The following is a 57283-nucleotide window of genomic DNA, read 5'->3' as shown; positions in this document are numbered from 1 at the left end:
GGATCGAGGTCCTGCGCCCCATGCTGGTTTACGGACACGACGACGCACCGCACGGCCACATGCACATCCGCTTTACGGACGTCCGCGTGCCCGCCGAAAACATCCTGCTGGGCGAGGGGCGCGGGTTCGAGATTGCCCAGGGCCGTCTTGGGCCCGGCCGCATCCATCACTGCATGCGCGCCATCGGTCAGGCCGAAGCGGCCCTTGCGTTGATGTGCAAACGCTCGCTGTCGAAGGAGGCGTTCGGCAAGCCGCTGGCCCAGCTTGGCGCCAACTATGACATCATCGCAGAATGCCGGATGGAGATCGAGATGGCGCGGCTTCTGTGCCTCAAGGCCGCCTGGATGATGGACCAGGGCGATGCGCGCGCCGCCGCGCCCTGGATCAGCCAGATCAAGGTCGTTGCACCGCGTGTCTCGCTCAAGGTGATCGACGAGGCGGTGCAGATGCACGGCGGGCAGGGGATCAGTCAGGATACGCCGCTCGCCATTGCCTGGACGCACCAGCGGACATTGCGTTTGGCCGACGGTCCCGACGCTGTGCACCGCCGGCAGGTCGCGCGGGCCGAGTTGAAGAAATACACCCAGCAAAAGATGTAGGGCCAAAGACCGGCTCAGTTTCCAGCATAAAGCTGTTGCATCGCGCAGCTGGAAAACGTGTCGTTTTCCAGCTGTTTTCCGGGTCGGAAAACACTTGCGCCGTGCCGTCCAAGCGCCGAAGGTTCTTGGCATGAAGGACCACGCGCCCTCTCTTGTGCCGCTGCGCCCGCCGGAAACGGTGCTGCGCCTGTCGCGCATGGGGCAAATGATGCCGACGCGGCTGTCCTTCCTGCGCGTTCTTCTCCGCCGTCTCTGCGCCGAACGGGCCACCATCACGCGCCGCGCATGGGAGATGTCCGGCGAAGGCCACGGGCGCGCGGTCTATTCCATCGCGCTCGGCGGCCATACCTACTCACTCGTGGCGATTTCCAACGATTTGCCCGCCGATCAACGCAGCGACCGCGTGATCGCGACCGCATGGGACGCGGCCTTTGTCCTTTTTGACGGTGTGCCGGGGCCGCAGGACATTGACCGGATTGCGGCGCAGGCCCCGAAACAGGAGGGCGGTCGCTTTGGCCCGCGCGATCTGGTCCTCAGCCGCGCCAACAAGTCCGTCCGCATGTGGGAGGCGACGGTGGCCGCCTTGCGCGCCGGTCGCCAGCCCGACCCGGACATGATCCGCGACATCGGCTATCTGATGCGCACCACAGCCGTTTACGGCAACGGCAAGTTCGGCATTGCCGACAGACATCTGATTGCGGATCGGCCCGGCCTTGATGGCCCCTTTGCCGCCGAGATGCTGACCGTCTACCTGATCCGCCATTTCACGCTCGACCTTGTCCAGCACGTGGGCGGTGCGCCACTTGATCCGAACCTCGCCCGGCATCTGGGCATCGGCAATGCCACGGGCCTTGGCATGGCGCCGTTTCTGGTCAACCACCCTGTCTTGCTGCACAACTGGATGCAGGCGCGCGAAACGGCGCTTGCGCGTGTAATCGGGCGCGAGACGCTGACAGATACGCACGCGGCGCGCTTGCGCGACCTGGCGCACCGCGCCCGCGCGCACCTTGCCGACTGGCATGTTCCGGCAGAAGATCACGACGCGATCCTGCGCCAGCTTGAAGTGGACTGGGACGCCTTCCTGCCGAATTTCGACGCACCGGTGTCCTTCGCGGCTCTGTGGACGGCAGGGCAATCCCAGTCCGTAAGCCTGCAAGAGCTGCTGGCCGCCCTGCTGATCGAGGCATGCCCCGATGATGTCGACGATCTGACCGCTGACATGGGCGATCCCCACGGTCCGCTTGTGCCGCCCTTTGCCGACACCCATGCGATAACATCCGCAATCGCGCGCGATTGGGCCTGGGCCCTCAACTGCGACTACAGCGCGTCCGACCAGTGCCGCCGGTTCTGGTATGTCAGCGCCGCCAAGCTCGAACCGCGCCTGGGCGACCGCTTTGCCGAGCCGGGGGCCGAGTTGGAAACCCCGCTCGACATCGCGCGGCGTGTGGCGCGACTGCACGCCGACCTTCCGGCTCAGGCGATCCCGGTGTCCGCCTTCACCGCACAACACCCCGAACACGCCCACGCCATCGCCCGCGTGGCCCTGCTGGCGCGCTACCCATACGCGGAAATTCGCGACAATCTCATTGCTGCGACCTGTCGCCCCATTGATATGTTGCGATGCAAGCTCAGCTTCTTTGGTGCGACGACGTTTGATCCCAAGTCTGACCTGTGGACCCGCATCACGCTGGCCCAGGGCGCGCCCTTGGGTGACGAACTGCGTCCCGAGATAGATGATTGGTGGCTTCCGGTGATGGAGCGATGAGCATGTCATGGACCGAAGTACAGAACCTGGGCGTCAAAGCGGCCAGCGGGGCCGGGGTGCCGCCCGCACAGGCCCTTGCGTTTGGATCAATGCTGGCGCGCCACGTGGCCGATGATGGCCCGCAGGGCGCCGTGACGGCTGCGCTGTCCGAACCGGATCGGATCGTGGGGCTCGCGCACAAGGTCGAAACGATTGTCGAGGCGGCCTCGGTCTCCTCCAAACCCGTCCTCGCCAAGGAAGAGGATGCAGGCACCCGCGCCATGCTGGTCAGCTGGATCGCCGGACTGCCCTGCAAATCCGAACTTGAGGTCGCCGGGGCCAAGCTGCGCATCAACCTGTCCCTGACAGAACCCAGCACGCGTGGACGGCCCGAGCGGCTGCATCTGGAGCCGTCGCTGGCCGCCCTGATGACCGAACTGGCCGCCAAGACCTATGTCCCCGACAGCGCGGCATCGCGCTCAGGTGGCGCGGGTGCCGGGCTGATGGAACTCGACTGACGCCACAAACGGATCGGCGGGATACCCGACGCCCGCTAGGTACAGACCGTCCGGCGGGCACACGGGGCCACAGGCCGCACGGTCACAGGCCACAAGCGCTGCCTTCACATCTTCCGGCGCCCACGCCCCAGCCCCCACACGCTCCAGCGTGCCCACGAAACTGCGCACCTGGTTGTGCAGGAACGACCGCGCCCGCACGTCGAACTGCACCTCGGGCCCATGCGGACTGTCCACGCGCGTCACATCGAGCCGGTCCAACGTCTTGACCGGGCTGTCGGCCTGACAGATCGAGGATCGGAAGGTGGTAAAGTCATGCCGCCCGACCAGATGATCGGCACCGGCCTGCATCGCTTCCACATCCAGCGCGGCATTCACACGCCACACGAGGCCCTTGAGATGCGTGACAGGCGCGCGGCGCATCAGGATGCGAAACAGATAGCGCCGCTCGCGGGCGGAAAACCTTGCGTGCCAATCGCCCGCCACCTGCGCGCAGGCCACAATCGCCACCGGATCCGGTTTCAGATGATGGTTCAACGCCTCCGACAGCCGAAAGGGATCCCAGTCCTTCTCCATGTCGCAATGGGCCACCTGCGCCAGCCCATGAACACCCGCATCGGTGCGCCCCGCAGCGGCAATGGTGTGGTCGCGCGGCTCCAGCTTGGCCAGGGCGTGTTCAATCGCACCCTGCACCGAAGGCTGGTCCGCCTGCCGCTGCCATCCGGCAAAGGGGCCACCATGGTATTCAACTCGCAGGGCATATCGGGGCATGGCGACCCACCTAGCTTCAAAACCGGCCCATCGCAACGGCGCGGCTCAAATTGAGCTTCGCCCAATTCGCAAGCAAAACGCCACCCCACGGCCTTTCCGGGGCGCTTGCTCATTCTCTGGTTCAAAAAATCCCCGCCGGAGGCTCCCGCACTCTGGGCAGGCACAACATCCAAACTGGCACGCCGCACCGCAACACCTTACATGGTGCTCAAAGATCAAAGGGGTGCTACGTGGTTTTGACGACAATTGCCGATGGGGTGCTGGATGTGGCCCAGGGCATTTACGACACCGGCGCGGACCTCTTTGGGGATACGACCATCCGTCTGGGGGTCACGGGGCTCGCGCGGTCGGGCAAGACGGTGTTCATCACCTCACTGGTGGCCAACCTGCTGGATCAGGGACGCATGCCGCACCTCCTCGCGGCAAGCGAGGGGCGCATCGCTGCGGCCTACCTGCAACCGCAACCGGACGACACGGTGCCCCGGTTCGATTACGAGGCGCATATGGGCGCACTCACCGGCCAGCCCCCGCATTGGCCCGACAGCACGCGCGCCGTCAGCGAGTTGCGCGTGTCGCTCAAGGTCAAGCCGAACGGGCTGCTGGCCGGGTTGCAGGGGCCGCGCACCGTGCATCTCGACATCATCGACTACCCCGGCGAATGGCTTCTGGACTTGGGCCTGCTGGATCAAGGCTATGACGACTGGTCGGCCACGACCCTGTCCCGCCTCGAAAACCGCGACAGCGCGGAGACCTTCCGCGATGCCCTGGCCGCCATCGACGGGGCCGAAAAACTGGATGAGCCGAAGGCGAAGACACTGGCCGCCGCCTTCACAGACTACCTGCACGCCGCCCGCGCCGCGGGCTATTCCGACTGCACGCCCGGTCGCTTTCTGCTGCCCGGCGATCTCGCAGGCTCGCCCGTGCTGACCTTCGCACCCCTGCCGCCCGGCGACGCCCCCCGCCGCTCGCTCCGGCGCGAGATGGCGCGCCGCTACGAGGCCTACAAGGCGCAGGTCGTCCGCCCCTTCTTTCGCGATCACTTCGCCCGCATCGACCGGCAGGTCGTGCTGGTGGACGCGCTGGGCGCCATCCACAACGGCCCCGCTGCGGTCGAGGACATGCGCACCGCCATGTCCGAGATCCTGTCGGCCTTCCGCCCCGGTCGCAACGCGTTCCTCAGCCAGATCTTTCGTGGCAAGCGCGTGGAGCGGATCCTCTTTGCCGCGACCAAGGCGGATCACGTCCACCACGCCCAGCACGCCCGCCTGACCGCCATCATGGAGGCGCTCACGCGCGAGGCCCGCGACCGGGCACGCTTTGCCGGGGCCAACACGCAGGCGCTGGCCATCGCCGCCCTGCGCGCCACGACCGAGGAAACCATGCAGCATGACGGCGCACCGCTCGACGTGGTGCGCGGCACGCTGCTCGATACGGGCAAGCAGGCGGCGTTCTACCCCGGCGCGCTGCCAGAGGATCCGTCCCACATCCTGTCGCCCGCCGCAAACGGGGCGCAAGACTGGCTGAACGGCGACTACGAGGTCATGCGCTTTGCCCCCGCCGCACTCAGCCTGCGCCCCGGCGACGGCCCGCCCCATATTCGCCTCGACCGGGCGGCTCAGTTCCTGTTCGGGGACAAGCTGTGACGCATCTGCGCCCCGCCCAACCCACCGATGCCGGCGCCGTGGGCGCGATCCTGTCGGGCTTCATCGACGGCACGCCGTGGATGCCGCGCATCCACACACGGGCCGAGGATCTGTCCTTTGCCGGGCACATGATCGAACAGGGCTGGGTCACGGTGGCCGAGCAGAGCGGCGCGGTGCGGGCCTTTTCAGCGCGCAACGGCACGGATGTCCACGCGCTCTATGTCTCGGACGCAGCACAGGGGCAGGGGATCGGCGCCGCGCTGCTCTCGCACATGCAAGCCGCAACCGACCATCTCACGCTCTGGACCTTTCAGGCCAACACCGGCGCGCAGCGCTTCTATCTGCGCCACGGCTTTGCGGAGGCCGAACGTACCGACGGCAGCCGCAACGATGAAGGGCTGCCCGACATCCGCTACGACTGGCACAAGGAAACCGCATGATGGCCAAAGGCCCCGTTCTGATCGAGATCGAGGATGAACCGGCACCTCAAGTGGCCGAGGCACCGCCCGTGCCCGACATCGGACCGGCCGCCGCGCCACGCGGCGACGCGATGCAGATGGCCGCCCGTGTCGCGACCGCAAAACCATCACGGCTCGGGCGGCTCTTCTGGGGGCTCGCGGGCGCGCTTCTGACCGCCGTGCTCAGTGCGGCCGCGTGGAATTTCGTGACCGCCTGGATCGACCGCGCGCCGCTTCTGGGCTGGGCGTTCACGGGCCTACTTGCGGCATTCGTGCTGACGCTTCTGGTCATTGCGCTGCGCGAGCTTGCGGCCCTGCGGCGGCTGACCCGGCTCGACGGGCTGCGCCACGCGGCTGCACAGGCGCTGGAACAGAACGATCTGGCCGCTGCCCGCACGGTGACAGACCGTCTCGACGCGCTCTACCGCGCGCGGCCTGAAACCGAATGGGGCCGGGCCCGCCTGTCGGAATTGCGCGGCGATCAGATGGACGCCGCGGGCCTTCTGGCGCTGGCCGAGGACACGCTCATCGCCCCGCTGGATCAGGCCGCCGAACGCGAGGTCGAGGCCGCGGCTCGCCAGGTCGCCACAGTCACCGCACTCGTGCCGCTGGCGCTCGCCGACGTGGCGGCGGCGCTCACGGCCAATCTGCGCATGATCCGCCGCATCGCCGAGGTGTACGGTGGGCGCGGGGGACTTCTGGGCAGTTGGCGGCTGACCCGCGCGGTGATGGCGCATCTCGTGGCCACTGGCGCCGTGGCCGTGGGCGACGACATGCTCGAACCCGTGCTCGGCGGCTCCATCCTGGGCAAGCTCTCGCGCCGCTTCGGCGAGGGGCTGGTCAACGGCGCGCTTACCGCCCGCGTGGGTGTCGCCGCCATGGAAGTCTGCCGCCCGCTGGCCTTTCAGGCGGGCCACCGCCCCAAAGCCCGGCGCCTGGTGAAACAGGCGCTTGGCGGCCTATTTCAGACACAACGCAGCACCAACGGACAGGAGTGAGCCATGGAAACCTTTGCCCCCGACCTGACAACGATGGTGCGCACCCCGCTCACCGACGAACATGTCGCCGCAATGCGCCGTGTGGGCACGCTCGTCGACGTCAAGGCGGGTGAATACTTTCAGCGCCCGGGCGAGCGCACCGATACGTTCCACTACCTCTTGTCCGGAGAGACGGAAGCGGTGAATTCACAGACCGGCCGGCGCTATGGCAATGCCACGCTCGGGCCGGGACAGTTCTTCGGCGAACTGGCCTTTCTGAACGGCGGTCGCGCCTTCATGGGCGCGCGCGCCGTGCAGGACACACAATTGCTGTGTGTCACGCGCGAGGACATGCTCAAGCTGATGGCCGACATGCCCGATATGTCCGACATCATCATCACCGTGTTCGCTGCGCGCCGCCGCCGTATGCTCGATCTGTCCGAAGGCGGGCTGACCCTGATCGGGGGCGAGGTCGACCGCGACGTCCGCCGCATCGCCAGCTTCGCCTCGCGCAACCGCATCCCCTTTGTCGAGGTCGAGATCGACAGCGCCGAGGGCAATGATCTGGCCAGCCAGTGCAGCATCAACCGCGCCCACCCCGCAGTGGTCTTTGCCAAGCACCAGGTGATCGACCCGCCCACGCCGCGCGGCGTGGCGCAGACGCTGGGCCTCGATATGGCGCTGCGCAAGGAGGACGTCTATGACGTGGCGATCGTCGGCGGCGGTCCCGCAGGCGTCGCTGCAGGGGTGTATGCCGGGGCCGAAGGGCTCTGCGCCGTTGTGCTCGAAGACCTTGCCATCGGCGGGCAGGCAGGCACGTCGTCGCGGATCGAGAATTACATGGGCTTTCCCACCGGCATCTCTGGCGGTGACCTCGTGGGCCGGGGCGAGGTGCAGGCGATGAAATTCGGCACCCGCTTTGCCGTACCGGTCCGGGCCACCGAGCTCATGCAATGCGAAAAGCACCTGTTCCATATCAAGCTCGACAATGACGACTGGGTGTCGGCCAAGGCGCTGATCGTGGCCACCGGCGTGCAATACCGCCGCCTGCCGCTCGACCGCCTGGAAGAGCTGGAGGGCAGCGGCGTCTACTACGCGGCGACGGATGTCGAGGCGCGCTATTGCAAGGACACGGAAGTGGCCGTGATCGGCGGCGGCAACTCGGCGGGGCAGGCGGCCATGTTCCTCGCGCGCTCGGCACGGCATGTGCACGTGCTCGTGCGCGGCGAAAGCCTTGCGTCGTCCATGTCCGACTACCTGCTGCAACGGCTGCAAAGCCACCCCAGGATCACCATCCACATCTGCACCGAGGTCAAGGAACTGCACGGCGACGACCGGCTCGACGCCATAACCGTCCGCGACCGGCGCGGCGGGCAGGATTGGACGCTGAACACCAAGGCGCTGTTCGTCATGGTGGGGGCCGCGCCCAACACCAAATGGCTGTCGGACCTGGTCGAGCTCGATGACAAGGGGTACGTCAAAACCGGCCCGGACGTGGGCGCCCTCAGCGGCTACGAAACCTCGCGCCCCGGCATATTTGCCGTGGGTGACGTGCGCGCTGGATCGGTCAAGCGGGTGGCAAGTGCCGTGGGCGAAGGGTCGGTGGTGATGTCGGCGGTCTGGGCGCACATCGCGGACCGGTGATGGCGCTTGCGCATGGGCACTGAACTGCCGCCTTCAAAGGTCTGGAAAACCATGCTTTTTTCAGGCGCGCTGGTGATCTAGTCTCGCGACCACCGGTGTGGGAGGGCGCAGATGGAAGGATTGCTGATGCTGGCGGGGCTTGTGGTCCTCGCCATCCCGATCGCGGTGATTTACCTGCTGGTCGCCGTTTCGGGTCTGCGCACGCGCATTGCCGGGCTTGAACAGCGACTGGCGGAAGCGCAGACAGCAGTGCCCGCCGCCGCCCCTGAAACAGGTGAGGCGGCAAAAGACGACACCCCGGATACCCCATGGGAACGGGGCAAGGCAGCCCAAAGCCCACCGCTCCCCCCGCTTGCCGAAACCGCAGCCGCGCGCGTCGTCGCGCAGCGCAAGGCAGGCGCGGACGCGGTGGACACAGGCGCCGCAGCGTCACCGCCACCCCCGCCGCCCTCTGACCCACCAGAGCCAACGCCGCTCATGCGGTTTGGCGCATGGCTGGTCGCCAATTGGTTCTACGCCGTCTCGGCCGTGTCGCTGGCGCTCGCGGGGCTGTTTCTGGTGCAATACGGCATCGAAAACGACCTCTTTCCGCCCACGGCCCGGGTGCTGGCCGCGCTGGGCTTCGGCGGTGCGTTGATCGTCGGGGGCGAGGTGATCCGGCGCCGCTACGGCGACGGTGTGGACACGGCCACCGCCTATATCCCGTCGGTCTTTTCCGGTGCCGGGCTGGTGTCACTCTTTGGCGGCGTCGCGGCAGCACGCTTGCTCTACGACCTGATCGGGGTTGAGGTCGCCTTTGCCGGGATGGCCGCCGTGGGGCTGCTTGGCGTCGGGCTCGGCTGGCTCTACGGGCCACTTCTGGCCGCCGTGGGCGTCATCGGCGCCTTCGCCGCGCCGCTTCTGGTGGGCAGCACGGTGCCGGCCACGTCCTGGCTGTTTGTCTATTTCGGTGTGGTCGCCGCAGTGGGCCTTGGCATCGACACGATCCGGCGCTGGGCCTGGGTGTCGGTGCTAAGTGTTGCGCTGGGCCTGATCATGGGCTGGCTGACCGTTCTGGGCGGAGATCTCGACCTGGTGCTGGGCTTTCAGGCGTATGTGATGGTGCTGGCAGTCCTGTCCATCCTGATCCCGGCCCGGTCCTTCCGGCCCGATCACGCTGGCGTTCTGGTGCACGCCTTCCTGCGCGCGCCCAAGGGTGACAGGCCCGCCTTTCCCACATGGCTGGCCCTTGGCACGGTGGCCGCGGCCTCAGCCTCGGTCGTCTGGAGTGCCGCTGCGGGCGCCGAACCCTTCTGGATGGCCCTCGTCAGCCTCGTGATCCTGTCGATGGCGCTGATCTACTGGTCAGTGTCTGGCCCTGCTTTGCAGGACTTCGCGCTCCTGCCCGTCGTTGCTGCACTCGCCGTCGTCGCACGCGAAGGGCTCGACATGGGGCCGGTCATCTCGGCCTTTGCCGACGCTTACGCCGTCACGCCCGAAGCGGATTATCCGATGGCCGTCAGCGTGCTTTGGGGCGTGGGCCTGCTTCTGAGCGGTGCCATGGCCCTGCGCGCGCTGCGACCGGGCGAGGGGCTGATCTGGGGGCTTGCGGCGGCGCTGACAGCGCCCGTGATGGCGATCACGCTCGAAGTGACGTGGCAACCGGCCCTGACCATTGGCGCCTATCCATGGGCTTTGCATGCCATCGCGCTGGCGGCCGTGATGGTGGGTCTTGCCTTACGCTTTGCGCGGGCGGACGCGCCCGAGCGGGTGCGCGCGTCCCTATTTGTACTGTCGGGGCTGGCGTCGATCAGTTTTGCGCTGGTGCTGATCCTGTCGCTTGCGGCGCTGACGGTCGCGCTGGCAGTGACGGTTCTGGTCGCGGCCTGGCTCGACCGTCAGTTCAAGCTGCCGCTCATGCAGGTGTTCATCGCCGTGGGCGTCGCGGCGGTCGGCGCGCGGCTGGTTGGCGATCCCGGCCTTGGCTGGGCGCTTGATGCCCCGCTGTGGGAGATGTTGCTCGCCTATGCCGGGTCGCTTGCCGCCTTCGTGGCATCACTGGTCCTCTTGCGCGGGTTGCAGCGCATCACCGCGCGGATCATGCTGGACACCGCCGCCTGGTCCACGGCCGGGATGACCATATCACTCTTGCTGATCCGTTTTCTCGACGACCTCCTGCCGGGCAGCAACACCGACACACACTGGGCCATGGGCCTTTTCGCCGTGATATGGCTGGGCCTGATGCTGGTGCAGCTTTTGCGGATCGAGGGTCTGGGCGGCCTGTTTGTCTGGGTGCGCGGCCTCCTCGCTGCGCTTTTCGGCCTGATCGGATTTGGCGCGCTCGCCCTCGGCCTGACCCTGCTCTCGCCGCTGCTGGCAGGTTGGGGCGACGACGTGGCCGGCCCGCCCGTGCTGAACACGCTGATCCCGGCCTATCTGCTGCCCGCGCTGCTGCTTGGCCTTGCGGCCTGGCGCGTGCGGCAGCCCACATTGCGGTGGGGCTTTGGCGGCATGGCGGTCGCGCTGCTGGTCTACTGGGCCTTCGCCACCATCCGGCATGTCTGGCAGGGCCCGGCCTCAATGGAACTGAGCAACGGCTTTCTTCAGCCCGAGCTTTACAGCTACACCGTGGCGATCCTGCTGACAGGCGCGGTCCTGTTCTACCAGTCACTCGCGCGGAACGCGTCAGGCCTGCGCCGGGCGGGGCTGGCCGTGATCGGCTTGGCCGTGGCCAAGGTGTTCCTGATCGACATCTCGGGCCTCGACGGGTTGGTGCGGGTGCTGTCGCTGGTGGTGCTGGGCCTCTCGCTGGCCGGGCTTGCGTGGCTCAACCGTTGGGCCCAGATGCGGCATCAACCAAATTGAGCGCGCAAGCGCGCACGACATTTTGTGTGTTGCGAGGCTCTGCCTCGCGCTCCGGGATTTTTTGAACCAGAGAAGGGGGACTTGTGAGCGTCCCGCCCTCTGCCTATAAGGCGCGCATGATGTGTGTGACCATCATTCGGCGAATTATATCCCCGGCGCTCTGATTGACCTTCGAGCTGCCGGGCCAAGGGTGCTTGAGCCATCGCACCGAACCGCTATACCCCATCTGACCGAATTTTCGAGGACTCGAGCCCATGTGCGCCGACACGCCTGACTACAAAGACACCCTGAATCTGCCCAAGACCGACTTTCCCATGCGCGCGGGCCTGCCCAAGCGCGAACCCGGATGGCTGGAACGGTGGGCGCGGATCGGGGTCTATGAGCGGTTGCGAGAGAAAGAGGGCAGGGAAGCGTTTACCCTCCACGACGGCCCGCCCTACGCCAACGGCCACCTGCATATCGGCCACGCGCTGAACAAGACGATCAAGGACATGATCGTGCGCAGCCACCAGATGATGGGCCGCGACGCGCGTTACATCCCCGGTTGGGACTGCCACGGCCTGCCCATCGAATGGAAGATCGAGGAACAGTACCGCAAGAAGGGCCGCGACAAGGACCAGGTGCCCATCAACGAGTTCCGGGCCGAATGCCGCGATTTTGCCGCCGGTTGGGTCGATATCCAGCGCGAGGAATTCAAGCGGCTGGGCATCACCGGGAACTGGGACGAACCCTACCTGACCATGGATTTCCATGCGGAACGGGTCATTGCCGAAGAGTTCATGAAGTTCCTGATGAACGGCACGCTGTATCAGGGGTCCAAGCCCGTGATGTGGTCGCCGGTGGAACAGACCGCGCTGGCCGAGGCGGAGGTCGAGTACCACGACAAGGACAGCTTCACCATCTGGGTGAAGTTCCGCGTGGCCGAGTACCAGGCCCCCGACCTGGCCCTTGCGGGCGAAGAAATGGGCGGCGAAGAAGCCACAGCCATCTTTGAAGCCGGGCAAAAGGCCGCGACCGATTTCGAAGGGGCCTATGTGGTGATCTGGACCACGACCCCCTGGACCATGCCGTCGAACAAGGCCGTCGTGTTTGGTCCGGATATTTCCTACGGTTTGTATGAAGTCACCGGGCGGCCCGAGGAGTGTTGGGCGCGTATCGGCGAGCGCTATATTCTGGCCGACAATCTGGCAGCAGATGTGCTCGGCCGTGCGCGGCTGGACGAGACCATGTACCGCCGCCTGCGCGACGTCACGCCTGCGCAGCTGTCGGCCATGACGCTGACCCACCCGCTCAACGGGGCCGAAGGCGGCGAAGGCGCTTGGGACGACATCCGCGACTTCCGCGCCGCCGACTTTGTCACCGATACCGAAGGCACCGGCTTCGTGCACTGCGCCCCGTCCCACGGGATGGAGGAATATGAGCTGTATCGCGAGCTTGGTATGCTGGAACAGGTCATCACCTACAATGTGAACCCCGATGGGCGGTTCCGCGATGATCTGCCATTCTTTGGCGGCAAGGCGATCCTGAAACCCAACGGGAAGGAGGGCAACGCCAACACCGCTGTCATCGACAAGCTGGCCGAGGTGGGTGGGCTCTTGGCCCGCGGCAAGATCAAGCACAGCTACCCGCACTCCTGGCGGTCGAAGGCGCCGGTGATCTACCGCAACACGCCGCAGTGGTTTGCGGCCATCGACAAACCAGTCGGCGACGGGCAGGACACGCACGGCACCACGATCCGGCAGCGCGCGCTGACCGAGATCGACAATGTCAACTGGACCCCCCGCTCGGGCCGCAACCGCCTGCATTCCATGATGGAATCGCGCCCCGACTGGGTGCTGTCGCGCCAGCGCGCCTGGGGCGTGCCACTGACCTGCTTCACCAAGAAGGGCGCACTGCCCATGGATGACGACTTCCTGCTGCGCAACCCGCAGGTCAACCGGCGCATCACGTCGGCATTCGAGGCCGAAGGGGCGGACGCCTGGTACGACGAAGACGCCAAGCAGCGCTTCCTCGAAGGGGTCGTGAACCCCGATGACTACGAGCAGGTGATGGACATCCTCGACGTGTGGTTTGACAGCGGCTCCACCCATGCCTTCGTGCTGCGTGATCGCGCGGACGGGACAGAGGATGGCGTGGCCGATGTCTATATGGAGGGCACCGACCAGCACCGCGGCTGGTTCCACTCGTCGCTGCTGCAATCGGTGGGCACCACGGGGCGCGCGCCCTACCGCAACGTGGTGACGCACGGGATGACGCTCGATGAAAAGGGCCTCAAGATGTCCAAATCCATCGGGAACACGATCGTGCCCGATGAGGTGGTCAGGCAATATGGCGCCGATATCCTGCGGCTTTGGGTGGCCCAGACGGACTATACCGCCGACCAGCGCATCGGGCCCGAGATCCTGAAGGGCGTCGCCGACAGCTACCGCCGCCTGCGCAACACGATGCGGTTCATGCTCGGCTCGCTGTCGGACTTCACCGAAGCGGACCGGACCGATCCGGCGGATATGCCCGAACTGGAACGCTGGGTGCTGCACCGGCTCTCTGAATTGGATGAGACGGTGCGCGCGGGCTATGCGGCCTTCGACTTCCAGCGCGTGTTCTCGTCCGTGTTCACCTTTGCCACCGTGGACCTGTCGGCCTTCTATTTCGACATCCGCAAGGATGCGCTTTATTGCGATGGGGACACTCTGGAACGGCGCGCGGCCCGCACGGTGCTGGACCTGCTGTATCACCGGTTGACCACATGGCTGGCCCCGATCCTTGTCTTCACGATGGAGGAGGTCTGGCTGGAACGGAACCCGGGCGATGATAGCTCGGTCCACCTGACGGACATCCCCGAGACACCCGGCGACTGGCGGGACGAGGCGCTGGCCGCGAAATGGGCGGGCATCCGCAGCGCCCGGCGCGCAGTGACGGCGGCGCTGGAAATCCAGCGCACGGACAAGGTGATCGGCGCCTCCCTCGAAGCGGCCCCCGTGGTGCATGTCGAGGACGCGGATTTGGCCGCAACGCTGCAAGCGCTGCCTTTCGCCGATATCTGCATCACCTCGCAGATCAGCGTGACCACCGACCCGGCCCCGGCCGAGGCGTTCCGCCTGCCCGAAGTGCCCGGTATCGGCGTGGTGTTCGAAAAGGCGGACGGTGCCAAATGCGCCCGCTGCTGGAAGGTGCTGCCGGATGTGGGCCTGCACGCCCATCCGGGCGTCTGTGGGCGCTGCAACACGGCACTGGGCTAGGCGGAGGACACCTCCGCCTTACGATTGGCGCATATGGCTGATGATGCACGGATACGCGCAGCCATCCTTGAGGCTGTACACGCGCGCGGGGCGGGCAAGACCATTTGCCCGTCCGAGGTGGCCCGCGCGCTGGCTGACGACTGGCGCCCCTTGATGGGCGAGGTGCGCCGTGTGGCCGAGTGTCTGGCGGCTGAAGGCGCCCTTGTGGTCATGCAGAAGGGGCGGGTGGTCGATGTGGCGCAGGCAAGGGGGCCTGTTCGTCTGGGTGTGCCTCGTGCGACGGACCGGCCATGAGGGGGCCAGCCCCCTCGCGCTGCCGCGCTCACCCCCGAAGTATTTTCAGCCAGAAGAAGGGGTGTGTGCGGTGCCGAGTGGGCAACGTGGGATTGGCTGTGAGCCACCGTGCGTTGTGTTAACCTTGCCCTGACCGCCCGTTGGCGGTGCACGCGGGGTGTACGGATGCTGCACGCGCGGTGACACCCTTTTTTGGGCGTCAATCTTTATGAAAACAAGGTGGATCGGGGGGTGCGACTCACCGGATCGACGTCAACTGGCACCGGGTCAGTAAAAGCTCTGCGGGTCGATATCGACAGCCAGGCGCAGATCGCCCTTGAGCCGGACCTGACTCACCCACTGCGCAATCGCGCCTTGCAGCGCGACCCCCTTGCCCGCCTTGACCAACAGCCGCACGCGGTGGCGTCCGCGGACACGGGCGATGGGGGCGGGCGCAGGGCCGAAGACCTGCGCGCCGACCCGCAGCAGGGGGCCGGTATTGCGCGCCAATGCGTTCGCGATATCAAAGACTTGCGCCACATCCGGTCCGCTCAGGATGATGCCGGCCATGCGCCCGTAAGGTGGCACGCCCGCCGCCTCGCGCTGCGCCGCCTCCGCCCGCCAGAACCCTTCCTCGTCGCCTGCCAGAATGGCGCGAATGACCGGGTGCTCGGGCTGGTAGGTCTGCAGCATCGCCGTCCCCGGCTTCTCCGCCCGCCCGGCGCGGCCCGCCACCTGGCGCATCAACTGAAACGTTCGCTCTGCCGCCCGCAGGTCAGAGCCTTGCAAGCCCAGGTCGGCATCAATCACACCGACCAGCGTAAGTGACGGAAAGTTATGGCCTTTTGCCACCAGCTGGGTCCCGATGATGACGTCAGCGCCACCTTCCGCGATGGTCTCGATCTCGGCCTTCAGCGCGCGGGCCGAGCCATACATGTCCGAGCTCAGCACCGCCACGCGGGCGTCGGGAAACAGCGCCACCGCCTCTTCGCCCAGCCGCTCAACACCAGGGCCTACGGGTGCCATCCGGTCCTCCGCCCCGCAGGATGGACAGACGGTGGGCAAGGGCTTCGTCTCACCGCACTGGTGGCACATCAGCCGCTTCAAAAATCGGTGTTCGACCATGCGCGCATCGCACTGGTCACACCCCACCTGATGCCCGCAGGCCCGGCACAGGGTGATGGGGGCATAGCCGCGACGGTTGAGGAACAGCATCGCCTGCTCCCCCCGCTCAAGCCGTTGATCTACCGCCCTTTTCAGTTCTTCCGATACCCACCGATTGCTGGGCAGTTTTTCCCCGCGCATGTCGATGGTACGCATCGTGGGCATGACGGCAGGCCCAAACCGCGCCTCCAGATCCAGGCGCGTGTACTTGCCGCTTTCGGCATTGGCCCACGACTCCAGCGACGGTGTGGCAGACGCCAACACCACCTGCGCCCCCAGCAGTGACGCCCGCAACACCGCCATGTCGCGGGCATTGTACAGCACACCATCCTCCTGCTTGTAGGAGGTGTCATGCTCCTCATCGACCACGATCAGACCGAGGTTTTGAAAGGGCAAAAAAAGCGCCGACCGCGCCCCGATCACCAGTTGCGCATTGCCCTGACCGACCATGCGCCAGATGCGCCGCCGTTCCGTCATGGTGGCGCCCGAATGCCATTCCGCGGGCCGCGCGCCAAACCGCTCCTCCACCCGTTTCAGAAACTCCGCCGTGAGCGCGATTTCAGGAAGCAGAACAAGGGCTTGCCGCCCGGCTGTCAGGCACGCAGCGACCGCTTCCAGATAGACCTCCGTCTTGCCCGATCCGGTCACACCGCGCAGCAGGGTTGTGCCGTAAGCACCTGATTGCACAGCCTTCGCGATATGTGCCGCGGCGCGCGCCTGATCCTCGGTCAGCTCTTTGCTGGGCCGTGACGGATCCATCGGTGGAAAGGGCAGGTCGCGGGGGCTGTCCTCTTCGGCCACGGCGCCCTGTTTGACCAGCCCCTTGATGACCGATGAGGTCACGCCCGACAGTTCAGCCAACTCCTTAAGGGTGAAGGCCAAGTCACCATATTCATTCATAAACTCCAGAACACGCCGCCGCGCATCCGTCATCCTGTCCGGCTCCTCCGGTCCACGCCGGTACACCTTGCGCATGGATGGCGGATCACCCAATCCGGGCGCGCGCGTCGCCAGGCGCAGCATCGCGGGCATGGGCGTCAGCGTATAGGCCGCGGCCTTTTCCAGAAAGGCGCGCATCTCGTCCCGCATCGCGGCTGCATCCAGCACCCGCAGCACCGACCGCACCTTGGCATAATCATAATCACCCTTGCCCGGTCCCCAGACCACGCCCAACACCTTGCGCGGTCCCAGCGGCACCTCGACAAAGGCGCCCAGATGGCATCCCCCCTCGGGTGCCTTGTAGTCCAGCGCGCGGTCCAGCGGCTGCGTGGTCAGCACCGCGACAAGCGCCCCTTCGTCATAGAAGGACGGCACCATGTTAGCGCCAACTTATGAGGGGTTTCCGCGTCACTCGCCATGAGGTAAACGCTGGCCAAGCAAACGCCAAGCCATCAAGAGAGGCCGCACATGAAATTCTTTGTAGACTCCGCCGAGATTGACGCCATCGCCGAACTCAACGATCTGGGAATGGTTGACGGCGTCACAACCAACCCGTCGCTGATCCTGAAATCCGGTCGCGACATCCTCGAAGTGACCAAGGAAATCTGCGATCTGGTCGAGGGTCCGGTCAGCGCCGAGGTGGTCGCGTTGGAAAGCGACGCCATGATCGCCGAAGGCCGCAAGCTGGCCGAGATCGCCGACAACATCACCGTCAAGCTGCCGCTCACCTGGGACGGGCTCAAGGCCTGCAAGGTGCTGTCGGGCGAGGGCAAGATGGTCAACGTCACGCTCTGCTTCTCCGCCAACCAGGCCCTGCTGGCGGCCAAGGCCGGGGCATCCTTTATCTCGCCCTTCATCGGACGGCTCGATGATATGCATATCGACGGCCTGGACCTGATCGAAGACATCCGCACCATCTACGACAATTACGAGTTTGAAACGGAAATCCTCGCCGCGTCCATCCGGTCGGTGAACCACATCCAGGACTGCGCCAAGATCGGCGCCGATGTCATCACCTCGCCCCCGGATGTGATCAAGAAGCTGGCCAGCCACCCGCTGACGGACAAGGGCCTTGATGCCTTTATGAAGGACTGGGCCAAGACGGGTCAGAAAATCCTGTAACTCAGGGCTTTCCGGCCCGTCTCAGCAACACACGAAGCGCATCCGGCCCCAGCGGAAAAACGCGGGGTCCGGGTCCGTGAGCGGTGGCTTCGGGTGCGGTGTTCATGGGCTGGATATGTCAGGGTGGAAGCGTCCGTTCACGGGGAAGTTGCGTGCCCGCTTCCCCGGTCGTGGCGTCACTTGAGGGCACCCTGGCAACAACACGCTGCCATCCGGAAAATTATTCGAACTTCGGTGCAGATTTCGCGAATCGGCTGTGGTATGACACCGCCCAAGATCAAAAACAGGTACGGTATGAGCAGCCAGCCCAAGATTGACGACGCCCTGCGTGAGGCGATCATTTCACGACCCGATGTCATTCTGGACGACAAGGATCTGATGCACGCCCTGATCGCGGCCAATGAACGCGCGATGGGGGGCAATATCGTCGATCTGCGCGGGCTTGCGATGGAACGGCTCGAGGCACGGCTTGACCGGCTGGAAGACACGCACCGTTCGGTGATTGCCGCCGCCTATGAAAACCTCGCCGGCACCAACCAGATCCACCGCGCCATCCTGCGGATGCTCGACCCCACCGAGTTCGAGGCGTTCCTCAAGGATCTGGGCGGCGAGGTCGCGGATATCCTGCGCGTGGACGCGGTCAAGCTGGTTCTGGAGTCTACGCAGAACGACAAGGATCCCGCAGTGCAGCGTCTGGGCGATGTGCTGAACGTGGCCGAGCCCGGTTTCATCGACGACTACCTGACCGATGGGCGCGGCGGCAACGTCCGGCAAGTGACCTTGCGCCAGGTGCAAGATGCCGACCCCGAGATTTACGGCACAGACGCCACCTGGATCCGGTCCGAGGCGTGCCTGAAGCTCGACTTCGGCGATGGGCGTCTGCCGGGCCTTTTGGTCATGGGCGCCGAAGACCCGCACATGTTCGGCCCGCAACAAGGCACCGACCTTTTGGCCTTTTTCACCGGCGTGTTCGAACGGGCCATGCGGCGCTGGCTGGGATGAGCCCGTTGCACTTCTGGAAAAGAATGGATCGAAAATACCCTGCCACGCCTTCGGCGCGCTCGGGCCGTTTTCGATATGTTTGATGACTGAGGTTTCCAGAAGTGCTTTGATCTCGCCCGCCGCCCGCGACGCGCTGGAACAGTTCCTGGCGCATGAGCGCGCAATCAAGGGCGCGGCACAGAACACCGTGACCGCCTATGGTGGCGACATCACCGAATTCCTGGCCTTCATGACCGAGCACTCGGGCCAGACGCAGGGCCTTGGTGCGCTGTCACGCATCGACACGCGCGACATGCGGTCGTGGATGGCGCGCACTCGGTCCGGGGGCGTGGGCGCCCGGTCGCTCGCCCGCAAGCTGTCGGCGGTCAAGGCGTTCTACAAATGGCTCGCCAACCGCGAGGGGTTCGAACCCACCGCTGTGCTCAGCACGCGGTCACCGAAATTCACCAAGAAACTGCCGCGCCCGCTTGACGAAAGCGCGGCCCGCGACCTGCTCGACATCGCCCCGCTGCAATCCGACAAGCCTTGGGTGGGCTTGCGCGACACGGCGGTGCTCACTCTGCTCTGGGGCTGCGGGCTGCGCATCTCCGAGGCGCTGTCGCTCAGCGCCGGACAAGCGCCGCTGCCGCAAGTGCTGCGGATCACCGGCAAGGGCGGCAAGGAACGGATCGTGCCGGTGATTGACGCCGCGCGCGACGCGGTCGACGCCTACGTGACTGCCTGCCCCTACGACCTGCCTGCCGACGGCCCCCTGTTCCGCGCCATCCGCGGCGGCCCCCTCGCGCCGCGGGCGATCCAAAAGGTCATGGCCAATGCCCGTATGCAGCTTGGCCTGCCCGCAAGCGCCACGCCGCACGCCATGCGCCACAGCTTTGCCACGCATCTCTTGAACGCAGGCGGCGACCTGCGCGCGATCCAGGAACTTCTGGGCCACGCCTCGCTGTCGACCACCCAAGCCTACACCGCCGTCGACACCGTCCGGCTGATGGAAGTCTACGCCAAAGCCCACCCCAAGGCCTGACACGTCGCGTCCGTCTTGAAACATCCTCCGCAATCGACCATGACGCTACGATGACACTCCAAAAGCGCGCGCTCAGCGTTCACCTTCTCACTGCCACCGGTGCGGTCTTTGCCATGCTGGCCATGCTGGCCGCGGTCGAGGCCAAATGGGACCTGATGTTCCTCTGGCTCGTCGTGGCCTTCTTTGTCGACGGCATCGACGGGCCGCTGGCGCGCAAATACGACGTCAAAACAAACGCCCCCGAATTCGATGGCGTCCTCCTGGACCTGATCATCGACTATCTCACATATGTCTTCATACCGGCCTTCGCGCTCTTTGCCTCTGGCCTGATGGCAGGCTTAACGGGCTGGGTGGCGATCATCCTGATTACCTTTGCCTCCGCCATGTATTTCGCCGACACACGGATGAAGACCAAGGACAACTCCTTTTCCGGCTTTCCGGGATGCTGGAACATGGTGGTGCTGGTGATCTTCGCGCTCGAGCCGAACTTCTGGGTCTCGCTGGCGCTGGTGACGGTGCTGGCTGTGGGGATGTTTCTGCCGCTGAAATTCATCCATCCCGTGCGCACGGAACGCTGGCGGTGGCTAAGCCTGCCGATGGCCCTGGCCTGGACATTCTTTGCAGGCTGGGCGGCCTGGGTCGATTTCCACCCGGAAAGCTGGGCGCATTGGGGGCTGGTGATCACATCGCTTTACCTGGTCTTCGCCGGTCTTGCGCAACAGCTTTTCCCACCGCGCTGACCGTTTTCTAAATCTTTCAGATCAGAAATCCGCCCTCGTGCCGCAACAGGGCAACCTTGGTCTCGACCCCACCTGCACCCGAAAACCCGGTCAGCCCCTTGGCGCCCATGACCCGGTGGCAGGGAATGAGGATGGGTATGGGATTGCCACCACAGGCCTGACCCACCGCCTGTGCAGGCGCGTCCAGACGCTTGGCGATGTCGCCATAGGTTATGGTTTCACCAAACGGAATCTCCGACATCGCGGCACAAACATCGCGCTGAAATTGCGATCCGCGCACCTCCAGCGGCAGATCAAACTGCTCCAGCTGCCCCGCATCATAGGCGCGCAGCTGATCAGCGGCGGCATCCAGCACACCGGACCGACCGGCACAGCCCGACACCCCCCAACTCAGGCGCACGACGGCACCAGCGTCTTCGGTGATCGTCAGGGGGCCAAACTGTGTCTGAACGTCCGCTTGCAACATGGCTTAGAATGTCATCACTGTATCGTCCCAGCGCAACCCGAAACCTGTGCTTTCGCGTCCACCCCGCACATGCTCGCGCTGCGGTACGGGGCTCCGCTCATCCCGATGTCAAATGGCGTCCATTGCCCATTAGGTGCCTGTGGGGACGCTCCGAACCCTGCAACACACGCAACGCCAGCAACACACCTCCCAATCGTAAGGCGCAGGTGCCATGCGCCCAAGCGCACATCAATCCCCCTCGCCAACCAAATAAAAAAGGCGTAACCCCACATAATGGCCCGAACCATAACCCTCGATAACGCGCGCACCTTGCCGCGCTGGCAACGCCCCACGGCGCTTCTGTTCCTGATGGCTTTTGCCATGCCCATCGGGTTTTCGGTGTGGCTGGCGCTTCTGAACAATTTCGTGGTCGAGGCAGCCAAATTCGATGGGGCAGATATCGGCCTTCTGCATGCGATCCGCGAAATCCCCGGCTTCCTCGCCGTTGGCGTGATCCTGGTGATCATGGTGATGCGCGAACAGGTGCTGGGGCTCGTCTCGCTGGTGATGCTGGGGGTGGCCACCGCTCTGACGGCGCAATTCCCGCAGATGGGCGGCATCCTCGCACTGACCTTCATCAGCTCCATCGGTTTTCACTATTACGAGACGGTCAACCAGTCGCTGCAACTGCAATGGCTGCCCAAGGATCGTGCCCCGCAAATGCTGGGCTGGCTGCTGGCCGCAGGGTCCACCGCCACTTTCCTCGTCTATTTCGTGATCATGGTCCTGTGGGAACCGCTGGGCCTGACCTACAACACCGTCTACATGGTGGGCGGCGGTATCACGGCGGCCATCGCCATGTTCGCCATGTTCGCCTATCCCCAGTTCGAGGCGCCGACACCGCAACTCAAGACCTTCATCCTGCGCAAACGCTACTGGCTCTATTACGCGCTGCAATTCATGTCAGGCGCGCGGCGACAGATCTTCATGGTGTTCGCGGGCTTTATGATGGTCGAAAAGTTCGGGTTTCAGGTGCATGAGTTGACCGCGCTCTACCTCATCAACCTGATGGTCAACATCCTCGTGGCGCCGCTGCTGGGCCGCATCGTTGCACATTTCGGGGAACAAAAGGCGCTGGTCTTTGAATATGCGGGCCTCGTCTGCGTCTTCCTCGCCTATGGCGGCGTCTATTTCATGGGCTGGGGGCTGATGATCGCCGCCGCTCTCTATGTCCTCGACCACATCTTTTTCGGCCTCGCCCTCGCGCTCAAAACCTACTTCCAGAAAATCGCGGACCCGGCGGACATCGCGCCCACCGCCGCCGTCGCCTTCACGATCAATCACATCGCTGCGGTGGGTCTGCCGGTGCCCCTGGGCCTCCTCTGGCTCTTCTCCCCGGGCGCGGTGTTCCTGCTGGCGGCGGGCATGGCCGCCACATCGCTCTGCCTCGCGCTCCTGATCCCGCGCCACCCGGTGCCTGGCCATGAAACCCGGCTCACCGGCGCGCTGCCCGCCCCCGCGGGATAGAGCGCTTGCCGGACCACATCGGCCCCGCTAAGGCTCCGTCCAATCGGAACGGAGACGATCATGCCCACATGGACCGCCCTCACCACGCTCAACGGCAAGGCGCAGGCCGATGCGCTCGGCGCTGCCCTCGAAAACCTTGATCCCGAACCCACCGGCATCGGTGTGTTCGAGGTTGAGGACGGGTCGGGCCTTTGGGAAGTCGGCGCCTACTTCACCGACCAACCGGACGACACCGCACTTCTCTTGCTGACGACCGCGATGGGCGCCAAACCCTTCTCTGTCTCCGAACTTCCTGAAACCGACTGGGTCGCCCATGTCAAACGCGAACTGGCCCCGGTCGAGGCCGGGCGTTTTTTCGTCTACGGCTCCCATGACGCCGACAAGGTGCCCGCAGACAAGCACCCCCTCTTGATCGAGGCAGCAATGGCCTTCGGCACCGGCCACCACGGCACGACGCTGGGCTGCCTCAAGGCGCTCGACCGGCTGGCAGATGCAGGCGTGACGGCGAACAAGGTGGCCGACATCGGCTGCGGCACGGCAGTGCTGGCCATGGGCGCGGCGGCAATCTGGGACACGGACATCATCGCCAGCGACATCGACGCGCAGGCGGTCGATGTGGCACGCGCGAACCTCGTGGCCAACAACATGCAGGACAAGGTCAAACTGGCCGAGGCGGCGGGCTTCGACCACCCCGACCTCGCAGGACCCTTTGACCTGATCTTTGCCAACATCCTAAAAGGGCCCTTGATCGCGCTCGCGCCCGACCTGACGAACAGGCTGGCTCCGGGCGGGCATGCGATTCTGTCGGGCATCCTCAACGAACAGGCGGACGAGGTCGCGGGCCACTATACCCAACTGGGAAACAGTATGATCCACCGCGAAGAGATTGGTGAATGGACCACCCTGACCCTGTGCAAAAAGCCATAATTCATCAGAGTTTTTAACGGCTTTTGACGCATTTGCCCAGATTTCGCCACATTTCACCGGCAGTTTGACATCCGAAACCGGTGGGGGCTGGTTCGGAGTTCACGAGGCTGCCTATGGTCGAGACTCAGCAACATTTTCGCAAGCGCCTGTTTGGCCTTGGCCGCAAGCATGCGGCGATGGCCAACGGGTACACCACCAGGATGCGCGGCGATGGCCTGATCGTCGTCAAACCGCGCCGCCGCGCCCGCCGGGGCTTCCCGCTCAGGGGGCTGCTCGCCCTGAGCGCAGGGTTCTTCGTGTTCAAGGCGCTCATGTTCGCCTCTCTGGGCGACATCACCTACAACGAACGCGTCGCGAAGCTGCAGCAAGGCGCTCAGCTGGAACAGCTTGGGTCAAAGCTGATGCAGGCCGATCCGGCGACGCAATTCATCGCAGGGTTCATCGACCCCTTCGTCGAGTAATTCAAACGACCCTCCAAAGAAAAGCCGCGGCACCTGATCTCAGGTCCGCGGCTTTCGCTGTGTGCACAGCGCGTCCAGTCTTGGGAGAGGAGGGACGTCTTAGTGGCGGTTTGCCACCTCATCGATGTCGCCACGGACCAAACCGATGTCTTCAAGCTCACGGTCAGTCAGGGCGTTCAGGGCGTTGCGGGTCAGTCGGGCGTCGTTCCAGGCAGCCACTTGGGCGATCAGGTTAGAAACAAAGCCTTTGAATTGGCCTGCAACGGGGGCAGCGCCATATGCGGGGCGGGTGGTGTCGAAAGCAGCCATTGCAGCAGTCCTTTTTTCGATTTGTTGTGCCGAAGTCTTCGGCGTTGTGCTGTGCATTTAGGCGCGATGAAAACGCGCAACAACCTGTCAATTCTCATACGTGATATGCGTTTTGTGCATGACGACCAAGGTCGTTAACACGCCGAAAAAACGAGGAAAATTCAGGCAAACGCCGGTATTTCAACCGTTTGCTCACGCCGGTTCACCCTCCGCGGACATATCACATGTCGAAAACAGAACAGCGCCATGTCGCAAACGGAACTCTGCCTTACCCCTTGGCGGATGTTCGCCTTTCGTGCTACGCCATCACAAAAGCAAAAAACAACGGGCGAGGGCGGCACAGCATGCGAATTTTGGGGATCGACCCGGGGCTCCGCCACATGGGCTGGGGCATCATCGACGCAGATGGCCCGCGCCTGCGGCATGTGGCCAACGGCATCTGCAACTCATCGGGCGATGATCTGTCCCTGCGCCTGCTCAGCCTGTTTGACCAGATCACCACCATCATCGCCACCCATGCACCCGAAGCCGCCGCCGTCGAACAGACCTTCGTGAACAAGGACGGCGCAGGCACCCTCAAACTCGGACAGGCGCGCGGCATCGCCATGCTGGCGCCGGCACGGGCCGGGCTCAGCGTCGGTGAATACGCGCCCAACGCGGTCAAGAAAACCGTGGTCGGCGTGGGCCATGCCGACAAAAGGCAGGTGGCCCATATGGTGCGCGTGCAACTGCCCGGTGTGGACATCTCCGGACCGGATGCCGCCGACGCGCTCGCCATCGCCATCTGTCACGCCCATCACGGCGCGGGGCAGGGGCTCGCTGCCGCAGTCGCAAGGGCACGCGCATGATCGGAAAACTCTCCGGCCGCATCGACTACAAGGCCACGGATCACGTCCTGATCGACGTGCGCGGCGTGGGCTATATTGTCTATTGCTCCGACCGCACGCTCGCGTCACTGCCGCCCGTGGGTCAGGCCTGCGCGCTCTTCACCGACCTCGTGGTGCGCGAAGACCTCATGCAACTCTTCGGCTTCCAGACGCTGGTGGAAAAGGAATGGCACCGTCTCCTGATGTCCGTTCAGGGCGTGGGGGCCAAGGCGGCGCTTGCAATACAGGGCACGCTGGGTGCCGACGGCGTCAGCCGCGCCATCGCTCTGGGCGACTGGAACGCGGTCAAGGCCGCCAAGGGCATCGGCCCCAAGATCGCACAACGCGTGGTGCTGGATCTGAAGGACAAGGCGCCCTCGGTCATGGCCATGGGCGGCACCGTGGCCGAAGCCACCGGCGACGCGATGGCCGAAGCGGATGTGATCGAACCCATATCCATGGCCGCCCCACCGTCCTCGGCCCAGGCCGACGCGCTCTCGGCCCTTGGCAATCTTGGTTACGGCCCGTCGGACGCCGCCGCCGCCGTGGCCCAGGCCGCAGGCGAAGACCCGCAGGCGGAAACGCCTGCGCTGATCCGCGCCGCGTTGAAACTTCTGGCTCCGAAAGGGTAGATGGTGGGCGGAGGACACCTCCGCCTTACGATTAGGACACCATGACAGACGCCTCCGACCCAACCCTGCGCGGCGCGCCCCTGCCTGACGACGATGCGGGCGGCTTCGACCGTGCGCTGCGCCCTCAGCTTCTGAGCGACTTCGTGGGCCAGGCCGAGGCGCGCGCCAACCTGCGCGTCTTCATCCAGTCCGCCAAGCAGCGGGGCGAGGCGATGGACCACACCCTGTTTCACGGCCCCCCCGGTCTGGGCAAGACGACGCTGGCGCAGATCATGGCCCGCGAACTGGGCGTGAACTTCCGCATGACCTCCGGCCCGGTGCTGGCCAAGGCCGGGGATCTGGCCGCGATCCTCACCAATCTGGAAGCGCGCGATGTTCTGTTCATCGACGAAATCCACCGCCTCAACCCGGCGGTCGAGGAAGTGCTCTATCCCGCGCTCGAAGATTTCGAGCTTGACCTCGTCATCGGCGAAGGCCCCGCCGCGCGCACCGTTCGCATTGAATTGCAGCCCTTCACCCTGGTGGGGGCCACCACCCGTATGGGCCTGCTGACGACGCCCCTGCGTGACCGCTTCGGCATCCCCACGCGGCTGCAATTCTACACCGAAGACGAGCTGTTCACGATTGTGGACCGCAACGCCCGCACCCTCGGCGCCCCCGCGGACGAGGGCGGCGCCCGCGAGATCGCGCGCCGCGCCCGCGGCACACCGCGCATCGCCGGGCGCCTCCTGCGCCGGGTCGTGGACTTCGCCGTGGTCGATGGCGATGGCCGCGTCACGAAGGAACTGGCGGATGCGGCCCTGACCCGTTTGGGCGTCGATCACCTCGGCCTCGATGGTGCGGATCGCCGTTACCTGAAGCTCATGGCCGACCATTACGGCGGCGGCCCGGTGGGTGTCGAAACGCTCAGCGCCGCCCTCAGCGAAAGCCGCGATGCTCTGGAAGAGGTGATCGAGCCCTACCTGCTGCAACAGGGCCTGATCCAACGCACCCCACGGGGCCGTATGTTGGCACAACGCGCGTGGCGGGATCTGGGGCTCGAGGCGCCGAAGTCGTCAGGCGATTTGTTTGATTAAGGCTTAACGATGCGGCCGGACGAGATCGAAGCGCTCTTCACCCGCGACAGTGGTGACTACGTCTTTGCCCGCTGGGGCCGTCCTCTCGCGCCCGTGGTCTTTGGCGTCAAAGACGAAACGCTTGGCACGATCAAAGGCGCGGTCGAGGCCGTGTGCCAATTGGCTGGCCATGAGATGGCCGAGACGGACCCGGAATTGGGCTCGAACTTTATGTGGTTCTTCTTCTCCGATTGGGCGGAGTTGCCGGAGGTCCCCGGCCTTGATCGCCTGGTGCCGGATCTGGGTCCGCTGGTAAAACGGTTGCAGGACGCGGACGCCAACCAATACCGCATCTTCCGCTTCGACGCGGCCGGCGCAATCAAGGCGTGTTTCGTGTTCCTTCGGATGGACAAGCATCTCAGCACGGTCCCCGCGGAGACACTGGCGCTCAGCCAGGTGGTGCAGTCGATGCTGCTCTGGTCCGACCTCGCGTTCCGCGACCGCTCACCGCTGGCCGTCGCGGGCGAGACAACAGTATTGCGCCCTGACATCGCAGCCTTGATCCGCGCGGCCTATGATCCGGTCATGCCAGCGGCGGCAGATGATCCGTCACATGCGCTGCGTCTGAGTGCACGGGCCGTCGCAGCGAGTTGATTTCTCCGCAAAGGGCTGACGGTCTGAACAATCCGTCCGTTCGGACCAGTCACAGCAGCCTTCGGTTTCATCAGGGCTCAAGGGCCGTCTCGCTGCGCTGGTCAAATTCAGTTTCTCTCCAACATCGTTGCGGCTGGATTTCTGCCGCTGCTTATCCCGCCCTAGTTGAATCTCCTTAGTTTCTGACTAGTTCACAGACGTGGCGAATGAGCGGTGGAGTGAGGTCTATGTTGGACGGGTCAAGACTTTACACGTTTGGCGAAGAGGGTGGAGTTCGCAGGTTCCCGGTTCTCTTGCATATCGTTTTGTCGGGCGCGCTGGGCGCGCTTTTCCTATTAATCAGTCCTACTGTCGCGCCTGTGGTTCGCGCGTTTGATAACGGGTCCTTGAGTGCAGCAGAAACCATCGTTGCACTTGTCGTGGGGATTCCTCTTTACTTGCCGTTTTTCGTTTACCTCGCGAGCACAAAAGCAGTGCTGGATTGGGTTCTGGACGCCAAGTAGCGGTGCATTGTGTTTGCGCTTGCGGAGGGTCCATAACTGACTGAGTGAACAAGGCCTTTCGCCGGGCAAGTCCCGCGAGCGCTGCAAATAGTTGCCTTTGGACAGCGGTCGTGACCGGGCCGTTACGTCGTCTGTGCGGTCATTGCGGAAAGTCAGGCCAAGGACGGGCGGTGCTGATCAGCCGCCCAGGCGACGCAGCAACTCAAGCGAAGGATCACCTGTCGGAGACAGGCCTTGGTTGGCCTGATAGGCCGAGATCGCAGCGCGGGTGTTGTTGCCGATCACGCCGTCGGCGCCGCCTGTGTCGAAGCCGCGCGCTGTGAGGCGCTGTTGGAGCGTGATGCGGTCGTCTTTGGTCAGGCCGAACTGGTCTGGCGGGAAACTGCCGCGCAGCGGGCCGCCGCCTGCGATGCGGTCGGCGAGATGGCCGACGCCAATCGCGTAGCTGTCGGAGTTGTTGTAGGTTTTGATCACGCGGAAGTTTCGTGTCACGGCGAAGCGGGGGCCGCCGGGTTGGGGCTGGATGACGCTGCCCGAGGCGTCACCCGTCACTTCGCGACCCCAGCTTTGTCCCGCGCGCCAGCCGTTGCGCGAGAGATACGCCGCGGTGGAGGCGAGGCTGTCGGAGGGATCGTCGGACCAGATGTCGCGCCGCCCGTCGCCGGTGAAATCCACGGCGAACGCCTGGTAGGATGTCGGGATGAACTGGGTGTGTCCCATTGCGCCCGCCCAGGAGCCGGTCATGTTGGCGGGCGTCACGTCGCCCGATTGCAGGATGCGCAGCGCCTCGATCAACTGCTTTTCAAAGAACGCGCCGCGGCGTCCGTCGAAGGCGAGCGTGGAGGTGGCCGAGATCACCGGCACGTCGCCGCGCCGTTCGCCGTAGAAGCTTTCCAGGCCCCAGATCGCGGTCACGATGTTGGCGGGCACGCCGTAGCGCGCTTCGACCGCGCTCAGAGTGTCCCGGTGGCGAGCGAAGGCCGCGCGCCCTTTGGACACGCGTTCGTCCGAGGCGGCGATGGACAGGTAGTCTTCGAGCGTGCGGGTGAACTCGGTCTGGTTGCGGTCGCGGCGCACGACGCCCGGCAGGTAGCCGGTGCCTCGGAATCCGGCGCTGAGCGTGGAGGACGAGATGCCCTGGGACGTGGCGCGGGTGCGGAAGCTGGCGACCCATGCGTCGTAGGCGGCGTTCGGCGTCGGGCGCAAGTCCGGGGGCAGGCCGGTTGGCGCACTGCTGCTGCGGGGGACAGTGTCCGCGCAGGCGGAGAGGGCTGCGGCACCGAAGCCGAGCAGGAGGGTTCTGCGGGTGATGGACATTTTGGTGCCTGTACCTTGTGACTGCTGGACAGGAACTTAGGCAAGGCGGGGCCGTCTGCAAAGGCTTGGCGTGCGCGCGGGACGGCGCCTAATCGCCGGTGTCCCCGCGGGGACAAGGGGTGCGCTGTGGTTATCCTATCTTTACCACTTCGTCATTTGACAGCCACTTCAACGTCTTGGGCGAGCGTACGCCGCGTTGCGCCGAAATTAACCATTTCTGCATAGACTGACGCACGATCCGGTGCGGTCGCTGGATCTGCGCCTTTTTGCGGAGCGGCGCCCACGGTCCAGAGCAAGGTCGCGCGGCGAAAAGGAACGGTTCCACCCCATCTCTTTTGGAACAGTCACGGAACACAGCGTGCCCTGGCGCGTCGCTCTTTTGGCTGTCCTTTCGTGCGTCGGTGCTTAGACTGGCCTCTGACTTGCATCCTTCTTGTGCGAGAACGGGAGCGACGTCGGACATGTTGAGCATCGTGGTTCCGCTACAGTTCGGACCGCGTTTCTGGAGAATTGGCCATGGGGCGCAGCGAACCGTCGTTCACACTGGGCATCGAGGAAGAATACCTTGTCGTGGATGCCACGACCCTTGACCTGGTGGCTGCACCCGAAGAGCTGATGCGGGACTGCGCCGACCGCTTGGGCGACAAGGTCAGCCCCGAATTCCTGCAATGCCAGATCGAGGTCGGCACGGGCGTATGCAAGACCATTGCCGAGGCGCGCGCGGACCTGGCGCATCTGCGGCGCACGGTGAAAGAGCTGTGCAACGCCTACGGTCTTGAGCCGGTGGCGGCGTCAACGCATCCGTTTGCCGAATGGCAGGAGCAGACGTTTACCGACAAGGAACGTTACCGCGCGTTGGAAAAGGATCTGGCCGGGGTGGCTCGCCGGATGCTCATTTGCGGTATGCACGTGCATGTGGGTATCGAGGATGCAGATCTGCGGATCGACCTGCTGAACCAGTTTTCGTATTTCCTGCCGCACTTACTGGCCCTTTCGACGTCATCGCCCTTTTGGGAAGGGGTGGAGATGGGCCTCCATTCTTACCGCCTGGGTGTTTTCGACAACCTGCCGCGCACGGGTCTTCCGCCGCTCTTGTCGAGCTATGCCGAATATCAGCGATCCGTAGGGACCATCATCGACACCGGCATTATCGAGGATGCCAGCAAGATCTGGTGGGACCTGCGCCCTTCGAGGCAGTTCCCGACGCTGGAATCACGCATTTGCGATGTCGTGCCCCTGTTGGACGACGCGCTTGCGATTGCGGCGCTGACGCAAAGCCTGATGCGGATGCTGTATACGCTGGGCCGGGACAACAAGCGGTGGCGGCAGTATGACCGGTTTCTGATCGAGGAGAACCGGTGGCGGGCGCAACGCTATGGGCTGACCAAGGGGCTGATTGATTTCGGCGCGGGCGAGATCGTGCCCTTTGCTGATATTCTTGAAGATCTGATCACGCTGTTGGAACCCCATGCCGAGCATCTGGGATGCTTGGACGAGATGCAGCATGTGCGTGGGATATTGGACCATGGCACCAGTTCTCAGCGCCAGGTGGCGGTGTACGGGGATGCGATCGAGGCCGGGGCGGGGGAGGCCGAGGCGTTGAAAGAGGTCGTGCGATCCTTGGTGTCCGAGTTCAGTGTGGGGATTTGACGGGCGCGGCAGCGCGCCCGTTGGCCGTTGCGCCTGTCATTTGGAACAGCGGGCGCGGGCCTTGCGCCTGTTGCGATCCTCGTGATCTATGGCCCTGCATCGCAGATTGAGGCGCCCATGACCCCGCATCGCTTTCCGCTGACCGTTTACTATGAAGACACCGATATGGCCGGTGTCGTCTATTATGCGAACTACCTCCGCTATATCGAACGTGCGCGGTCCGAAATTGTCGAGCAGTGCGGGCTGGATCAGGTCGCTATGCGGTCAGAGGGGCTGGTGTTCGTCGTTACGCGGGTGGAGGCCGATTACATCTCGCCCGCGCGGATGGCCGATAGGTTGGAGGTTGTCACGACCCACAGGGCCGCGAGCCCGGTGCGCTGGACCTTTGATCAGGAAGTGCAGCGGGGCGGGCAGGTGTTGTTCCGCGCCCATGTCGTTGCCGTAACCATGACAACGGCCGGAAAACCGGTGCGTTTGCCCGCGGAAATCCGCGCAATGAACACATAATACCGGCGTTCTGACGTCGAAGTGATAGCTTTCCCCTGTCCTTTGCCTTAGTGTTTGCGCCAGACAAGAGCCGAACAAGCGGCCAAACAAATGAGCAGGCAGTATGGAAGCAGAAACGCTCGCCCTGGCGCACGAGGTTGATTTCTCGATGTGGGGGCTTTTCTTGCGCGCGACTTTTACGGTGAAGTTGGTGATGATCATACTGATCGTCGCATCGTTCTGGGCGTGGGCCATTATCATTCAGAAATTGTTGGTGTACCGGCGCGCCCGTGCGGAAGCCGACCGATTTGATCGGGCGTTCTGGTCGGGCGAGCCTTTGGATGGGCTTTTTGATCAGATCGGGCCGGACCCCGGAGGCGCATCGGAGAAGGTGTTTGCCGCAGGCATGATCGAGTGGCAGCGGTCGCACCGCGAAGACGGTGGGTTGATCGCGGGCGCCACCAGCCGGATTGATCGCAGCATGGACGTGGCCATCACCAAGGAGGCCGAGCGCTTGCAGGGTGGCTTGACCGTGTTGGCCACTGTCGGATCCTCCGCCCCTTTTATCGGGCTTTTCGGCACCGTCATCGGCATCATGAACGCCTTTATCGAGATTGCAGAGCAGCAGAACACCAACTTGGCCGTCGTCGCGCCCGGCATTGCCGAAGCGTTGTTGGCCACGGGTCTGGGCCTGCTTGCGGCCATTCCGGCGGTCATTTTCTACAACAAGCTGAGTGCGGACAGTGACCGCATCGTGGCCGGGTACGAGGCGTTCTCGGACGAGTTTGCCACGATCCTGAGCCGCCAGTTGGACGGCTGAGCCATGGGCGCGGGTGTCATTCAAAAAGACGGGGGCGGGTCGCGGCGGCGCAAGCGTAGCCGGGCGCGCCCGATGTCCGAGATCAACGTCACGCCCTTTGTGGACGTGATGTTGGTGCTGCTTATTATCTTCATGGTGGCGGCGCCGCTCTTGACCGTGGGGGTGCCTGTGAACCTGCCCGAGACGGCGGCCAATGCCTTGCCCACGGATCAGGAGGAGCCGTTGACCATCACAGTGACGGCGACCGGAGAGATCCAGATCCAGACCACCGCTGTCGCGCGGGACGAGTTGATCGGTCGCTTGCGCGCCATTGCGACCGAGCGGGACAGTGATCAGGTGTTTTTGCGCGCCGATGGTGCCGTGCCTTATGAGCAGGTCATGCAGGTGATGGGCGCGCTGAATGCGGGTGGGTTTTCCAACATTGGCCTTGTGACAGATATTGGCGGGCCGACCTTGGACGGCGAGGAGGGGTAACCTCTTGAACACCGGTCAGGTCATATCGGGCATCGGGCATGCGGGCCTGATCGGCTGGATGCTGTTTGGTGGGTCGTTCCAGTCCGAACCCTTGCCGTTCGAGGTGACGGAAGTGTCTGTGATTTCGTCCGATGCGTTCGAGGCGCTTTTGCCAAGTGGGCCTGCGCCGGACACGGCCACCGATGTGGCCTTGCCCGTGCAGCCAGATGTGGCGCCGGACCCGGTTGAAACCCCTGTGCCTGATGAGGCTGTCGAGGCGGAGCCACCCGAGCCGAGCCCGGCGCCCGAGCCGGATGTGGTGCCCGAGCCGCCCGCGCCCGAGCCGGAGCCGGAGGTTGCCGACGACGCGCCGGTGCAGCCCGCGCCGCAGGATCAGGCGGTTGTCGTGCCCGAGGTGGCGCCGCGTCCTGTTCCGCGTCAGGCAGAGCGGGTGGCGCCCGATCCGGTTGCCCCGCCGGAACCAGAGGCGGCGCCGGATGATGTGCAGCAGGATGCCGTCACCGAAAGCGAAACGGGCGAGACGCAGGCCGAAGAGCAGGAGGCGACCGCACCCGAAGAAGCCACGACCGAGATTGTGACCGAAGCCGAGGAGCCGACCGGTGCGCCGACCGCATCGTTGCGCCCGCCCGCGCGGCGGCCCAGCCCGCCGGTGCAGACGGCGGAACCGGCGCCGGCGCCGGAAACCCCCAGCACGCCCGCAGCGGAGCCTGCGGATACAAGTGATGACGTGAATGACGCCTTGCGCGAAGCACTCGGCGGCGCCGAAGTTAACGTGCCGCAGGGCCCGCCCCTGTCGGCGGGTGAAAAGGATGCGCTGCGCGTTGCGGTGTCGAATTGCTGGAATGTCGGGTCGCTGTCGTCCGAAGCGTTGCAGACCACCGTCGTCGTCACCGTGGACATGAGCCAGGATGGTACGCCCGTGATCCCGTCAATTCGGCTGGCCTCAAGCTCGGGCGGATCACAAGCGGCGGCCCAGCAAGCCTTTGAAGCGGCGCGGCGCGCCATTATTCGCTGCACGCGCGATGGATATGACCTGCCTGCCGAGAAATACGGGCAGTGGAAAGAAATTGAGATGACGTTCAATCCCGAAAGGATGCGTATCAAATGATGGTTCGAGTGCTTTGTCTGATCCTGATGTGTCTGGCGCCTGCATGGGCTGCGGCACAGAGCGGACCCCTGCGGATCGAGATTACGGAAGGGGTGATTGAACCCTTGCCCGTGGCCATTCCCGACCTTGTGCCAGAGGGCGGGGAGGCAGGCGATTGGGGCCAACGCATCGCCCGTGTTGTGGCCGAGGATTTGGCGGGCACGGGTCTGTTTCGAGAGATCCCGTCCTCAGCCTTTATCAGCCAGATCAGCGATTTTGCAGCACCCGTCCAATATGCAGACTGGAAGGCGATCAATGCCCAGGCGCTTGTGGCGGGTGCCGTGAGTGTGAACGGCAACCAGATCAATGTGAAATTCCGGCTTTATGACGTGTTTTCAGGCGCAGAGCTGGGCGACGGTCTGCAGCTGGCGGGCACCACGGACGCATGGCGCCGCATCGCGCACAAGATGGCCGATGTCGTCTATTCCCGTATCACGGGCGAGACCGGGTATTTCGACAGCCGCGTTGTCTTTGTCAGCGAAACCGGACCCAAGGCCGAGCGCCGCAAGCGGCTGGCGATCATGGATTACGATGGGGCCAACGTGCAGTATCTGACTGGCTCGGAATCCATCGTGCTGGCGCCGCGGTTTTCGTCCACGGGTGACCGGGTGTTGTACACCAGCTACGAGACGGGCTTTCCGCGCATCTACGTTCTGGATGTGGGCAGCGTGCAGCGCCGTGTGCTGGAAAGCCAGCAGGGCACGATGAGCTTTGCCCCGCGCTTTGCCCCCAATGGGCAGACGGTTGTCTATTCCCTGACGCAGGGCGCAAACACTGACATCTGGGCGATGGATGTGGCGTCGGGTAAGTCGCAGCGGTTGACCTCGACCCCCGCCATTGAGACGGCGCCCAGCTTTAGCCCCAACGGAGACCAGATCGTGTTCGAAAGTGACCGGTCGGGCACGCAGCAACTCTATGTCATGCCTGCGGGCGGGGGCGAGGCGCGGCGCATTTCCTTTGGCGAGGGGCGGTATGGCACGCCCGTGTGGTCGCCGCGCGGGGACCTGATCGCCTTTACGAAACAGTCCAAGGGCCGGTTTCACATTGGCGTGATGCGCACCGACGGATCGGAAGAGCGTTTGCTGACCGCGTCGTTCCTGGATGAAGGGCCCACATGGGCGCCCAATGGCCGCGTCATCATGTTCTCGCGCGAAACCCAAGGCGCGGCGGGCCGTTCGACGCTCTATTCGGTGGACATCACGGGCCGGAACCTGCGACCGGTGCGGACGCCCGACGGCGGGTCGGACCCGTCCTGGGGCCCATTGCAGAATTGAACGGTTGCGTTTTCCTCTGGTCGAGGAACGTGGTAGTCTGAACATAAGATGCCGTCAGAGCGGCGCGACAACCAAAGAGGCAGAGGCCATGAAACTGAGAACGTCAATGTTGATGCTGTGTGCGGCGCTGGGTGTCGCCGCCTGTACCGATCCGGCCCGCCTGGGCGGTGCCGGTGCAGGGAATGACCCGTTTGCAAATGGGGCCGCTGGCGGCGTGGTGCCGGGCAGCGCATCCGATCCCGCTTCGCCTGCGTATTTCCAGCAGGCTGTGGGTGACAGGGTGCTGTTTGCCGTTGACCAGTCCACGCTGACGCCCGAGGGCCGCGCAACGCTGGACGGGCAGGCCGTGTGGCTGTTGCAGAACGCCGATTTCACCGCAGTGATCGAAGGCCACGCGGATGAACAGGGCACGCGGGAATACAACCTCGCCCTTGGTGCGCGCCGCGCTGATGCCGCCCGTGCCTATTTGGTGAGCCAAGGTGTGCAGCCGGGCCGCTTGCAGGTCGTCAGCTACGGCAAGGAGCGCCCGATTGAGGTGTGCAGCGAAGAAGCCTGCTATGCCAAGAACCGCAGGGCTGTTACGGTGCTGGCCGGTGGGTTGACCAGCTAGGGTAACGGTAAGGGGCATGTCTGTGGGAAAACGGTTTATTGTGGGGTTTGCGCTGGCGCTGGCCGTAGCCGCACCTGCGCTGGCGCAAGATCAGACGTTGGCCGATATCCGGCAGGAGCTGATCGTGCTGAACACCGAGGTGCAGCGCCTGAAGCGCGAGTTGTCGACGACCGGTGGCGTGTCGGGCGGTGTCACCGGTGCGGGCACCGTGCTGGACCGCGTTAACGTGATTGAGCGCGAGTTGCGCCGCCTGACCGACAAGACCGAACAGCTGGAGTTCCGGATCAATTCCGTCGTGACCGATGGGACGAACCGCGTTGGCGATCTGCAGTTTCGTCTGTGCGAGTTGGAACCTGGCTGCGACATCGCCGCCCTTGGCGATACGCCTGTTCTGGGCGGGGGTGAGGCGCCAGCGACCACACCCGCTGCGCCGCAAGCGCCCGCGCCGAATGTTCCGCAACTGGCCACGCAGGAGGCTGCGGATTTTGAGCGGGCGCAGGAGGCGCTCGCATCCGGTGACTTTCGCGCCGCCGCAGACCAGTTTGCGACCTTTAATGAGACCTACCCGGGCGGGCCGCTCGCCGTAGAGGCCGAGGTACGGCGCGGCGATGCGCTGGAGGGTCTGGGCGATGTGCGTGAGGGCGCGCGCGCCTATCTGTCCGCCTTTACCCTATCGCCTGAGGGACCGCTCGCCGCCGAGGCGCTTTATAAGCTGGGGGCAGCGTTGGGCCGGTTGGGCCAGACGCAGGAAGCCTGCGTGACCCTGGCTGAGGTTGGCGTGCGCTTTCCCGGCGCGCCGGTGATTTCTGATGCGCAAGGTGCGATGCAGAACATCGGCTGTTCCTGAGCGATGCTGGCCCCGCTGATCGCCGCAATCGAGGCGCAGATGGGTGCTGCGCCGCCTGCTAAAATGGGTGTCGCGGTGTCGGGCGGCGGGGATTCGGTCGCCCTGATGGTGGCCCTTGCGCATTATTGCAGCGACAATGGCGTCGAGCTGCATGTCATCACGGTCGATCATGGTTTGCGGGACGGTGCGAAGGAAGAGATCGCCCTTGTCACGGATTTATGCTCGCGCTGGAACCTGGCGCATCACGTGGAATATTGGACCGGCTGGGACGGGGAGGGCAACATGCAGGCCTCGGCCCGCGATGCCCGATACGAGCTGATCGCCGACTGGGCCTATGCCCACCGGATCGGGATCGTGGCGTTGGGGCATACGGCAGATGACCAGGCCGAGACCTTTTTGATGCGCCTGGCGCGCGGTGCGGGTGTCGATGGGTTGAGCGCGATGGCCGCCCGGCGGATCCGTCATGGCATTACGTGGGTGCGCCCGTTTCTGGCGATCGAACGGTCGGCGCTGCGCAACTATTTGCGGGCCGCACAGATCGCGTGGTGCGAGGACCCCAGCAACCAGTCGCGCCAGTTTGAACGGGTGCGCGTGCGCGATGCGCTGACAATCCTGGGCACGCTGGGCATCACGGCCGAAACGCTGGTCGAGGTGGCCGACCACATGGCGCGCAGCCGCGAAGCCCTTGATTGGCAAACCTTTCTGGCGGCGCAGGACATGGCGCAGGTGGTGCATGGCGTCATCGCGATTGATCTGGCCAAGTTCCGGTTGTTGCCGCAGGAGATCGCGCGGCGTCTGATGGTGCACACGCTGACTTGGACATCTCAGCACATTTACCCCCCGCGCAGGGATCCTGTCGCACGCGCCATCGCCGCCGTGCGCACGGGTCAGACTGCGACGCTGAATGGCTGTCAGGTCAGCGTCGAAAACGGCATGATCTGGGTGTTTCGCGAGTTGAACGCGGTCAAGGACATGGTGTGCGAAGTGGGCGACATGTGGGACGACCGCTGGCTGATCACGGGCCCCGAAGACGACCCCGACCTTGAGGTGCGCCCGCTGGGATATGAGGCGCTTGCCGACATCGACGGCTGGCGCGAGATCGGCCTGCCGCGCGCAGCCCTCGCCGCGTCCCCAGCCGTCTGGTACAATGACGTATTGGTCGCCGCCCCCTTTGTCGGGTTCGATGACGAATGGAGCGCAGAGCTTGATGGCGGGAAGGATGCCTTTTTCGCCGCACTTTTATCTCATTGAACATGTGCGCCGCATGGCTATCTTAGATGAAACGGTGCGCGCAGAGGTCGTGCGCCGGTATAATCAGGAGATTTTCCTTGGGAAACGCACGTAATATCGCCTTTTGGGTTGTACTGTTTCTGCTGATCCTCGCGCTGTTCAACCTGTTTGGCGGGTCGGGCAACACGCTGCAAAGCCGCGAGATCACTTATTCCGAGTTCGTGAGCGCGGTCGAGGACGGCACTGTGACGTCAGCCACGTTGGATGGCGAGCAGGTGCGCTTTCGCCGCGGGTCCGAAGAGTTTGTGACGATCAAGCCCGAAGACGCGGCCGTGACCGATCTGTTGATCGCAAACGAAGTGCCCGTGCAGGTCGAGCCGCAACAGCAGTCCGGCTTCCAGACATTCATCATCTCGCTTCTGCCCTTCCTGCTGCTGATCGGCGTCTGGGTCTATTTCATGAACCGGATGCAGGGCGGCGGCAAAGGCGGTGCGATGGGCTTTGGCAAGTCCAAGGCCAAGATGCTGACCGAAAAGCATGGGCGCGTGACCTTTGACGACGTGGCGGGCATTGACGAGGCCAAGGACGAGTTGGACGAGATCGTCGAGTTCCTGCGCAATCCGCAGAAATTTTCGCGCCTGGGCGGTAAGATCCCCAAGGGTGCGCTGCTGGTGGGCCCTCCGGGCACCGGTAAGACGCTTCTGGCCCGTGCTGTGGCGGGTGAGGCTGGCGTGCCGTTCTTCACCATCTCCGGCTCTGACTTTGTCGAGATGTTCGTGGGTGTAGGTGCGTCCCGTGTCCGTGACATGTTTGAGCAGGCCAAAAAGAACGCGCCCTGTATCGTGTTTATCGACGAGATTGACGCCGTGGGTCGCCATCGTGGCGCCGGTTATGGCGGCGGAAATGACGAGCGCGAACAGACCCTCAACCAGCTGCTGGTCGAGATGGACGGTTTCGAAGCCAATGAAGGTGTGATCATCATTGCGGCCACCAACCGTAAGGACGTGCTGGACCCTGCGCTGCTGCGTCCAGGCCGGTTTGACCGTCAGGTCACGGTGGGCAATCCCGACATCAAGGGCCGCGAGAAGATCCTGGGCGTGCACGCCCGCAAGACCCCTCTGGGCCCTGACGTTGATCTTCGCATCATTGCGCGCGGGACGCCCGGTTTCTCGGGTGCTGATCTGGCTAACCTTGTGAACGAGGCGGCGCTGATGGCCGCCCGTGTGGGCCGCCGTTTCGTCACAATGGTCGATTTCGAGAGCGCCAAGGACAAGGTCATGATGGGCCCCGAACGTCGCAGCATGGTCATGACACCCGAACAGAAGGAAATGACTGCCTATCACGAGGCCGGGCACGCGCTGGTCGGGCACCTGCTGCCCAAATGCGATCCTGTCTACAAGGCGACAATCATTCCGCGCGGCGGCGCCTTGGGCATGGTGATGAGCCTGCCTGAAATGGACCGTCTGAACATGTTCAAGGACGAATGCCACCAGCGTCTGGCCATGACCATGGCGGGCAAGGCGGCCGAGATCCTGAAATACGGTGAGGATCAGGTGTCAAACGGGCCTGCGGGCGATATCCAGCAAGCATCGGCCTTGGCCCGTGCAATGGTCCTGCAATGGGGCATGTCGGACAAGGTCGGGAACATCGACTATTCCGAAGCCGCTCAAGGCTACCAGGGCAACACGGCGGGCTTCTCTGTCTCGGCCAACACCAAGGAGTTGGTGGAGCAGGAAGTGCAGCGCTTTATCCAGGATGGCTACGAGCTGGCGCGCAAGATCATCGAGGAAAACCAGGAAGAGTTCGAGCGTCTGGCGCAAGGCCTTCTGGAATACGAGACCCTGACCGGCGAAGAGATCGAGCGCGTGATGCGCGGCGATCCCCCAAGCGCGCCGGATGATGACGAGGGTGGGTCCAAGGTCGAGGACAAGAAGCCCAGCCTGACCGCAATCCCCAAGGCCAAGAAAAAGTCTGGTCCGACAGGCGATGGCGGGATGGAGCCGGAACCGACCTGACATTCCATCTGCTGAAATCAGCGTCACAAAAAGTCATTGGCCCCGCCGCGTGCGGGGCCTTTTAGTGCGCGGTGCAAGAATTTGAAAAGGTCACGATCATGCCCGCGCTGAAACCCACATCTTTTGCTGCGACCATCACATGGTTGGGCTTTGTCGCCAGTCGTGCGGTCAGCCTGCGCGCTGAACCGGTCGAGGCGGTTGAGGTAACTTTGGATGGGTTTCCGGGCGAAGATCACGGTGGAGCGACGCGCCCGTCCTGTAGCCGAGTGCGGAGCCAGTACACGCCGGGCACCGAGATCCGGAACACGCGGCAACTGTCGATTGTGAGCGCCGAGGAATTGGCCGCGACGGCGGCGGCCATGGGGTTGGAGCGGATTGAACCGGCGTGGGTCGGCGCGTCGCTGGTGATTGAGGGCATTCCCGATTTCACCCATGTGCCGCCCGCCTCGCGCCTGATGTCGGCAAGCGGTGTGGGCATCGCGATTGATATCGAAAACCGTCCCTGCATCTATCCCGGCAAGGAGATCGAGGCAGAGGCGGAAGGGTTCGGCAAGCGGTACAAACCGGCGGCAAAGGGACGGCGCGGCGTGACGGCATGGGTCGAGCATGGAGGACGGTTGGCCGTGGGCGATGTGCTGACATTGCACGTGCCGGACCAGCCCGTCTGGCCCCATCTGGAGGCGGCGCGGGCAGGTTGACCGGGCAGGTCGCAGGTTTCGCACCTGTCCCTGCCGTTTCCGAAATGAAACCCTCGGTCCCAATTGGGCCGCTCGCATCGTCCAAAATGTCGGAATCGCGCGCATGGACCCTAGGCATGCGCCTGTATGCAGGCCACGACAGACGTGCCCAATCCAGGACTGCGGGGAGCTACCATGGCCTATAAATCCGACATCGAAATCGCGCGCGAGGCGAACAAGAAGCCGATCCAGGAGATCGGGGCCAAGCTGGGCATCGACAGTGGTGACCTGCTGCCCTACGGCCATGACAAGGCGAAGGTGTCGCAATCCTTTATCAACTCGGTGCAGGACCGCGACAACGGCAAGCTGATCCTTGTGACGGCCATCAACCCGACCCCTGCGGGTGAGGGCAAGACGACGACCACCGTGGGTCTGGGCGACGGTCTGAACCACATCGGCAAGAATGCCTGCGTCTGTATCCGCGAGGCGTCGCTGGGCCCGAATTTTGGCATGAAGGGTGGGGCCGCGGGTGGCGGCTATGCCCAGGTCGTGCCGATGGAAGAGATGAACCTGCACTTCACGGGTGACTTTCATGCCATCACCTCTGCCCACTCGCTGCTGTCGGCGATGATCGACAACCATATCTACTGGGGCAACAGCCTCGAGATCGACACCCGCCGCGTCGTGTGGCGCCGCGTTGTCGACATGAACGACCGGGCGCTGCGCCAGATCACGGCGTCGCTTGGCGGTGTCGCCAACGGTTTCCCGCGTGAGGCGGGCTTTGACATCACCGTCGCGTCCGAGGTTATGGCGATCCTGTGTCTCGCCAAGGACCTTCAGGATCTGCAGAAACGGCTGGGTGATATGATCGTGGCCTACCGCCGGGATCGCAGCCCCGTCTTTGCGCGCGATATCAAGGCTGATGGGGCCATGACCGTTCTGTTGAAGGACGCGATGCAGCCGAACCTGGTGCAGACGCTGGAAAACAACCCGGCCTTTGTGCATGGCGGCCCATTCGCGAACATCGCGCATGGCTGTAACTCTGTCATCGCGACCACTACGGCCCTGAAACTGGCGGACTACGTGGTGACCGAAGCGGGCTTTGGCGCCGATCTGGGCGCCGAGAAGTTCATGAACATCAAGTGCCGCAAGGCGGGTCTCGCCCCGTCGGTTGTGGTCTGTGTGGCCACCGTGCGTGCGATGAAGATGAACGGTGGCGTGGCCAAGGCCGATCTGGGCGCCGAGAATGTGGAGGCTGTGAAAGCCGGGTGCCCGAACCTGGGCCGTCACATCGAGAACCTGAAATCCTTTGGCGTGCCGGTGGTCGTGGCCATCAACCACTTCGTTACTGACACGGACGCCGAAGTACAGGCGATCAAGGAGTATGTGGCGGAGCACGGGGCCGAGGCCATCCTGTCGCGGCACTGGGAACTGGGCTCCGAAGGGTCGGCTGATCTGGCGGCGAAGGTGGCGGAACTGGCGGATGCCGACACCGCCAACTTCTCGCCCATCTATCCGGATGAGATGCCGCTGGCCGAGAAGATCCAGACCATCGCCAAGCGCATCTACCGCGCGGACGAGGCGCTGATGGACAAGAAAATCCGCGACCAGTTGAAGCTGTGGGAAGAGCAGGGCTATGGCCATCTGCCGGTTTGCATGGCCAAGACGCAGTATTCATTCTCGACCGATCCGAACCTGCGCGGTGCGCCCACGGGCCATTCGGTGCCGGTGCGTGAGGTCCGTCTGAGCGCGGGTGCCGGGTTCGTCGTGGCCGTCTGCGGTGAGATCATGACCATGCCGGGCCTGCCGCGCGTGCCGTCCGCCGAAAACATCATGCTGAATGATGAGGGCCAGATCGAAGGGCTGTTCTGAGCCAAAATCACCTCTCGGCCCTGTCACATTGCGATGACGGGGCCGAAACCCGATTGACCCGGTGCCGCCTGCGCGGTCAGCGTATCTCCATCACTTGGAGGATGACCCATGACCAGATTGCTTGCCTTGATTGCCGCCCTTGTTTTCGTCACGACAGCCGCCCATGCCCAGGAACGGTACGAGGGGTATTACTACCCCAATGTGACCTCGACCGAGGAGTTCACGCGCGTGATCCGGGAGGCGCCGCAATCGAGCAAGGGGGTGCGGGTAGAATTCGTGACGAACCTGACCGTCGCCCAATTGGCCGCCCCCGAAAGCCCGCGTTTCGTGTTCTTTGCGAAGGGCGAGGATGCCAAGCATCTGAATGTCATCGCATTGGATGACGAGGTGTTTTCGACCCTGTTTCGCGCCCGCGCCGTGCTGGCGCAGATGACATCCAACATGCGCAACAACGATTTCTTTCGCGCGCAAGAGCTGCAATTCGTAGCGACCTTTTTCGATCTGCTGCAACTGATGGAATTCGACACGCTGGTGGTCAGCGATGGCGAGACCTGGGCGCATCAGGTGAACTTCGTCCGATAATCAAGGAGACTGGACCCGCATGACCGCGACTGTAATTGATGGAAAGGCCTTTGCGGCCAAGGTGCGCGGCCAGGTGGCCGATCATGTGGCGCGTCTGAAAGAGGACCATGGCATTACCCCCGGTTTGGCCGTTGTGCTGGTTGGCGAGGATCCGGCGAGCCAGGTTTATGTCCGGTCCAAGGGTAAGATGACCGTTGAGGTCGGTATGAAGAGTGTCGAACATCGGCTTGATGCGGAGACATCCGAGGAAGACCTGCTGGCGGTTGTCAAATCGCTGAACGCCGATCCCGAGATCCACGGCATCTTGGTGCAGTTGCCGCTGCCGGGGCACCTGAACGAAGATCTGGTCATCAATTCGATTGATCCCGCCAAGGATGTGGACGGGTTTCATATCTCGAACGTGGGTCTGTTGGGCACGGGGCAGAAGTCGATGGTGCCGTGTACGCCGCTGGGCTGTTTGATGATGCTGCGGGATCATCACGAGTCTTTGTCCGGGCTGAATGCCGTGGTGATTGGTCGATCGAACATCGTGGGCAAGCCCATGGCGCAGTTGCTGCTGGGTGACAGTTGCACCGTGACGATTGCCCATTCGCGGACGAAGGACATTCAGGACGTGGTGCGCGGGGCGGATGTGGTTGTGGCCGCTGTGGGTCGGCCCGAGATGGTGACGGGCGATTGGATCAAGCCGGGTGCCACCGTGATCGACGTGGGCATCAACCGGATCAACGCGCCTGAAAAGGGTGAGGGCAAGACGCGGCTTGTGGGCGATTGCGACTATGAAAGCTGCGCCGAGGTTGCCGGGGCCATCACGCCCGTGCCGGGCGGTGTGGGGCCGATGACGATTGCGTGTTTGCTGGCCAACACCGTGACGGCGTGCTGCCGGGCCAATGGTCTGGCCGAGCCGGAAGGGTTGACGGCTTGAGCCGGGGCGGAGGACGCCTCCGCCTTACAGATTTACGGGGACCATGGTGCCCTGAAGGATGGCAACGAGGGTGTCGCTGCCGTCCTGCAGAGCGAACACCTCTGACGTGACCACGATAAGGCGGCGGCCGGGCTTGATGACCCGGCCCTTTGCTATCAGCCGCTCGCCCGTGGCGGGGGCGATCAGGTTGATCTTGATCTCTGCCGTGACGACCTCCTGATCCTCGGGGATCGTGGTGAGGGCCGCGTAGCCTGCGGCGCTGTCGCCGATGCCGAAGGTGAGGGCGGCGTGGGCAAAGCCCTGTTGCTGGCGGCTGCCGGGCAGGATGGGGGCGGAGATTGTCACGTGACCTTTGCTGACGTCGTCGAGCATCGCGCCGAAGGTCTGCATCATGCTTTGCCGGGCAAAGCTGGAGGCGATCCGGGTCTTCATGCGGCCCCTCGGGGCATGGGCACCTGCACGGGGCGAGGGCCTGTCAGGATGGCGGAGGCGTCCGGGCGCATCAGGTTTGTCAGGACGTGGTCGTGGCTGCGCAAGCCGCCGGTATAGGTGCCGTAGGCGGGCAGGATCAGCTTGTCACTGTCGATCAGGAAGGCGGGGCGCGAGATGGCGCGGGCGCGCGTCTGCAGCGTCGCCTTTGGGTGGTAGTGGCCCGAGATTTCGCCTGTTGCGCCCGGTTCGGCGATGTGCCGGAACGTGAGCGGGCCGAGGGTCAGTTCAGCCAGATGTGTGCCGCCGAATTCGATGGGGCCGGGGTCGTGGTTGCCCTCGATCCAGATCCAGCGTCGGCCCGCCTGCAGGCGCGCGATCCAGAGCCGTTCGTCTTCGGGCAGGCTGCGGGCGGCGGTGAGGTCGTCGAAGCTGTCGCCGAGGCAGATGACGGTGCGGGCGTTCGTCGTGTCGAGGTCGGCCGCGAGGCGTGTGAGCGTGTCGCGCGTCTCGTAAGGGGGAAGCTGGGTTCCGGAGCGGCGGGCGATGCGTTCGGCCTTGCCCAGATGCAGGTCGGAGACGCAGAGGAGGGCCTGGTCGGGCCAGTAGAGGGCGCCGGAGCCGAACGCCTTGAGCGCAGCGCTGGCGAGGGAGAGATCGCAGGTGTTCATATTTTGTTCATAGCTGTGCGCGCGTGGCGCATCAAGATGCGCCTTACGATTTCGGGGGCGCTGCCCCCAATCGCCTGACGGCGATCCCCCCGCCGTATTTTTCAAGAGAAGAAGGGGTTAGAAGGGGACGCGCCATTCTTTCTTCTTGGGTTCCGGCGGGAGGCCTGCGGTCGTCATGAGGCGTTCGGCTTCTTCGGCGAGGAGTTTTTCTTCGGCGAGGCCCTTGATGGGGACGCGGCCCACTTCGAGCATCAGCGGGGCGGCGAGGGGGGTGACGCGGCTGTGTTCGATGAGGTCAATGCGGGTGCCGATGCGGGCGCACATCTCTTCGATCCGGCCGAAATCGACGAGGCCGCGCATCGCCTCTTGCCGTGTGATTTGCAGCATGAGGTGGTCGGGGTCGTATTTGGCGAGCGTGTCGTAGAGGATGTCGGAGCTGAAGGTGGCTTGGCGTCCGGTCTTGCGGTTCGAAGGCAGGTTGCGTTCGATGAGGCCCGCGATGGTGGCCGAGGCGCGGAAGGTGCGTTTCATCACGGCGTTGCCGGCAAGCCAGGTGTCGAGGCCGTTGCGGAGCGCGTCGATGTCGAAAAGGGGGGCCGGGTCGGTGATCTTGTCGAGGCCCCAGATCAGGGTGGCGTAGTCTGTTGCCAGGAAGCCCAGGGGGTTGAGGCCCGTCTCTTCCATCCGTTTCGTCAGGAGAAGTCCCAGTGTTTGCATAGCGTTACGGCCCGCAAAGCCGTAGACGGCAGTGTGGATGCGGTTGTCGTGCGGGAAGCTTTCGATGAGCAGGCGGCCCGGTTCGGGCAGGCGGCTGACCTCGCGTTGGAGGGTCAGCCAGTCTGAGGTGTGCGGGGGCAGGGCGGGCCAGCTATCCTGTTGAAACATCTCGATAATGCGGTGGGAAAGCTGGGTGGAGGTGGCGAATTTGGTGCCGAGGAAGGTGGCGATCTTGGGCTTCTTCGCCGCGTCGCGGGTCACCTGAACGGTCATTTCGCGCAAGGAGTCGTAGCGGACGATCTGGCCGCCGATAAGGAACGTGTCGCCTTGGGTCAGTGTTGCGGCGAAGCCTTCCTCGATCTCGCCCAGGGGTTTGCCGCCGCGGCCTTTCCAGCGCACCTTGACCGTGTCGGTGTCCTGGATGGTGCCGATGTTCATGCGGATGCGCAACGCGCTGCGCGGGTCGCGCAACTGCCATTGCCCGTCGGGGCGCTGTTGCAGCCGTTTCCACTGGTCGTAGGCGCGCAATGCGTAGCCGCCGGTGGCGCAGAAATCGAGGCACGCGTCAAATTCGGCGCGTGACAGTGACGTATAAGCGCCTGTGGTTGATATTTCGTTAAAGAGGGCGCCCGCATCGAACGGACCTGCGCAGGCGCGGATCAGGATGTGTTGGCAGAGCACGTCGCGGGGGCCGGGGCCGCGCGGATCGCCGTCAAGCGCCCCTGCGTGCACGGCATCGAGGGCGGCAACGCATTCGACCACTTCGAAGCGGTTGGCGGGGACCAGCAGCGCCTTTGACGGGGCGTTGTAGCGGTGGTTGGCGCGCCCGATGCGCTGGACGAGCCGTTTGACGTTCTTGGGGGCGCCGACCTGGATGATCAGGTCCACGTCGCCCCAATCGATGCCCAGATCCAGCGTGCCGGTGCAGACGATGGCCTTGAGATGGCCGTCGACCATGGCCTGTTCGACCTTTTCGCGCTGCTGGCGGTCGAGGGAACCGTGGTGGATGCCGATGGGCAGCTGGTCTTCGTTGGCGAGCCAGATGTTGTGGAAGTAAAGCTCGGCCTGGGCGCGGGTGTTGTGGAAGATGAGGGTGGTCTTGTGTTTCTTGACCTCTTCCAGAACCGCCGGGATGGCGTATTTACCGCCTGAGCCGGACCAAGGGGGTGGCTCGTCCGTCACCAACATCTTGATGTCGGGGGGTGGGCCGGGGTCAGCATGGAGTATGTCGCAGGGGTCGGGATGCTTGGCGAGAAGGTGGGCAATGGCGGCGGGGTCCTCGACCGTGGCCGAGAGGCCCACGCGTTTGAGGTCGGGACGGAGGGCCTGGAGGCGCGACAGGGCGAGGAACATCTGGTCGCCGCGTTTCGATTCTGCCAGCGCGTGGATTTCGTCGACGATCACCCGCTTGAGGCCTGCGAACATACGCGGCGCGTCTTCGTAGCTGGTGAGCAGCGCGAGGCTTTCGGGTGTTGTCAGCAGGATGTGCGGCGGGTCGGCGCGTTGGCGTTTCTTTTGCGTTTGGGAGGTGTCGCCGGTGCGGTCCTCGATCCGGATATCGATGCCCATTTCTTCGACGGGTGTTCGAAGGTTTCGTTTGATATCAGCGGCTAACGCCTTGAGCGGGGAGATGTACAGGGTGTGCATTCCCGCGTGGTCGTTCTGGGTCAGATCGGCGAGGGTGGGCAGGAAGCCGGCGAGGGTCTTGCCGCCCCCCGTGGGCGCGATGAGCAGGAGGGCCGGGTCGTCGGCGCGGTCCAGCATGTCTTGCTGGTGGGGGTGGATGGACCAGCCCTTGGAGGCGAACCAGTCGGTGAAGATGTGGGGGAGGATGGCCATGGCGCGCAATGTAGCGGGTGCTGCGCCGGTGGGAAGTGCGGGATGGGGGCCAGCGCCCATACACTCAGGAGTCTTTGGAACCAGAGAAGGACGGACGTCCCGAAAACGGGGTCTGGTCGGAGGAGGGGGTGACGTGCGATTCGAGGGGGGATTTACGAGATATTCAAAGAGGTTAAGGGCTAAAACCACGATGCACAGACTGTGCACAACCTGTGCACCGCGCGTGCACCGTTTGGCACACGCGCGACGGGGGTTAACGCAGCGTGCGTTGCGCAGGGGCCGGGACATCGGGCTGACGCCCGGCCTTTGGGTTTACGATGTCCGGGGCTTGAGGGCGCGGATGGTGGCCTGCACCTGTTTGGGCAGCGATGTATCGGCGCCGTCGGGGGCGGCGTCGAGGGCGGCGGAGACGTCTTTGACCAGGATGCCGATGGAATTGTCGGGCGCGTAACCGTGTTTGGCGAACTCGATTGTCTCGAACCCGGAGGCGAGCCAGTTCTGGCCCGATGACGTTTCGATCAGGTTCAGGAGGTGGTTGGTGTCGAGCCCGGCCTCATCCGCCCAGTCGAGGACCAGGCGCGTCATGGCGGTATGCGAGGCGGCAAGGAGGTTGTTCAGCACCTTGGCCTGCATGCCTGCGCCGAAGCCGCCCATATGATGGAAGTTGGTTCCCATCAGGGCGAGCATCGGGGTGGCGTCGGCGATGTCCTGATCGTTACCGCCCAGCATGAAGCTGAGCGTGCGGTTTTCGGCGGCGATCACGGCGCCGGACATGGGCGCGTCGATCAGGGTGATGTGGTCGGGGATGCGGTCGCGCAGGCCACGCACATAGCGCGGCGACAGGGTCGAACAGATGAAGATGCGGTTCAGGTTGGGCGCCGTGCCCATGAGGTTCTGGCTGTCGAAGAGGAGCGCGTTTGTCTGAGCCTCGTCCCGCACGACCGAAAACAGGGTTTCGAGCCGTGGCGCAAATCCCATGATGTTGGTGGTGACATGGGGCAGGCCGGGGTCCACCAGATCGAAACCCATGGCGTCCACGCCGCCATCATGCAGGGCGGCCAGCATCGGCAGCCCCATGCGCCCACAGCCCGCGAGCCCGATCATTTGACGATCTGCTCGTCCTTGACGAACATGTTGGCCCAGGCCCGGTCGATCAGGTCGGGGCGCATTTGCAGGGGGATGCCTTCGAAATTGCAGATGGCGACCATCTGGTCGACCAGGAAGTTCGGTTGGTAGTTGGCATAGACGTTGTCGATGGTCGGGTATTTGACCTTGAGCAGGTGAACGAGCGCGTCCTCGTTCAGGGCCATCCCCTTTTTCTTGGCCACCATGGCGAAGATTTTGAGGAAGTTTGCCTGGTTCGGGCCGTCGATCTTGATCTTGAAGAAGATCCGGCGCAGGGCGGCCTGGTCAAAGATTTCGTTGGGGTGGAAGTTGGTCGAGAAGACGACGAGCGTGTCGAAAGGCACCTCGAACTTTTCGCCGGATTGCAGGGCAAGGATGTCCTTGGCTTCTTCGAGCGGGACGATCCAGCGGTTCACGAGTGCCTGCGGCGGTTCGGCCTGACGGCCAAGGTCGTCCACGATGAAGATGCCGCCGGTGGATTTGAGTTGCAGTGGGGCCTGGTAGGTCCGTGCCGTGGGGTTGTAGACTAGGTCGAGCATGTCGAGGCTGAGTTCACCCCCCGTAATCACCGTGGGCCGTTCGCATTTGACATAGCGTTTGTCATAGGGCGTGACGCGGCGGAGCGCGGTGGGGTCCTGGGCGTCCTCGGGGGCGAGGATGTGCACGATGGGGTCATAAACGGTGATCACCTGGCCCGCGTATTCGATGGCGCGGGGCACATAGACATTGTCGCCGAGCGCGTCGCGGATGCCGTTGGAGATGGAGGATTTACCGTTGCCGGGGGGGCCGTACATCAGGATCGAACGGCCTGCGGAGACGGCGGGGCCAAGCTGGTCCAGGAGGTCATCGGGCAGGACGAGGTGGCCCATGGCGCCCACCAGTTGCTGGCGTGTGACCAGAATGTTGCGGATGGATTGCCGTTTGACCTGTTCGCGGTAGACGTCGAGCGGGACGGGCATGGCGCCGAAATATTCGGACTGGGCCAGCGCGTCGAGCGCGCGCGCCTTGCCGCCGTCGGTAAGCTGGTAGCCCATTTCATTGCCGTTGTTGGCGTTGAGCGTGCCCGTCGCCTCCATCAGCCGCTGGTCACGGCACATGTCGATCAGTTCCTGCACGACGGGGATGGGCAGGCACATCGCCTCGCTGAGGTCCGAGACCATGTCGAGATTCTTGCGGAACATGGTTTTCAGCAGGATGTCCCGCATCATGACGACGGGCAGTTTCATGTCCTGCAACCGTTTGGGCGCCGGAGGCGCGATCACGTCCGAGACTTGAATGTTCATGGGGTGGCCTGTGTTCTGCTGCGTTTCGTTTTGTCTGACGTAACGCAGCAGTTCGGCCAAATTATGACCTCAAAGGGTCAAGACCCGTACAAGGCGGCAAGGCACAGGTAGATCGCGAGTGTGGGGCCCAAGGCGAATCCCATGGGGAATTTGCGGCCTTCCTGGCTCCAGCTGGCCCAGTTGGGGGCGAAGTTGCGCAGGGGTGTCCGCTTGGCGATGGTGTGCGCGGCATAGGCCGCCAGCAGGACGGCGGCAAAGAGCGCCATGAGCGTTCGGATGTCGCCCAGGGCGACGTAGGGGGCGGCGGCGGCGAGGAATTTGGCGTCACCGGCCCCCATCGCGCCTGCGGCATTCAGGATGATGCCCGCCACCAGCACGATGCCCAGATATGCGAGTTGCCACAGATATGCGTCGAACGGGTAGAGGAACGGGCCCATCACGGCGAAGACCGCGGCCATTGTCAGGACCGTGGGATTGGTGATCCGCATCTCTGCCAGGTCCGTGTAGGCCACATAGAAGCAAAGCGGGACAAGCAATGGCAGAAACCACAGCGCGACCGAGGCCGAGAGTGCCATGTCAGATTACCCGTTCGAGACGTTGTTTTCGAGCGCGCGGAGCGAGCGCACGGCGGCCTCGAAATGCTGGGGGTGCGTTTCGATGGCGTCGCGCAAGAGCCCCTTGCCGGTTTGCAGATCGCCCTGTTTCACGGCGGCGAGGCCCAGCGTGTGCAGAAGCTGCGCGCGTTCGGTCTGGTCCATGGGGATCACGGGCAGGGCGTAGTTCCCTTGGGCGCCGCGGGCGAGGATCAGGTTGTTCTTGGCCGTGAAAAGGCTGGGGTCCTGCCGGATCGCGTCGGTGAAGAGCCGTTCGGACTCCTTGAAATCGCCGCGTGTCAGCTTGGAATAGCCCCAGTTGTTCAGCACGCCGGAGGGCCGTGTCGTCAGGCCCACGGCGGTTTCGTAGAAGCTGTCCGCTTTCTTCCATTCCTGGTTGCTGTCGGCAATGAGCGCCTCGAGCCTGTAGCGTTTGAAGGTCTCGACCGTGGGCGGGACCTTGTCCAGTTCCTCCTCGGCGCGGGCCCAGTCGCCTGCGCGCAGGAGGGCGTCGGCATAATCGACGCGGTCATCATTGGTGACGCCGTTCATCTCGACCAGCTTGGCATAGGCCGAGGTCGCTTCGGTATAGCGTTTGGCGCGGACGAGGCTGGTGGCAAGGCCGCGATGCGCGTCGATGCGGTCGGGGTTTTCCTTGACCGTGCGATTGAAGTAGGCGACCGCCTCGTTCGGGTCGGCCACGGTCAGCATCACGTCGCTGAGGTTGCTTTCGTCCACGACGTTCACGTCCTGGAACGCGCGTTCGACGGTTTCGTCGGCGTTTTTCTCACCGCACGCAGCAAGGGCCGTCATGCCTGCGAGTGAGACGGCCAAAATCACGGAGTGGCGCATGTTTGCGTCCTTTTTCCTGCTCGTTCGCGCCGTGCTTGTGCTGCCCGGTCGCATCCCTTTTCAACACGCCAAACAGCGCAGCCTCGGGCCCACCCCAGAGTGGGCAAATCAAGATGCAGTGCGGATCAGAAAGTCACTGCTGCCTCGACGGACCAGTTTATACTGGCTCTCATTGACGGGCACGGTATCAGAATTTTCGGATTTTGCGAGTGCTAAGCGTAAATTATCCCGAATAAGTGTGCTTTCTCCGTCATCGAGGGCGAAGGCGCGGCGGAAGATCTGGATTGCTTCGAACGTCTCGCCCCGTTCCATCAGCACGACGCCGAGGTTGTTGAGGTCCTCGGGGTAAGGGTCGTATTCTGTCGTGGCACGGCGCAGGAGCTTTTCGGCCTGGTTGAGACGGCCGAGACCCAGGTTGGCTGTCCCGAGCCCTGACAGGATTTCGGCATCAAAGCCGCCCCGGTCCAGTGCTGCGCGGTTGAACGAGCGGATGGCCAGTTCAAACTCGCCCGCGGCGATCAGGCGGTGGCCCACCTCGACCCCGTCGACGCCCTGTGCGCGCCGGTCGATGCCCGGTGCGAAGGGGCCGGTCTGGGAGGCGTCGATGCGCGGCTCACCACAGGCGGACACTGCGAATGCGAGGATCAGGGCCAGAGCGACCCGCATGCCTGTGATCATGGTGGGCGTTGCCACGTTGCTTGAATTGACTGCACCGCGCGGACCGTACGGTCGCGTGGTGCAGCACCTGTAGCACGGGTTGGGGCGCGGGCCTAGTTGCCAAGCGTGTTCAGGTTGCCCAATTGCGTGATACCGTGTGCGGAAGGACCCACAAGGATCAGCAGAAGGGGCGGTACCGTCAGCATCATGGTGGCCAGCGTCATCTTTGTGGGCAGCTTGTTGGCTGCTTCTTCGGCGCGCATGACGCGTTTGTCGCGCATTTCGCCCGCATAAACTCGGAGCGCTTCGGCGATGGACGTACCAAAACTGGACGACTGGATCAGCACGGTCACGAAACTGGACACGTCCTGGACGCCGCAGCGTTCGCCCATGTCGTTCAGAACGTTGACCTTGTCCTTGCCCGCTTTCATCTCGTAGCTGACGACCGAAAACTCGTGCGCCAGCGCGGGGTAGGAGGCTTGCAGTTCGAGCGCGACGCGGTTGATTGCCTGATCCAGCGATTGGCCCGCTTCCACACAGACCAGCAGCATATCGAGCGAGTCCGGGAATCCTTGGGTGATCTCCTCTTGCCGTTTGCCGACACGCTTGTTCACCCAGTATTGCGGCATGTAATAGCCGATGCCGCCGGGGCCGAGCGTGAACATGATGATCTTCTGGGTGCTCATGTTGTCCGTGCCAACGACGAAGTTGGTGTAGACGATGCCGAGGAGCAGACCGGCAACGCCAAGGATGAATTGAGCGGCGTGGAACATGCGCACCGCGTCGCGCGACTGGTAGCCCGCCTGGCGCAGCAGAAGCTGGCGCTTGGACATCTCTTCGACATCCTCGGGTTCGAGGAATTTCGAGAACCGTTCAAGCTGTTCGTTGCGCGCGCCCTGGCGCAGCCGCTCTTTCTGCGGGCCGGTGGTGACCACGCCCTTTTCCGCCTTTTTCAGCTTGGTCAGGGGGTCTTCGGGCTGTTTGAGCATCATGATCACGACGATCACGATCATCATCAGGCCAAGCACACCGGCAATCACGATTGGCCCGAGCGGGCCAAGGATGTCTGTCATCGGTTGCAGCAGGGCGTCCATCGTTCGGTTCCTTACACTTTGATGTTGGTCAGGATGCGCATCACGATCAGGTTGGCACCCAGAAACAGGCCCACCGCGATACAGGCGGGGATGAAGTAGGCGTGGTCGCGCACGTCGTCATAGTAGTTCGGGTCGGTCACGTTGATCACGATCAGCGCCACGATGGGGAAGGCCGACAGGAACTTGCCTGACCACTTCGCCTCGGCCGTGATCGCCTTGACCCGGCGGAAGAGACGGAACCGCGCCCGGATCACCTTGGCCAGACCGGCCAGGATTTCAGCGAGGTTACCGCCCGATTGCTGCTGGATCGTCACGGCGACGGACAGGAAGCGCAGATCCTGCATGTCGAGCCGTTCGGCCATGTCCTTGAGGCTTTCGCCCACGTCGCGGCCAAAGGCGGCTTCGTCCGAGATCAGTCCGAATTCCGAGGCCAGCGGATCCTTGACCTCTTTGGACACGATCTGGATGGCCGAGCTGAAGGGGTGGCCCACGCGGAGTGAGCGCACCATGAGCTCAACGGCATCCGGCAACTGCTCTTCGAGCATGCTGAGGCGTTTGTTCGCCTTTGACGAGACCCAGAAATACACCGCGCCGATGCCGATGCCGACCGAGAGCAGGATGCGCACCGGTGTTTCGGTGTCTGTTCCGACGCTGAGCCCGATGAAGGCCACGACCGAGAGACCGGCCATGATCAGGATGAGTTGTTGCGGGGTGAAGGCGATGGCCGCCTTTTGCGCCTTTTCCGCGAGCAGCGAGTAAAGCGGGATGGACCGCGCGCCCATGTGCTGCTGCATCTCCTTGCGGAGCTGTTCCAGCACCTCCTCGCGTCGGCCGCCGGCCTTGTTCAGCATTTCGAGCCTGCGGTTCACGCGGCTGTTGAGGCTGATGGATTTGCCGAAGGCCACGAGGTACAGCCCCTCGACAAGGACGAGGACGCCGATGAAGATCAGGCCGTAGATGATTGGTTCTGCGCTCATATCTTCGGTTCCTTATTGTGCCGCGACGGGTTCGTAGATCGACGCGGGCAGGTCGTAGCCCCAGAGGCGGAAGCGTTCGGAATAGTGCGAGCGCACGCCGGTGGCGGTGAAATGGCCGATGATCTTGTTGTCGGGCGTCAGGCCCACGCGCTGGAAGCGGAACACTTCCTGCATGGAGATGACGTCGCCCTCCATCCCGGTGATTTCGGTGATGGAAGTCATGCGGCGGGACCCGTCTTGCAGGCGCGAGGCTTGCACGATCAGGTTCACGGCCGACGAGATCTGGGACCGGACCGCCTTGATCGGCATTTCGATGCCCGCCATGGCGATCATGTTTTCAAGCCGCGAGACGCCGTCGCGGGCGGAGTTGGCGTGGATTGTGGTCATCGACCCGTCGTGGCCGGTGTTCATGGCCTGGAGCATGTCGATCACTTCCTCGCCCCGTGTCTCACCCACGATGATGCGGTCGGGACGCATCCGCAGGGCGTTTTTCAGACAGTCGCGGGGCGAGACCTCGCCCTTGCCCTCGACATTGGGCGGGCGGCTTTCCATGCGGCCCACATGGGTCTGTTGCAGCTGGAGTTCCGCGGTGTCCTCGATTGTCAGGATGCGTTCGGCGTTGTCGATGAAGGATGACAGCGCGTTGAGCGTGGTCGTTTTACCCGAACCGGTACCGCCAGACACGATCACGTTGAGGCGTGTGGCGACCGCGGCTTGCAAATATGCAGCCATTTCTTCGGTAAACGCGCCGAAATTGACCAGATCATCGATGCCAAGCTTGTCTTTTTTGAACTTCCGGATGGAAACGAGGCTGCCGTCGACCGCGACGGGCGGCACCATGGCGTTGAAGCGGGATCCGTCCTGCAAACGGGCGTCGACATAGGGGTTCGATTCGTCCACACGACGACCGACGGCGCTCACGATCTTGTCGATGATGCGCAAAAGGTGGCGTTCGTCCTTGAACGTGATGTCGGTGAGTTCCAGCTTGCCGGACCGTTCTACAAAGATCTGTTGCGGGCCGTTGACAAGAATATCGTTGACGCTTTCGTCTTTCAGCAGCGTTTCGAGCGGGCCGAGGCCCGTGACTTCGTCAAAAAGTTCCTGGTTGAGGGTCTGGCGATCCTCGCGGTTGAGGATGATGTTCTTTTCCGTCAGCACCTCGGTCGAGATGGCGCTGATTTCCTGGCGCAGATCCTGTTCGCTGGCGTGTTCGAGGGCCGCGAGGTTCAGGTTGTCCAGAAGCGCGCGGTGCAGTTCGAGCTTGATCTCGCCCATCCGCTCCTTGCGCTTGCGTTCCTTGTCCATGGGGGTGACGGTTGCGGGCTTGGCCGACGGATTGGCCTTGCGCGCGATTTTATTCGGTGCGTCGGCCTTTGGCAGTTCCGCGACCTTTTCTTCGGGTGCGGGCGCGGCCGGTTTTGGCGCGGCTTTTTTGTATTTGGAAAACATCGAGAGACCCCCGGATTGTCGGATCACGCCGCTTTGGCGTGGTCCTCGCTGAGTTCGTGAATGGAGGCTGCGAGCTTCGCGATTTCGCGGCGCAGCGGGTTCTTGGTGGCCGAACTGGCCAGCGGCACGCCGTGGTCGGCGCCCTGGCTGATCGGCTTGCCGCCGTCGGGCAATTGCACCTCGACCGAGATGTCGAGGCTTTCCGACAGGCGCTTGACCCGCGCCTTGCCGCCCAGATCGGTGAATTTCGGCGCGCGGTTCAACACATAGCGCAGCTTTTCGATGGGCAGTTCCTCGGATTGCAGGGCGCGTTTGAAGCGCAGCGCGTTCTGCGCCGAGCGCATGTCCATTTCGAGCGTGGTGAAGTAGAGATGTGCGGCCGTCAGGACCGTTTCTGTCCACTGCACGAGGGTTGAGGGCATGTCGATCACCACATAGTCGAAATGCGCACGGGCCATTTCAACGATGCGGCTGATGTCTTCGGCTGTGACCAGGTCCAGCGGGATCATGTCCGACGGGGCGGTCAGCACCTGGAGCTTTTCCTCGAATGTGAGGAGGGACTGGCCAAAGATCTCTTCATCCATGCTTTCGGTGTCCGACAGCATTTCGAACACGGCCTCGCGGCGGGGCAGGTCGAGATAGGTGGAGGCGGTGCCGAACTGCATGTCGAAGTCGAGAAGGCAGACCGACGGGGTTTCGCCCTCGCACAGGAGTGCCAGTTCCCAGGCGAGGTTGACGGCCAGCGTGGTGGCACCGGTGCCACCCGCGACGCCGTGGCAGACGAACACCGCGCCCTGCTTGTCTACACCGGACTTGAGGTTTGCGGTCCGGTCCGTGTCTGCGGGCTGCGGATGTGCTGCAGCTTGCAGCCGGTCGATGGCCTGCTGCAATTCACCTTCGGGCAGAGGGTAGGGGACAAATTCGTCCGCACCCTGACGCAACAACTGATGCAGGGCGGCGGGCGTCACATCCTCGGCAATCAGAATGACCTTGATGCCGCGCGACTTTGCTTGCGTGATGATCTCCCCCAACAGGACAAGGTTTTCCTCATCCTCTTCGTCCAGGGCAAGGGCCACGAATTCCATCGCTTCGGCTTCGGGTTGGTTGAAGAAGGCCAACGCCTCCGCAAAGCCGAGATCGCCCCATGATTCCCCAAGTGCGTGTTCCATATCCTCGATCAACAGGTCGAAATTCTGCACATCGCGGCTGATGGTGCAGGCCGTGATCGGGGCCGTTTCCGGTTGTGGCATTACGCTGCTCATTGCCCACTTTCCCTTTGTTCAAAGAGCGTGCCCCCCTGGAATGCTGTTTCAGCAGGTGGGGCGGGCGCTCTCGCCCGGTTGTTTTCACCGAGCATAGGTGTCCTCGGGGGAGTTGTCGCAGCGAATTCAGGCGAGATTTGGGCCAAAAAACTCCAATTGTTTGGTATCTCAAAACGATAAAGGGTCCGCGGACATGATTGTCTGCGGACCCTTCACATAATTTTTGCGGGTTTATTCGCCGGTTTGGAACTCGCTGCCGCTATTGCCGGTCAGCCCTGTGCGGGCGACGCCGGACTCGACATAGTCGCGGTAGATGATCTGCGCGTACTTGCCATCCA

The 57283-nt window shown here is 63.9% G+C and carries 53 protein-coding genes (2 of these 53 cut by a window edge); 35 read left to right on the top strand and 18 right to left on the bottom strand.

The annotated features are described in order from the left end of the window. From BWR18_RS10915 to BWR18_RS10905, 3 genes are all read left to right on the top strand, one after another. A protein-coding gene (locus tag BWR18_RS10915; RefSeq protein ID WP_076628185.1) for an acyl-CoA dehydrogenase family protein crosses the window boundary here: on the top strand, nt 1-599 show its final stretch. Its footprint begins 637 nt before the window's first position; 599 of the gene's 1236 nt are visible here — the last part of the coding sequence; its start codon lies off the left edge, out of view; it ends in the stop codon at nt 597-599. A gap of 130 nt (nt 600-729) precedes the next feature. Next, complete coding sequence (locus BWR18_RS10910) at nt 730-2364, top strand: hypothetical protein (protein ID WP_076628184.1); 1635 nt, start codon at nt 730-732, stop codon at nt 2362-2364. Between the two features lie 2 nt (nt 2365-2366). Further along, nucleotides 2367-2861 carry a hypothetical protein gene (locus BWR18_RS10905; RefSeq protein WP_076628182.1) on the top strand — a complete coding sequence of 165 codons (495 nt, stop codon included), beginning with the start codon at nt 2367-2369 and terminating at the stop codon, nt 2859-2861. Here the strand turns inward: BWR18_RS10905 and truA are convergent. Continuing rightward, nucleotides 2823-3629, bottom strand: a complete 807-nt coding sequence (gene truA, locus BWR18_RS10900) for a tRNA pseudouridine(38-40) synthase TruA (RefSeq protein WP_076628180.1) — start codon at nt 3627-3629, stop codon at nt 2823-2825. The genes BWR18_RS10905 and truA overlap by 39 nt on opposite strands. A gap of 230 nt (nt 3630-3859) precedes the next feature. On the opposite strand from truA, the gene BWR18_RS10895 reads away from it, so the two are divergent. The 7 genes from BWR18_RS10895 to BWR18_RS10865 all read left to right on the top strand — a co-directional run bounded on the left by BWR18_RS10895 (nt 3860) and on the right by BWR18_RS10865 (nt 14728). Beyond that, complete coding sequence (locus tag BWR18_RS10895) at nt 3860-5272, top strand: YcjX family protein (RefSeq protein WP_076628178.1); 1413 nt, start codon at nt 3860-3862, stop codon at nt 5270-5272. Then, the gene (locus BWR18_RS10890; protein WP_076628176.1) at nt 5269-5712 is read left to right on the top strand and encodes a GNAT family N-acetyltransferase; all 444 of its coding nucleotides are present in this window, start codon (nt 5269-5271) and stop codon (nt 5710-5712) included. The genes BWR18_RS10895 and BWR18_RS10890 overlap by 4 nt, the downstream gene beginning before the upstream one ends. Beyond that, complete coding sequence (locus BWR18_RS10885) at nt 5712-6728, top strand: YcjF family protein (protein ID WP_076630260.1); 1017 nt, start codon at nt 5712-5714, stop codon at nt 6726-6728. The genes BWR18_RS10890 and BWR18_RS10885 overlap by 1 nt, the downstream gene beginning before the upstream one ends. A 3-nt stretch (nt 6729-6731) precedes the next feature. Further along, the gene (locus BWR18_RS10880) at nt 6732-8351 is read left to right on the top strand and encodes an FAD-dependent oxidoreductase (RefSeq protein ID WP_076628175.1); all 1620 of its coding nucleotides are present in this window, start codon (nt 6732-6734) and stop codon (nt 8349-8351) included. Between the two features lie 111 nt (nt 8352-8462). Continuing rightward, the gene (locus BWR18_RS10875; protein ID WP_076628173.1) at nt 8463-11195 is read left to right on the top strand and encodes a DUF2339 domain-containing protein; all 2733 of its coding nucleotides are present in this window, start codon (nt 8463-8465) and stop codon (nt 11193-11195) included. A gap of 254 nt (nt 11196-11449) precedes the next feature. Beyond that, entirely contained in the window at nt 11450-14434 is a 2985-nt protein-coding gene (gene ileS / locus BWR18_RS10870) for an isoleucine--tRNA ligase (RefSeq protein WP_076628171.1), read from the top strand. A gap of 33 nt (nt 14435-14467) precedes the next feature. After that, complete coding sequence (locus tag BWR18_RS10865) at nt 14468-14728, top strand: DUF3253 domain-containing protein (protein ID WP_157598708.1); 261 nt, start codon at nt 14468-14470, stop codon at nt 14726-14728. Nucleotides 14729-14995: 267 nt separating this feature from the next. Here the strand turns inward: BWR18_RS10865 and BWR18_RS10860 are convergent, their stop codons facing one another. Next, the gene (locus tag BWR18_RS10860) at nt 14996-17188 is read right to left on the bottom strand and encodes a primosomal protein N' (RefSeq protein ID WP_076628170.1); all 2193 of its coding nucleotides are present in this window, start codon (nt 17186-17188) and stop codon (nt 14996-14998) included. Nucleotides 17189-17278: 90 nt separating this feature from the next. Here BWR18_RS10860 and fsa point away from each other — a divergent pair, with 90 nt between their 5' ends. The 4 genes from fsa to BWR18_RS10840 all read left to right on the top strand — a co-directional run bounded on the left by fsa (nt 17279) and on the right by BWR18_RS10840 (nt 20695). Continuing rightward, entirely contained in the window at nt 17279-17932 is a 654-nt protein-coding gene (gene fsa / locus BWR18_RS10855; RefSeq protein ID WP_076628168.1) for a fructose-6-phosphate aldolase, read from the top strand. 294 nt (nt 17933-18226) lie between these two features. Then, entirely contained in the window at nt 18227-18934 is a 708-nt protein-coding gene (locus tag BWR18_RS10850; RefSeq protein ID WP_076630258.1) for a DUF484 family protein, read from the top strand. Nucleotides 18935-19016: 82 nt separating this feature from the next. Then, complete coding sequence (locus BWR18_RS10845) at nt 19017-19955, top strand: tyrosine recombinase XerC (protein ID WP_076628166.1); 939 nt, start codon at nt 19017-19019, stop codon at nt 19953-19955. 50 nt (nt 19956-20005) lie between these two features. After that, a complete protein-coding gene (locus tag BWR18_RS10840; protein WP_076628164.1) occupies nt 20006-20695 on the top strand; it encodes a CDP-alcohol phosphatidyltransferase family protein in 690 nt (229 codons plus the stop codon). 16 nt (nt 20696-20711) lie between these two features. Here the strand turns inward: BWR18_RS10840 and BWR18_RS10835 are convergent, their stop codons facing one another. Continuing rightward, nucleotides 20712-21161 (bottom strand): methylated-DNA--[protein]-cysteine S-methyltransferase, encoded by a 450-nt coding sequence (locus BWR18_RS10835; RefSeq protein ID WP_076628163.1) that lies wholly within the window; start codon nt 21159-21161, stop codon nt 20712-20714. Nucleotides 21162-21434: 273 nt separating this feature from the next. Between BWR18_RS10835 and BWR18_RS10830 the strand changes: the two genes are divergently transcribed. The 3 genes from BWR18_RS10830 (at nt 21435) to BWR18_RS10820 (ending at nt 24055) form a co-directional block, all read left to right on the top strand. Next, complete coding sequence (locus BWR18_RS10830) at nt 21435-22667, top strand: MFS transporter (RefSeq protein ID WP_076628161.1); 1233 nt, start codon at nt 21435-21437, stop codon at nt 22665-22667. A gap of 60 nt (nt 22668-22727) precedes the next feature. Further along, nucleotides 22728-23594, top strand: a complete 867-nt coding sequence (locus tag BWR18_RS10825) for a 50S ribosomal protein L11 methyltransferase (RefSeq protein WP_076628159.1) — start codon at nt 22728-22730, stop codon at nt 23592-23594. Nucleotides 23595-23707: 113 nt separating this feature from the next. After that, on the top strand, nt 23708-24055 hold the full coding sequence (locus BWR18_RS10820) for a hypothetical protein (RefSeq protein ID WP_076628157.1): 348 nt from the start codon (nt 23708-23710) through the stop codon (nt 24053-24055). A 99-nt stretch (nt 24056-24154) separates the two neighbouring features. Here BWR18_RS10820 and BWR18_RS10815 read toward each other — a convergent pair whose 3' ends face one another. After that, on the bottom strand, nt 24155-24364 hold the full coding sequence (locus BWR18_RS10815) for a DUF1127 domain-containing protein (protein WP_076630257.1): 210 nt from the start codon (nt 24362-24364) through the stop codon (nt 24155-24157). A 344-nt stretch (nt 24365-24708) separates the two neighbouring features. Here BWR18_RS10815 and ruvC point away from each other — a divergent pair, with 344 nt between their 5' ends. From ruvC to BWR18_RS10795, 4 genes are read left to right on the top strand one after another with little or no spacing between them, the layout of a single operon-like run. Then, nucleotides 24709-25212: a crossover junction endodeoxyribonuclease RuvC gene (ruvC, locus tag BWR18_RS10810; RefSeq protein WP_076630256.1), complete on the top strand. Its 504-nt coding sequence runs from the start codon at nt 24709-24711 to the stop codon at nt 25210-25212. Further along, nucleotides 25209-25862: a Holliday junction branch migration protein RuvA gene (gene ruvA, locus BWR18_RS10805; protein WP_076628155.1), complete on the top strand. Its 654-nt coding sequence runs from the start codon at nt 25209-25211 to the stop codon at nt 25860-25862. Before ruvC ends, ruvA begins: the two co-directional genes overlap by 4 nt. 41 nt (nt 25863-25903) lie before the next feature. After that, entirely contained in the window at nt 25904-26938 is a 1035-nt protein-coding gene (gene ruvB, locus BWR18_RS10800) for a Holliday junction branch migration DNA helicase RuvB (protein ID WP_076628154.1), read from the top strand. Between the two features lie 9 nt (nt 26939-26947). Beyond that, complete coding sequence (locus BWR18_RS10795; protein ID WP_076628152.1) at nt 26948-27571, top strand: hypothetical protein; 624 nt, start codon at nt 26948-26950, stop codon at nt 27569-27571. 680 nt (nt 27572-28251) lie between these two features. Here BWR18_RS10795 and BWR18_RS10785 read toward each other — a convergent pair. Then, complete coding sequence (locus BWR18_RS10785) at nt 28252-29391, bottom strand: lytic murein transglycosylase (protein ID WP_076628148.1); 1140 nt, start codon at nt 29389-29391, stop codon at nt 28252-28254. Nucleotides 29392-29907: 516 nt separating this feature from the next. Between BWR18_RS10785 and BWR18_RS10780 the strand changes: the two genes are divergently transcribed. From BWR18_RS10780 to folD, 14 genes are all read left to right on the top strand, one after another. Then, nucleotides 29908-31041: a carboxylate-amine ligase gene (locus BWR18_RS10780; protein WP_076628147.1), complete on the top strand. Its 1134-nt coding sequence runs from the start codon at nt 29908-29910 to the stop codon at nt 31039-31041. Nucleotides 31042-31158: 117 nt separating this feature from the next. Further along, complete coding sequence (locus tag BWR18_RS10775; RefSeq protein WP_076630255.1) at nt 31159-31548, top strand: YbgC/FadM family acyl-CoA thioesterase; 390 nt, start codon at nt 31159-31161, stop codon at nt 31546-31548. 103 nt (nt 31549-31651) lie between these two features. Continuing rightward, nucleotides 31652-32347: a protein TolQ gene (gene tolQ / locus BWR18_RS10770; protein ID WP_076628145.1), complete on the top strand. Its 696-nt coding sequence runs from the start codon at nt 31652-31654 to the stop codon at nt 32345-32347. 3 nt (nt 32348-32350) lie between these two features. Further along, nucleotides 32351-32821 carry a protein TolR gene (gene tolR / locus BWR18_RS10765; RefSeq protein ID WP_076628143.1) on the top strand — a complete coding sequence of 157 codons (471 nt, stop codon included), beginning with the start codon at nt 32351-32353 and terminating at the stop codon, nt 32819-32821. 4 nt (nt 32822-32825) lie between these two features. Beyond that, nucleotides 32826-33929, top strand: a complete 1104-nt coding sequence (locus tag BWR18_RS10760; RefSeq protein ID WP_076628141.1) for an energy transducer TonB — start codon at nt 32826-32828, stop codon at nt 33927-33929. Beyond that, the gene (tolB, locus tag BWR18_RS10755) at nt 33926-35242 is read left to right on the top strand and encodes a Tol-Pal system beta propeller repeat protein TolB (protein WP_076628140.1); all 1317 of its coding nucleotides are present in this window, start codon (nt 33926-33928) and stop codon (nt 35240-35242) included. Before BWR18_RS10760 ends, tolB begins: the two co-directional genes overlap by 4 nt. A gap of 88 nt (nt 35243-35330) precedes the next feature. Next, nucleotides 35331-35852 carry a peptidoglycan-associated lipoprotein Pal gene (pal, locus tag BWR18_RS10750; protein WP_076628138.1) on the top strand — a complete coding sequence of 174 codons (522 nt, stop codon included), beginning with the start codon at nt 35331-35333 and terminating at the stop codon, nt 35850-35852. A 22-nt stretch (nt 35853-35874) separates the two neighbouring features. Further along, complete coding sequence (locus BWR18_RS10745) at nt 35875-36699, top strand: tetratricopeptide repeat protein (protein ID WP_254684842.1); 825 nt, start codon at nt 35875-35877, stop codon at nt 36697-36699. Between the two features lie 3 nt (nt 36700-36702). After that, nucleotides 36703-37950, top strand: coding sequence for a tRNA lysidine(34) synthetase TilS (gene tilS / locus BWR18_RS10740; protein WP_076628134.1), 1248 nt, complete (start codon nt 36703-36705; stop codon nt 37948-37950). Nucleotides 37951-38027: 77 nt separating this feature from the next. Further along, the gene (gene ftsH, locus BWR18_RS10735; protein ID WP_076628132.1) at nt 38028-39944 is read left to right on the top strand and encodes an ATP-dependent zinc metalloprotease FtsH; all 1917 of its coding nucleotides are present in this window, start codon (nt 38028-38030) and stop codon (nt 39942-39944) included. Between the two features lie 98 nt (nt 39945-40042). Next, the gene (locus tag BWR18_RS10730) at nt 40043-40642 is read left to right on the top strand and encodes an MOSC domain-containing protein (protein ID WP_076630254.1); all 600 of its coding nucleotides are present in this window, start codon (nt 40043-40045) and stop codon (nt 40640-40642) included. A 174-nt stretch (nt 40643-40816) separates the two neighbouring features. Then, a complete protein-coding gene (locus BWR18_RS10725; protein ID WP_076628131.1) occupies nt 40817-42493 on the top strand; it encodes a formate--tetrahydrofolate ligase in 1677 nt (558 codons plus the stop codon). A 108-nt stretch (nt 42494-42601) separates the two neighbouring features. After that, nucleotides 42602-43075: a hypothetical protein gene (locus tag BWR18_RS10720; protein ID WP_076628129.1), complete on the top strand. Its 474-nt coding sequence runs from the start codon at nt 42602-42604 to the stop codon at nt 43073-43075. 19 nt (nt 43076-43094) lie between these two features. After that, complete coding sequence (gene folD / locus BWR18_RS10715; RefSeq protein ID WP_076628127.1) at nt 43095-43997, top strand: bifunctional methylenetetrahydrofolate dehydrogenase/methenyltetrahydrofolate cyclohydrolase FolD; 903 nt, start codon at nt 43095-43097, stop codon at nt 43995-43997. A gap of 24 nt (nt 43998-44021) precedes the next feature. Here folD and BWR18_RS10710 read toward each other — a convergent pair whose 3' ends face one another. The 13 genes from BWR18_RS10710 to BWR18_RS10650 form a co-directional block, all read right to left on the bottom strand. Beyond that, nucleotides 44022-44429 (bottom strand): PaaI family thioesterase, encoded by a 408-nt coding sequence (locus tag BWR18_RS10710; protein ID WP_076628126.1) that lies wholly within the window; start codon nt 44427-44429, stop codon nt 44022-44024. Then, complete coding sequence (pdeM, locus tag BWR18_RS10705) at nt 44426-45097, bottom strand: ligase-associated DNA damage response endonuclease PdeM (RefSeq protein WP_076628124.1); 672 nt, start codon at nt 45095-45097, stop codon at nt 44426-44428. The genes BWR18_RS10710 and pdeM overlap by 4 nt, the downstream gene beginning before the upstream one ends. Before the next feature lie 117 nt (nt 45098-45214). Further along, a complete protein-coding gene (locus BWR18_RS10700) occupies nt 45215-47653 on the bottom strand; it encodes a ligase-associated DNA damage response DEXH box helicase (protein ID WP_076628122.1) in 2439 nt (812 codons plus the stop codon). 312 nt (nt 47654-47965) lie between these two features. Beyond that, nucleotides 47966-48757 (bottom strand): NAD(P)-dependent oxidoreductase, encoded by a 792-nt coding sequence (locus BWR18_RS10695; RefSeq protein WP_076628121.1) that lies wholly within the window; start codon nt 48755-48757, stop codon nt 47966-47968. After that, nucleotides 48754-50061: an ATPase gene (locus BWR18_RS10690; RefSeq protein WP_076630253.1), complete on the bottom strand. Its 1308-nt coding sequence runs from the start codon at nt 50059-50061 to the stop codon at nt 48754-48756. The genes BWR18_RS10695 and BWR18_RS10690 overlap by 4 nt, the downstream gene beginning before the upstream one ends. A 77-nt stretch (nt 50062-50138) precedes the next feature. After that, a complete protein-coding gene (locus BWR18_RS10685; protein ID WP_076628119.1) occupies nt 50139-50636 on the bottom strand; it encodes a prepilin peptidase in 498 nt (165 codons plus the stop codon). 6 nt (nt 50637-50642) lie between these two features. After that, nucleotides 50643-51506, bottom strand: a complete 864-nt coding sequence (locus tag BWR18_RS10680) for a tetratricopeptide repeat protein (protein WP_076630252.1) — start codon at nt 51504-51506, stop codon at nt 50643-50645. Between the two features lie 108 nt (nt 51507-51614). Next, on the bottom strand, nt 51615-52184 hold the full coding sequence (locus BWR18_RS10675) for a tetratricopeptide repeat protein (RefSeq protein WP_076628117.1): 570 nt from the start codon (nt 52182-52184) through the stop codon (nt 51615-51617). Nucleotides 52185-52276: 92 nt separating this feature from the next. Continuing rightward, the gene (locus tag BWR18_RS10670; RefSeq protein WP_076628116.1) at nt 52277-53257 is read right to left on the bottom strand and encodes a type II secretion system F family protein; all 981 of its coding nucleotides are present in this window, start codon (nt 53255-53257) and stop codon (nt 52277-52279) included. Between the two features lie 11 nt (nt 53258-53268). Continuing rightward, nucleotides 53269-54234, bottom strand: coding sequence for a type II secretion system F family protein (locus BWR18_RS10665; protein ID WP_076628114.1), 966 nt, complete (start codon nt 54232-54234; stop codon nt 53269-53271). Nucleotides 54235-54246: 12 nt separating this feature from the next. After that, nucleotides 54247-55683 carry a CpaF family protein gene (locus BWR18_RS10660; RefSeq protein ID WP_076628112.1) on the bottom strand — a complete coding sequence of 479 codons (1437 nt, stop codon included), beginning with the start codon at nt 55681-55683 and terminating at the stop codon, nt 54247-54249. Between the two features lie 23 nt (nt 55684-55706). After that, complete coding sequence (locus BWR18_RS10655) at nt 55707-56945, bottom strand: AAA family ATPase (RefSeq protein WP_076628111.1); 1239 nt, start codon at nt 56943-56945, stop codon at nt 55707-55709. A gap of 231 nt (nt 56946-57176) precedes the next feature. Next, nucleotides 57177-57283, bottom strand: partial view of an OmpA family protein gene (locus tag BWR18_RS10650; protein WP_076628109.1) — the 3' portion only. It continues 559 nt past the right edge of the window; 107 of the gene's 666 nt are visible here — the last part of the coding sequence; its start codon lies beyond the right edge, outside the window — the gene reads right to left on this strand; the stop codon is at nt 57177-57179.

The organism is Tateyamaria omphalii, assembly GCF_001969365.1.
Lineage (GTDB): Bacteria > Pseudomonadota > Alphaproteobacteria > Rhodobacterales > Rhodobacteraceae > Tateyamaria > Tateyamaria omphalii_A.
This window is presented reverse-complemented; position numbering and strand designations above follow the sequence as displayed.

Bases quoted from the DNA above. Each gene is read 5' to 3' on its own strand.
- BWR18_RS10910 (WP_076628184.1), top strand. From the start codon at position 730: ATGAAGGACCACGCGCCCTCTCTTGTGCCGCTGCGCCCGCCGGAAACG.
- BWR18_RS10905 (WP_076628182.1), top strand. From the start codon at position 2,367: ATGTCATGGACCGAAGTACAGAACCTGGGCGTCAAAGCGGCCAGCGGG.
- truA (WP_076628180.1), bottom strand. From the start codon at position 3,629: ATGCCCCGATATGCCCTGCGAGTTGAATACCATGGTGGCCCCTTTGCC.
- BWR18_RS10885 (WP_076630260.1), top strand. From the start codon at position 5,712: ATGGCCAAAGGCCCCGTTCTGATCGAGATCGAGGATGAACCGGCACCT.
- BWR18_RS10880 (WP_076628175.1), top strand. From the start codon at position 6,732: ATGGAAACCTTTGCCCCCGACCTGACAACGATGGTGCGCACCCCGCTC.
- BWR18_RS10875 (WP_076628173.1), top strand. From the start codon at position 8,463: ATGGAAGGATTGCTGATGCTGGCGGGGCTTGTGGTCCTCGCCATCCCG.
- ileS (WP_076628171.1), top strand. From the start codon at position 11,450: ATGTGCGCCGACACGCCTGACTACAAAGACACCCTGAATCTGCCCAAG.
- BWR18_RS10865 (WP_157598708.1), top strand. From the start codon at position 14,468: ATGGCTGATGATGCACGGATACGCGCAGCCATCCTTGAGGCTGTACAC.
- BWR18_RS10860 (WP_076628170.1), bottom strand. From the start codon at position 17,188: ATGGTGCCGTCCTTCTATGACGAAGGGGCGCTTGTCGCGGTGCTGACC.
- fsa (WP_076628168.1), top strand. From the start codon at position 17,279: ATGAAATTCTTTGTAGACTCCGCCGAGATTGACGCCATCGCCGAACTC.
- BWR18_RS10850 (WP_076630258.1), top strand. From the start codon at position 18,227: ATGAGCAGCCAGCCCAAGATTGACGACGCCCTGCGTGAGGCGATCATT.
- BWR18_RS10845 (WP_076628166.1), top strand. From the start codon at position 19,017: ATGACTGAGGTTTCCAGAAGTGCTTTGATCTCGCCCGCCGCCCGCGAC.
- BWR18_RS10840 (WP_076628164.1), top strand. From the start codon at position 20,006: ATGACACTCCAAAAGCGCGCGCTCAGCGTTCACCTTCTCACTGCCACC.
- BWR18_RS10835 (WP_076628163.1), bottom strand. From the start codon at position 21,161: ATGTTGCAAGCGGACGTTCAGACACAGTTTGGCCCCCTGACGATCACC.
- BWR18_RS10830 (WP_076628161.1), top strand. From the start codon at position 21,435: ATGGCCCGAACCATAACCCTCGATAACGCGCGCACCTTGCCGCGCTGG.
- BWR18_RS10825 (WP_076628159.1), top strand. From the start codon at position 22,728: ATGCCCACATGGACCGCCCTCACCACGCTCAACGGCAAGGCGCAGGCC.
- BWR18_RS10820 (WP_076628157.1), top strand. From the start codon at position 23,708: ATGGTCGAGACTCAGCAACATTTTCGCAAGCGCCTGTTTGGCCTTGGC.
- BWR18_RS10815 (WP_076630257.1), bottom strand. From the start codon at position 24,364: ATGGCTGCTTTCGACACCACCCGCCCCGCATATGGCGCTGCCCCCGTT.
- ruvC (WP_076630256.1), top strand. From the start codon at position 24,709: ATGCGAATTTTGGGGATCGACCCGGGGCTCCGCCACATGGGCTGGGGC.
- ruvA (WP_076628155.1), top strand. From the start codon at position 25,209: ATGATCGGAAAACTCTCCGGCCGCATCGACTACAAGGCCACGGATCAC.
- ruvB (WP_076628154.1), top strand. From the start codon at position 25,904: ATGACAGACGCCTCCGACCCAACCCTGCGCGGCGCGCCCCTGCCTGAC.
- BWR18_RS10795 (WP_076628152.1), top strand. From the start codon at position 26,948: ATGCGGCCGGACGAGATCGAAGCGCTCTTCACCCGCGACAGTGGTGAC.
- BWR18_RS10785 (WP_076628148.1), bottom strand. From the start codon at position 29,391: ATGTCCATCACCCGCAGAACCCTCCTGCTCGGCTTCGGTGCCGCAGCC.
- BWR18_RS10780 (WP_076628147.1), top strand. From the start codon at position 29,908: ATGGGGCGCAGCGAACCGTCGTTCACACTGGGCATCGAGGAAGAATAC.
- BWR18_RS10775 (WP_076630255.1), top strand. From the start codon at position 31,159: ATGACCCCGCATCGCTTTCCGCTGACCGTTTACTATGAAGACACCGAT.
- tolQ (WP_076628145.1), top strand. From the start codon at position 31,652: ATGGAAGCAGAAACGCTCGCCCTGGCGCACGAGGTTGATTTCTCGATG.
- tolR (WP_076628143.1), top strand. From the start codon at position 32,351: ATGGGCGCGGGTGTCATTCAAAAAGACGGGGGCGGGTCGCGGCGGCGC.
- tolB (WP_076628140.1), top strand. From the start codon at position 33,926: ATGATGGTTCGAGTGCTTTGTCTGATCCTGATGTGTCTGGCGCCTGCA.
- pal (WP_076628138.1), top strand. From the start codon at position 35,331: ATGAAACTGAGAACGTCAATGTTGATGCTGTGTGCGGCGCTGGGTGTC.
- tilS (WP_076628134.1), top strand. From the start codon at position 36,703: ATGCTGGCCCCGCTGATCGCCGCAATCGAGGCGCAGATGGGTGCTGCG.
- BWR18_RS10730 (WP_076630254.1), top strand. From the start codon at position 40,043: ATGCCCGCGCTGAAACCCACATCTTTTGCTGCGACCATCACATGGTTG.
- BWR18_RS10725 (WP_076628131.1), top strand. From the start codon at position 40,817: ATGGCCTATAAATCCGACATCGAAATCGCGCGCGAGGCGAACAAGAAG.
- BWR18_RS10720 (WP_076628129.1), top strand. From the start codon at position 42,602: ATGACCAGATTGCTTGCCTTGATTGCCGCCCTTGTTTTCGTCACGACA.
- folD (WP_076628127.1), top strand. From the start codon at position 43,095: ATGACCGCGACTGTAATTGATGGAAAGGCCTTTGCGGCCAAGGTGCGC.
- BWR18_RS10710 (WP_076628126.1), bottom strand. From the start codon at position 44,429: ATGAAGACCCGGATCGCCTCCAGCTTTGCCCGGCAAAGCATGATGCAG.
- pdeM (WP_076628124.1), bottom strand. From the start codon at position 45,097: ATGAACACCTGCGATCTCTCCCTCGCCAGCGCTGCGCTCAAGGCGTTC.
- BWR18_RS10700 (WP_076628122.1), bottom strand. From the start codon at position 47,653: ATGGCCATCCTCCCCCACATCTTCACCGACTGGTTCGCCTCCAAGGGC.
- BWR18_RS10695 (WP_076628121.1), bottom strand. From the start codon at position 48,757: ATGATCGGGCTCGCGGGCTGTGGGCGCATGGGGCTGCCGATGCTGGCC.
- BWR18_RS10690 (WP_076630253.1), bottom strand. From the start codon at position 50,061: ATGAACATTCAAGTCTCGGACGTGATCGCGCCTCCGGCGCCCAAACGG.
- BWR18_RS10685 (WP_076628119.1), bottom strand. From the start codon at position 50,636: ATGGCACTCTCGGCCTCGGTCGCGCTGTGGTTTCTGCCATTGCTTGTC.
- BWR18_RS10680 (WP_076630252.1), bottom strand. From the start codon at position 51,506: ATGCGCCACTCCGTGATTTTGGCCGTCTCACTCGCAGGCATGACGGCC.
- BWR18_RS10675 (WP_076628117.1), bottom strand. From the start codon at position 52,184: ATGATCACAGGCATGCGGGTCGCTCTGGCCCTGATCCTCGCATTCGCA.
- BWR18_RS10670 (WP_076628116.1), bottom strand. From the start codon at position 53,257: ATGGACGCCCTGCTGCAACCGATGACAGACATCCTTGGCCCGCTCGGG.
- BWR18_RS10665 (WP_076628114.1), bottom strand. From the start codon at position 54,234: ATGAGCGCAGAACCAATCATCTACGGCCTGATCTTCATCGGCGTCCTC.
- BWR18_RS10660 (WP_076628112.1), bottom strand. From the start codon at position 55,683: ATGTTTTCCAAATACAAAAAAGCCGCGCCAAAACCGGCCGCGCCCGCA.
- BWR18_RS10655 (WP_076628111.1), bottom strand. From the start codon at position 56,945: ATGAGCAGCGTAATGCCACAACCGGAAACGGCCCCGATCACGGCCTGC.